A 55,264-nucleotide genomic window follows, 5' to 3' on the forward strand; every position below is an offset into this window, starting at 1 on the left:
CGGGAAACGAGACTCGAACTCGCGACCTCAACCTTGGCAAGGTTGCGCTCTACCAACTGAGCTATTCCCGCAGATTCCGTTCGACCTGCGTCGAAGGAGCGCTATTGTGTCCAAATTCCTTCACGCCGTCAACAGTATTCACGCACCGCGATCCGGGCCTTGCGCGGTGGGGTAACCTGCCCCGCCCGGACGCATTGGCCCATGTTTCTGCACGGCAAATCCCTGCTGATCTCCCTGCTGCTGCACCTGCTGGTGGCCGCGCTCTACTCGACGCTGATGCCACTGGGCATGAACTGGTATCGCGACCATGCCGGATTCAGCTCGCACGGCAACATCGGCCTGGGCCTGGCGCAGTACTACGCGTTCGTGCTGTTCCTCGGCGCACAGCCGTTGATCGGCGTACTGCGGCCGTTGGCAGCGAAATTGTTTGTGCTGGCCATCCCGCTCGCATTCGCGGCCTGGACGCTGATGCACAACAACCCGCTGCGCATGTTGTACTTCATCGTAGGTCCTGTCGCGTTTGCACTGGCCGCGATCGCCGCAAGCGAGCGCTTTGCCGCTCGCGCCACGGCCTGCAGCACGCGCAAGGAGCTCACGCATGACTGATCGCAACACCCGCTTTTACTGGCTTAGCGTGGCGACGATCTGGGCGCTGTTGATGGCTGCCCTGATCCACGCCGGCACCCGGCCCGACTACTGGATGCAGCGCGCACTGGAACCTGGCGCCACCTTGCCCTACCCGATCGGCACGGTGGCCACCTTTGCGTTCATCGGAACCGTGGAAATTGCCGTCATCGCACTGATCGCGCAGCCACGATGGAAACGCTCCTGGCTGCGCCTGCTGATCTCCTTCGCGCTTCTGCTGGCCTGGTCCGTGCCGTTCGGGATGGGCGCGATGCATCAGGGCCCGGTCTACGGCACCCACCTGCTGTGGTTGCTGCTGGCGGACCTTACCCTGTTGCTGGTGCTGCTTGCGGTATCGGCAGTCACTGTCTGGCAGGCGGTTCGCAACCGCGCGAAGGCCTGAACGAAAAACGCCCCCTTCCGGGAGCGTTTTTCTGCAATCTGGAGCGGGAAACGAGACTCGAACTCGCGACCTCAACCTTGGCAAGGTTGCGCTCTACCAACTGAGCTATTCCCGCAGATTCCGTTCGACCTGCGTCGAAGGAGCGCTATTGTGTCGATATTGCTGCACGGCGTCAACTGGATTTTTTCGGGGCGTCTGCACTGCGTCGTTCAGCTTGGCGGTCAGGCCCGCACCCCGCGCCGGTGGAAGTAGACCTGCTCGGCCACGCGCCGCGTCGCGGCGGTACGCAGCAGCGCGTTGAGCGGCCAGTCCAGCTGCAGATGGTCCATTGCCCAGCGCAGCAGGCGTTTGCGGCGGAAAGTTGGCGCCACCCGCCGCGCCACCTGCTCGGCGGCAGGGCCCTGGCCACGCAGGTGCAGGCCGATGGCATCGCCGACCGCCCAGCCATGCCGCCACGACGAGTGGATGCCGCCGGCCGACAGCGGCGAGACGATGCCGGCCGCATCCCCCGTCAGGATCAGGCGGTGGCCGGTGATCGGTCCATCCGGAAGGCCGCAGGGCACCAGCCCTGCGCGGGTGGATGACGCCTGCAAGGACGGTGGGATGCCGACGATGTCGCGCACATGTTCGATGAAGCCATCGATATCCGGCACCCGCGCCTGCGTCGGATCATGGCGCAGGGCGAGACCGACCTGCACGCCCGTAGGATTCTGCGCGACCCAGCCGATATAGCCCGGTGCGTAACGCTTGCTGACGAAGCAGTGCAGCGCATCGCCCTGCGGCAACTGCAGGCCATCGAACTCGCGCTCGACGCCGTAGAGGTTATCGCGCACCTGGCCCAGGCCGGTTCGCCGGGCGACACGTGATCGCGCCCCATCGGCACCGACCAGATAAGCGCAGCGCCCTGCGCCCTCCACCTGCCAGCCATCGCCAGCGGCCTCAGCATTACTGAAGGACTGCTGCAGGCGCAGATCAACGCCGCCGGCACGCAGTTCGTCGGCCAGCCAGCGCATCAGGTTCGGGGTGTCGGTGGTGAGGAAGTAATACCCGGGCGCGGCCAGCTGCACGCTGCGCAGATTCGGCGCGTACAGCCGCACGCGGGCGACACGCTGCAGCAGATGCTCGGGCATGCGCCCCAGCCAGGTCTGCTCCATCGCTTCCTTCACCACGATGCCGGTGGTGTGCAGGCGCTCGCCCGGATCTGCCTTGCGCTCGAGCACGCAGACGCGCAAGCCATATTGCGCGGAGGCCAATGCGCAGGCTGCACCGGCGAAGCTTGCGCCGACGATGACCAGATCGTGGTCGTAGGCAGAGGATATGCGGGACATCGCGGCATCACCGGTTGTAACGGTGTTGCAGCGTCGCCGGTGCGCGTGGCGGGGCGATGGGGTGGCGGTGAAGCGGGGATGAAGCGTCGCTTCGCACAACGAAAAACGCTCCCTTGCGGGAGCGCTTTTCTTGAACCTGGAGCGGGAAACGAGACTCGAACTCGCGACCTCAACCTTGGCAAGGTTGCGCTCTACCAACTGAGCTATTCCCGCTTGGGAGGCGAAATTCTACCTGTTCTGGGAATGGCGTCAAGCGGTTTTTTCAGGGGGATTTCGCGGTGCCTCGGCATGGCGTATCCACGCATGGCGTGGAACTACTGCCGCGCGATGTGTCGGTAGATCCACCAGTAGATGCACGCCATGCGTGGATGCGGGCATCCCGATCCGGTAGATCCACGCCATGCGTGGATGGCTTCAACCGAGGGGTCAGAGCCCTTTCCTGCGGAAAGGGATCCGACCCCGGGGCTCAGTTGCCCAGCTTCTTCTGCCGCGAACGCTCGCGCGCGGCGCGCTCGTCTTCGCGCAGGCTCGGCCAGGCGGCATGCAGGTATTGCAGGCCCGACCACAGGGTCAGCACGGCGGCAATGGCCAGGGTCCAGTCGCCGATATGGAACACCGGCGGGCCCATCCAGATGTCATTGACCGGCACGTTCGGTGCCACCGAATACAGCAGGCACAGCAACGCGACCATCTGCGCGGTGGTCTTGACCTTGCCGATCATGGCCACGCGCACCTTGGCGCGCTGGCCCAGCTCGGCCATCCACTCGCGCAGCGCCGACACCGCGATTTCGCGGCCGACGATCACCGCCGCCCAGAACGCCATCCACGGCGTCGGGTGGCCCTGCACAATGAGGAACAGCGCCACCGCCACCATCAGTTTGTCCGCCACCGGATCGAGGAAGGCGCCGAACGCCGATTCCAGCCTGTACCGACGTGCGATCCAGCCATCGAGCCAGTCGGTGATCGCGGCCAGGCCGAAGATCGCTGCGGACGCGAAATTGGTCCAGGTGTAGGGCAGGTAGAACACCAGCACCAGCACCGGGATCATCACGATCCGCAACAACGTCAGCCAGGTGGGCAGGGTCAACTTCATGCGGCTTGCTTCTCTCTCTACTCGGCCGGGTCAGGCGTGGCCAACCCATGCAGGTTAGCGTAGATGCGTGCAGCGAGGGCGTCATTGATACCCTCGACCTTGGCGATTTCGGCTTCACCGGCGGCTTTCAGGCCGACCAGGCCACCGAAATGCTTGAGCAGGCTGGCGCGCCGGCGCGGGCCGATACCGGGGATATCTTCCAGCTTGCTGGTCATCCGGGCCTTCTGGCGGCGGCCCCGATGTCCGGTGATGGCGAAGCGGTGCGCTTCGTCGCGCACCTGCTGGATGAACTGCAGCGCAGGATTGGCTGCACCCGGGCGCAGCTCGCGGCCATCCGGCATCACCAGCGCTTCGTGGCCGGCGCGGCGCTCCACACCCTTGGCCACGCCTACCAGCAGCACGCCTTCCACGCCCAGGTCGGCCAGGGCAGCCTGTGCCTGGGCGAGCTGGCCGGCGCCACCATCGATCAGCAGCACGTCGGGCAGCACGCCCTGCTCTTCCACGGCGCGGCGGAAGCGGCGGTCGATGGCCTGGTGCATGGCCGCGTAATCATCGCCGGGCTCGATGCCGCTGATGTTGTAGCGGCGGTACTGCGCGCGCACCGGGCCGGCGGCATCGAATACCACGCACGAGGCCACGGTGGCTTCGCCCATGGTGTGGCTGATGTCGAAGCATTCCACCCGCTTGACCGGTTCGGCCAGGCCCAGCATTTCGCGCAGGGCTTCGCTGCGCGCGTGCTGCGCATTGCGGCTGTTGAGTTCGGTGGCCAGGGTCAACTGGGCGTTGCGGCTGGCCAGCTCCAGGTAGCCGGCGCGCTCGCCACGCACGTTCCACTTCAGCTGCACCTTGCGCTCGGCCGAGGCGGAGAGCGCGGCCACCAGCAGGTCGGCGTCGGGAATCTGCCGGTCCAGCAGGATCTCGCGCGGCGGCTCGAACTCGATGTAGTACTGCGACACGAACGCGGCCAGCACTTCTTCCGGGCTGTCCTCACCATTGGTGCGCGGGAAGAACGGGCGGGTGCCGAGGTTGCGTCCATCGCGGAAGGCCAGCAGCAGCACGCAGGCCTGCGTGCCGTGCATGGCCACGGCCAGCACGTCGAGGTCGGCGGCGCGGCCATCCACATACTGGCGGGTCTGCATGCTGCGCAGCGAAGCGATGAGATCGCGCAGGCGGGCGGCCTTCTCGAACTCCAGCGCCTCGCTGGCGCCCTGCATCTGCTCGCCCAGCTCACGGGTCAGCTCATCGCTCTTGCCTTCCAGGAACAGCGTGGCGCGACGCACCGATTCGGCATACTCCGGCGCCGGCACCAGGTCCACGCAGGGCGCACTGCAACGGCCGATCTGATACTGCAGGCATGGCCGCGAACGGTTGCGGAACACGCTGTCCTCGCAGCTGCGCAGCTTGAACAGCTTGTGCATCAGGTTCAGCGTTTCGCGTACCGCAGTCACGCCCGGGTACGGCCCGAAGTAGCGCCCGGGAATGGCGCGCGGGCCGCGGTGCAGGGCGATGCGCGGCCAGTCCTCGCGGGTCAGCAGCACATGCGGGTAGGTCTTGTCGTCGCGCAGGGACACGTTGTAGCGCGGCGACAGGGATTTGATCAGCTGGTTTTCCAGCAGCAAAGCTTCGCCTTCCGAGCGCGTGACCGTCACGTCCATGCGCGCGATCTGCGAGAGCATCGACATGATGCGCGCGTTCTTCGGGCTGCCGTTGAAGTAGCTGCCGACGCGGTTGCGCAGCGCGCGCGCCTTGCCCACGTACAGCAGCGTGTCGTCGGCCGCGTACATGCGGTAGACGCCGGGTGCGGTACTCAACTGGGCCGCGAAGGCCTTGCCGTCGAAGGCCGGGGAGGTGACGTCGGTCATTCGCTGATCGGCACTTCGCTGAGCACGCCGCTGTCGGGGTCGAAACGCAGCACCGCGTGCGCGTCCGTCTCGGCGATCCAGACCGCACCGGCACCCACCGCCAGGCCGGCCGGGCCATGCAGGCGGCGCGGCAGCGGCTGGGTAACCAGATCGCCGCCGCCCAGTCGCAGCGTGCGCAGGCGGCCGTTGCCGGTGTCGGCGATCCACAGCACGGGTGCGTCCGGGCTCAATGCGATGGCCTGCGGATACTGCAGGCTGGCCTGCCCGCGCGGGCCATCGTCGGCGCCGAAGCGCCAGGCGCCCTGCCCGACCAGGGTCTGCACGAGGTCACCACGCAGCTGGACCGCACGGATCGACGAGCCCAGCGCATCGGCCACGTACAGCACCTGCTGCACCACCGCCAGGCCGGTGGGCTGGGCGAAGGCGGCCATGTGGCCACTGCCGTCGCGCTCGTCGATGGCACCGCTGCCTGCGCGCCATTGCAGGCTGCGCAGGCCGAGGTGGAAGCTCCACAGGCGGTTGTCGCCGGCCATGGCGATATGCAGCTGGTTATCGGCGATCGCCAGGCCGACCGGATTGTCCAGTGCCACCTGCCGCGCCTGCGCCACCGGCCCTTCGACCGGCGTGCCGGGGCGGCCGTTGCCGCACAGCGTGTCGACCTGTCCGGTCGACAGGTTGATGCGGCGCACCGCGTGGTTGCCGGTATCGGCCACGTACAGCGACTCGCGCTCGAGCACCAGCCCCTGCGGGCGATGGAACGCCGCTTCGGCCAGGTTGCCATCCATGAAATCAGCAGTACCCAGCCCGAACTGGCGCAGCACGCGCCCGCCGTGGCTGCACTCGAGAATACGATGGCGACCGCTGTCGGCGATGTACAGGCGATCCCGGTTGACCGCCAGGCCGGCCGGGAAACGCAGCGGATGCGGCAGTTCGGGATGCAGCTCGCTGCCCCCGCGCGACGGCGCCGGCGGCGCACCTTCGCAGAGATCGTTCAAGGCGCGTTCCAGCTCACCGGGTGCGCCCAGGCCCACCAGGCGCTGCTGTTCGCGCCCGTGCGCGTCGAGCAGGATGACGGTCGGCCAGGCCGTGACACCGAAGCGGCGCCAGCCATCCCAGTCGGCATCGAGCAGCGCCGGCATCGACAGCCCCTGCCTGCGCAGCAGCTTCAGCGCAGCGCCTGCGTCGCGTTCGAAATCAAAGCGCGGCACGTGCAGCACCAACGGCTGCAGGCGACCCGGGTTGCGTGACAGCCATTGGCCGAACTCGGCCAGCCGCTGCATGCTCCAGGCCGATGCGGCATTGACGAACAGCAGCGCGACCGGCCGGCCACGCAGCTCGGTCAGGGTGCAGGGGGCGGCATTGAGCCAGGTGGCAAACTCGGGCAGGTCCTGGACGGGCTGTGCGTTCATGGCCTGATTATGCCGGACTCGGCGTCATGCAACAGTCGTGCCACGGTCCGTTGCGCGGCCTGGTCCACCATCGCCCAGACCTGTTCGAAATGATCCTGGCCGCCGGTATAGGGGTCGGGGATGGCCCGCTCGCCCCGCCCGCCCGACCACGGCAGGTACAGCGACAGGCGTTCGCGCTGGGCGGCCGTGGCCAGCCGTGCGGCGTCGCGCAGGTTGGCCTCGTCGGCGCAGAGGATCCAGTCGAAGCGTTCGAAATCCCCCGCCCGCAGTTGGCGCGCACGCAGGCCACCGATATCCACGCCGTGGCGGTCGGCACAGGCAATGGCGCGGCGGTCAGGTGCTTCGCCCACGTGCCAGTCGCCGGTGCCGGCCGAGTCGACCTGCACCCGGTCGGCCAGCGGCGAGGCCTGCAGTCGGGCACGCAGGGCGCCCTCTGCCATCGGCGAGCGGCAGATGTTGCCCAGGCAGACGACCAGCAGGTTCATCGCGCGACCATGGACTGCAGCAGGGCTTCGGCGCGGGCCAGGTCTTCGGGCGTATCGATGCCCGGCGGGAAGGCTTCGGGCGAGATCGCCACGCTGATCGGGAAACCGGCTTCCAGCACGCGCAGCTGTTCCAGCGCCTCGACCTGCTCCAGCTGGCCCGGCGGCATCGCCGCGATCTGCTGCAGGAAGCCGGCGCGATAGCCGTAGATGCCGATATGGCGCAGCCAGCGATGACCTTCCGGCAAGACTTCGCGGCTGCGCGCGAAGCCGTCGCGGTGCCAGGCGATCGGCGCGCGGCTGAAATACATCGCCTCGTTGCGCACGTTGCGCACCAGCTTGACCACGTTCGGGTCGAACAGGGTCTCGGCATCCTCGACGGGGGTGGCCAGGGTCGACATAGGCGCCTCGCCCTCGACCAGCGCCTGTGCCACGGCACGGATGCCGGCCGCCGGGGCAAACGGTTCATCGCCCTGCAGGTTGACCACCACGGTTTCGTCGGACCAGCCGGCGATGCGCGCGCATTCGGCCAGGCGGTCGGTGCCGGAGGCGTGGCTGACCGCAGTCATGGCCACCTTCACTTCGGCCAGGCCATCCAGGGCATCGGCAATGCGGGTGTCATCGGTAGCCACCCAGACCTCACGGGCGCCGGCCAGCAGCGCGCGGCGTGCCACGTGCAGCACCAGTGGCTCACCGCCCAGCGGGCGGAGCGGTTTGCCCGGCAGCCGCGAGGCGGCGTAACGGGCTGGAATGGCGACAACGAATTCAGTCATGCAAGCGGCACTCGGCAGGCGCGATACAACGGGAATGCGGCCGGCGGCGGGCGATTGCAAGCGCCGCGCGGCCGCTCAGTTCGGGCGCAGCTTGTCCAGGCGGTCGGTCAGCGCCACCCAGAAGGCGGCCGGCAGTTCGGCGCGCAGCGGCACCGCGTAATGCCAGTCGTTGCCGAAGGCGCGGCACTTCACCGCGTCCTTCTCGGTCATCAGCACCGGCAGCTGGCTGCCGAAGGACAGGTCCTGCGGCTGGTAGACCTGGTGGTCGGCGAAGGCATGCGGCACCACGCCGATGCCGCGCGCACGCAGCATGTCGAAGAAGCGCTGCGGGTTGGCGATGCCGGCCACGGCATGCACGCGCTGGCCCGAGAAATGGGCCAACGGGCGCGGACGCCCACCCGGCAAGGGCTGCGCGCTTTCGATGTGCAGCGCCATCGGCCACTGGCCGAAACCGCAGGCCTGGGCGGCGGTGACCTCATCGGCCTGGCCGAGATTGACCACGCGGAAATCACATTCGTCGGCACGGCTGACCGGCTCGCGCAACGGCCCTGCGGGAATCATCCGGCCGTTGCCGTAGCGGCGCTGCGCGTCGATGACCTCGATCTCGATGTCGCGCTGCAGCCGGTAATGCTGCAGGCCGTCATCGCAGACGATGACATCGCAGCCGGCCGCGATCAGGGCCTTGCCGGCCGCCACGCGGTCGCTGTCCACGCGCACCGGCACGCCGGTCTTCCACGCGATCAGCACCGGTTCGTCACCGCCCAGCGCGGTGGACGTATCCGCTTCGACCCAGCGCGCCTTGTCCGCTTCTTCGCGACCATAACCGCGGCTGGCCACGCCCGGCTTCCAGCCGGCCGCGCGCAGGCGCTCGACCAGGGCGATGGTCAGCGGCGTCTTGCCGGTGCCACCGGCGGTGATGTTGCCGACCACGATGACTGGCACCGACAGCGCATGCCGCTTGAACCAGCCCTTGCGGTACAGCCGCCGGCGCAGCGCGGCCACGCCGGCATAGACCGGCGCCAGCAGCCGCATCGGCAATGGAACCGGGCTGCCATCGTACCAGTACGGCGGGGTCTGGGTACCCTTGCCTGCCATCAGTCCTGCCTTTCGCGGAACTGCATGCTGTGCAGGTGCTGGTACAGGCCACCCATTTCCAGCAGCTCCTTGTGGGTGCCACGCTCGACGATGCGGCCATGGTCCATCACCAGCACCTGGTCGGCGTGCTCGATGGTGGACAGGCGGTGCGCGATCACCAGGGTGGTGCGTTCGGGCATCAGGCGCTGCAGTGCGTCCTGCACCAGGCGTTCGGATTCGTTGTCCAGCGCGGCAGTGGCTTCGTCCAGGATCAGGATCGGCGCGTCGCGCAGGATCGCGCGGGCGATCGCCAGACGCTGGCGCTGGCCACCGGACAGCAGCGCGCCGTTCTCGCCCACCGGGGTCTGCAGCTGCTGCGGCATGCGCGCGATGAACTCCCAGGCGTTGGCCGCTTCGGCCGCGGCACGGATCTGTTCATCGGTCGCGTCCATGCCATAGGCGATGTTGGCGGCGATGGTGTCGTCGAATAGCATGACCTTCTGCCCGACGATGGCCACCTGGCGGCGCAGGTCGGCCAGCGGATAGTCATCCAGGGCCACGCCATCGAGGGTGATGAGGCCACCGTTGGGCTCGTAGAAGCGCGGCACCAGGCGGATCAGGCTGGTCTTGCCGCTGCCGGAACGACCGACGATGGCGGTGACCGTACCGGGCCGGGCGACGAAGCTGATGTCGTCCAGGGCGATGCCGCTGTCGGCGCGGTAGCGCAGCATGACGTGCTCGAAGGCCAGTTCGCCGCGGGCGCGCTGCAGCGGCGTGCGGCCTGCGTCGCGCTCGACCGGCATGTCGATGATGCCGAACAGCCGCTCGGCGGCGGCCACGCCGCGCGAGATCGAGGTCTGCACGCTGGTCAGGCGGCGCAGCGAGGGAATGATGGCCATCATCGAGGTCATCAGGCCCATGAACTGGCCGGCGTTGAGTTTGCCGGCCAGCGCTTCGCGGGTGGACACCCAGACGATGACCGCTAGCGCCAGCGCGGCCAGGAACTGGACCACGCTCGACGCTGCAGCGCGGGTCACTTCGACCTTCATGTTCAGCGCCAGCATGCGGTTGGCCAGGCGCGAATAGCGGCTGATCTCGTGCTGCTGGGTGCCGTGCACCTTCACTTCCTGCTGCGCGGCCAGCGACTGCTCGGCGGTCTGCGCCATGGTCCCCATGCCGTCCTGGATGCCGCGGCTGATGCGCCGGTAGCGCTTGCCCACGTAGGAGACGATGGCACCGATCAGCGGCACCACCAGCAGCATGGCCAGGGTCACCTTGACGCTCATCTGCAGCATCACCACCAGCATGGCGATGATGGTCAGGGTGTCGGCCACCACGGTCTTCAGCGCGTCGGCGCTGGCCTGGGTGACCTGCTCGGTGTCGAAGTTCAGGCGACTGACCATCACCGGCGTCGCTTCGGTATCGAAGTGCGAGGACGGCAGGTGCAGGTACTTTTCCAGGATCTGCTCACGCAGGTCGCGGACCACGCTGCGGCCGGTCTTGGCCAGCGTGTAGTCGCTGACCCAGGTGGCCAGGCTGCGCATCAGGAACAGGCCGAGGATGGTCAGCGGCAGGATCACCGCCATGCGCGGCTCGGGGTTGACGAAGCCGCGGTTGACCAGCGGTTCCATCAGCTTGGTGAAGTGGTAGCCGGCCAGGGCCTCGACCACCATCGCGATGACGGCGGCCACCATGAACACCCAGTAGGCCCGGGTATAGCCGAGCAGGCGTTTGTAGATCGGCCACACCGGCGCGTGATTGGAACTCATGGACGCACCTCTGGCGCTGTTGCGATTGCGATACGGCGGAAGCCGAGCTGGCCCAGCGCATCCTGCGCGGTGACCACGGCCTGGTAGGGAGTGCGCGCGTCGGCGCGCAGCAGCACGGTCTGCTCGCGGTCGGTACCGGCCACCGCAGCAATGATCTGCTTGACCGACTCGACGTCGGTGCGCAGCACTTCCTGGTCGTTGACGAAGTAGCGGCCGTCGGCGTTGATCAGCACGCTGAGCGAACGCGGCGGCTCATTGGTCTGCTGGTCGCTGGCGGTCGGCAGCTGCACCTGCAGCGTCGAGCGCGCATCGAACGTGGTGGTGACCACGAAGAAGATGATCAGGACCAGGATGACGTCGATCAGCGGAACCAGATCGATATGCGGTTCATCCTGGGATCGGTCGTTGCCGATGCGCATCGATCAGGCCTTGGCCGTGGCAGGTGCGGCGGCACGCGGCGTCGGTGCGCCGTTCATTACCCCCGGGCGGCCGTCCAGCGTGTCCAGCAGGGCGCTGGCTTCCTGTTCCATCTCCACCACATAGCCGTGGATGCGGCCCTTGAAGAAGCGATGGAACATCAGCGCCGGGATGGCCACGATCATGCCGGTGGCGGTGCACACCAGCGCCTTGCCGATGCCGCCGGCCAGCTGGTTCACATCACCGACGCCGTGGTCGAGGATGCCCAGGAACATCTGGATCATGCCGATGACCGTGCCGAGCAGGCCCAGCAGCGGGCCGGCCGAGGCGATGGTGCCCAGCGCGTTGAGGAAACGCTCCATGCGGTGGACCAGGTGGCGGCCGGTGTCCTCGATGCGCTCGCGGATCTGGTCGCGCGGGCGGTTGCGGGCTTCCAGCGCCGCGGCCAGCAGCGCGCCCAGCGGCGAGTTCGCCCGCAGGGTCTGCAGGTGGGCCGGGTCGAGCTTGCCGCGGGCAGCCCAGTTGCGCACTTCCTGGCCGAGGCCAGGCGGCAGCACCTCATTGCGCCGCAGGGACCAGAAACGCTCCAGGACGATCGCCAAAGCCAGTACGCCCAACAGCAGCAGCGGCACCATCGGCCAGCCACCGGCCTTGACCAGTTCCCACACGTTTCAACCCTCCGGCCCAACGGCCGCTTGTTTGATCGGCGATAGGATAGCAGCCGACCGTGCCCGCCCAGCGGCATCCCACCACCGGGCCGCGTGGACACGCTGTTCACGCACCTGCAGCCCTTGTGCACCAAGCCATACGCGGATCGCGCCGGCGTCGGCCGTGGCCAGCACCTCGGCACCCACGGCCCGCCAGCGCAGGACTACGTCACGTTTCGGGTGGCCGAAGCGGTTCTGGTGGCCGGCCGAGACCAGCGCCAGCCGGGGCGACACGGCCGCCACCCAGGCCGCCGTCGAGCTGCCGCCACTGCCATGGTGTGGCACCAGCACCACGTCGGCGCGCATGGCCGCCGCCTGCGCCTGCAGCAGCTGCTGTTCGGCCCGGGCGCCGATGTCGCCGGGCAGCAGCACGACCCCGTGGGCACCGGCCACCCGCAGCACGCAGCTGGCCTCGTTGTCACGTTCGCTGCCATCGGCCGGCGGATGCAGCACCTGGAAATCCACCCCGTCCCACTGCCAGCGCAGGCCCTTCACGCAGGGCTGCGCGCCCTCGACCTGGCTGCCCGGCGGTGCCAGCACCTGCAGCCCTGGAAGTGCCCGGCGCAGGGCCGGCAGAGCGCCCGCATGGTCGAGATGGTCGTGGCTGAGCAGCAGCTGCGCTGGCGGTGCCTGCCCCAGCGCGCGCACAGCCGGCAGCAGCACCCGCTCGCGGCCCTCCCCGGCCGGCGGGCCGGCGTCGTACCAGAGCGCATGCGTGGCGGTGCGCAGCAGCACCGCCGCGCCCTGCCCCACATCGTGCACCAGCACTTCCAGCTCGCCGTGGCGTGGCCCCGGTGCGGCGGGCCACAGTAGCGGCAGGCACAGCAGCGCGCCCGCCAGGCCGCCGCCTGCCCCTCGCGGCAGCAGCCACCAGAACACCCCGGCAAGGGCCGCCGGGAGCGCCCATTCCGGCGCCTGCGGCAGCCACCACATCGCCTGCGGGTGCTGCGCCAGGGGCTGCAGCAGCCCCCAGCTGAGATCGAACACCCACGCCGCCGCGCGCCACGGCCACATCCCCGCCCCATCGTGCAGCGCCTGCAGGCCGGTACCGAGCAGGGCCAGCGGCACCACCAGCAGGCTCCACCACGGAATGACCGGCAGGTTGATCACCGGCCCCAGCCACGACGTGCCGCCGAACAGCACCACCGCCAGCGGCAGCAGTGCCACGCTGGCCACGGCCTGCCCGGCCAGCGCCGCGCGCAGCATGCCGCCGACGCCGGACGGCGGCCGCTGCGGCAGGCACCACAGCAGCCACAGCACGCCACCGAAACTGAGCCAGAAGCCTGCCGACAGCACTGACAGCGGAGCCGGCAGCAGCATCAGCGCGGCCGCCAGGGACAACGCCGGCGCCGTGCCCAGTGGCCGCCGGCTGGCCCGCGCCAGTGCCACCGCGGCGATCATCAGCGCGGTGCGCACGGTGGGCAGTTCGCTGCCCGCCAGCAGCGTGTAGAACGCGGCCGCCAACGCCGCGGCGCAGGCGGCGGCCTGCGGGCGCGGCCAGGCGCGTGCCAATGCCGGCCACAGCCCCCACAGGCCCGTGCACAGCAGCGCCGCAAAGCCGGCCACCAGACCGACGTGGAAGCCGGAAATGGCGATCAGGTGGGTCAGGCCCAGCGCGCGCAGCTGCTCCCAGTCGGCATCGGTCAGGCCGCGGGTATCGCCCACCGCCAGGGCCTGGACGAATCGAGCGGAGGGCCTGCCGACCTGCGCCGCGATGGCGGTACTGCAACGCTCGCGCCAGGCGGCCAGGCCATGGGCGACGCGCAGCTGTCGTGCGCCTCCGGGATCGCGCACGCTGGCACTACCAGCCAGGCCATGCAGCAGCGCATGGCGTTCCGCATCAAAGCCCCCCGGATTGATCCGTGAGCGCGGCGGCCGCACGCGCAGCGTCAGCTCCCAATGGGCACCGGCGTGCAGCGTGTCGCGCAGGGCATCGGGAACCGTGGAACGACGCGGCGCATGCCAGCTGACCTGCAGGCGCCGCCCCTGCAGCGCCGGCCATCCTTCGGCCTCGGCCACGTCGAACAGGAAACGGCTGTGGTCATCGCGTCGCACCGGCAGGTCGGCGATGCGCCCGCGTACCCGCACATCCTGCGCCGTCGCCGCCGCCGGCACCTGCTGCTGCAGGGCCATGTGCCCGTGGCAGCCGGCCCAGGCCAGGCCGAACACGGCGGCGGCCGCCGCACGTCCGCGCCACCGCCACGCCCAACCCGGCAGGGCCAGCAGCGCCAGGCCGACACACAGCCAACGCGGCGGCAATGCCGGCAGCAGCACGCACGCCAGCGCCCCCAGCACCAGGCCGGCGGCACAGGCAGGGCCCAGCAGGGGAGCAACCACGGCAACGGTGCGCATGGGCGCAGCGTCGCCGTGCGGCGGCAGGGCTGCCTATCAGGCAAACCCGCGCGCTGCTGTGGGCAGGTTCAGCGGCGCAGGGTGGCGCGCTGGAAGTTGACCCGGAAGCTGGCGCCACCACCGACCGCTTCGGCCACGCTGACCGTGCCACCGTGGTGCTGCACGATCTCCTTGACCAGATGCAGCCCCAGTCCGCTGCCACTACCGGCGGCACGCAGGCGATGGAAGGGTTCGAAGATCGCTTCGCGGTCACCCACCGGCACGCCCGCGCCCTGGTCGCTGATCTCCAGCAGCCCCTGCGCATCCAGGCGCACGCAGATGGTGCCGCGGCCGCCACCGTGGACGATGGCGTTGTGCACCAGGTTGGCCATCACCCGGCCCAGCGCCAGACCATCACCCTGGATCCAGACCGCTGCTTCCGGCGCATCCACTTCGAAGCCATACCCTGCGCCGACCACCAGCGGTGCCAGCTCGGCCGCCGATTCACGAACCACGTGGGCCAGATCGACCCGCTGCAGCGTGCTGACGTTGCGGTCCAGCCGCTGCAGGTCGAGCAGGTGCTCGGCCACATTGCCCAGCCGCGCCACGTCGGTCAGCAGCTGCGACTTCAGTTCACCCTGCGGAAGCTGCGACAGCCGTGCCTGCACAACCGCGATCGGCACGCGCAGTTCGTGCGCGGCATCGGCCAGGAACTTGTCGCGCGCGGCGTAGCCCTGCTGCACCTTGTCGATGGCATCGTTGAAGGCACTCACCAGGGGCGCGACCTCGGTGGAAACCAGCTGTTCGTCCAGGCGCGCACCGGGCTGGCCGATGTCCAGCTCCTTGGCCTGCTGCGCCAGCCGGCGCACCCCTCGCATCGCACGATGGATGACGGTGGGCATCACCAGCAGAGTGACCACGATCAGTGGCAGGAAGAACCAGAAACCGATCAGCCGCAGCACCATCAGCGCGCCATCGAGCAGCCCGCCCTTCGGCGCGCCACCGGCCATCACGGTGATGCGACGTCCATCCTCGATGCGCACCATCACCCGCGCCACGTCCAGGTAGGGCGGCACCAGCGATCCGACTTCGGTGGCCCCCAATGCCGGCAGCCGCGCCAGCAGCGGTGCGTGCAGCGCGGGCACCTTGCCGCGCTCCAGCCAGATGCCGCGGTCATCGACGGCGACGAACCACAGGTTGCCACCGGCGCGCGCGTTCAACGCCTGCCAGCGCGGCTCGTCCAGCACCAGGTGCGCGCCCTGGCTGTGCACGGCCTTGGCGACGTCCTCGGCGGTGAACATGTCCATGCCCCAGGATTCCTTGTCACCCCAGGTCAGGATCAGCGCCACCACCGCGAACAGCACGGTGAACGCCTGTGCCAGGAACAGGCGCCAGGCCAGGCCGAGGGTGATCGAACGGATCTGCCTGGCCATCTCAGCCCTCCGCCAACAGATAGCCGACGCCGCGGATGACGTGGATCTCCACGCCCGCGCCCGCCTGCTGCAGCGCCTTGCGCAGCTTGGAGATATGCGCATCCAGTGCGTTGGACTGGATCTCATCGTCAAAACCGTACACCGCCGCCTCCAATGCGCTGCGGGTGACCGTGCGCCCCTGGCGCATCGCCAGCGCCTGCAGCACCAGTACCTGGCGCCGCGGCAGGGTCAGCAGCTGGCCATCTACCTGCGCCTGCAGCGATTCGAAATCAAACTCGAAATTGCCCAGCCGCAGGCTCGGCGTGACCATCGCCGACGGCCGCCGAGAGACCGCGCGGATGCGCGCCATCAGTTCTTCGATCGCCACGGGCTTGACCAGGTAGTCGTCGGCGCCGACATCGAGCCCCTCCACCTTGTCCGACAACGTGCCCTTGGCGGTCAGCATGATCACCGCGATATTCGGCCGCAGCGCACGCGCGGTGGCAACGAAACCGGCGCCATCTCCATCGGGCAGCTGGCGATCGAGCAGCAGCAGCTGGTGCACGGGTTCGCGCAGGGCCAGCGCCGCCTCGGCCAGGCTGCCGACCACGTCGGCGACCACGCCCTGGCGTTCGAGGCCCGACTGCAGGGCCCGTGAGAGATCGGGATCGTCTTCCACCAGGAGGATGCGCATCGTGGGCTCGGCTACCGGGAACGCTGCCGATGATAGTGCCTGCCGTGCACCAATGAGGCCTTTGCGCGGACATTGCCGTGGCGCAATGTTCCGATAATGTTGCACGGTCAGGATGCAACGCGGTTCCCTGCGAAGTTCCCCTCGATGCTCCCTTTGCCCCCTGCCCTGCTGCGCCCCCTGCTGTGCACCGTCGTTCTCTCCACGCCGCTGCTGGCGAGCGCCCAGGAACAGGCACTGGGCGCGCAGGCCGGCATCACCTTCGGCGCGACCACCGGTGCGTACGCGCACTACGATGACAAGCCGCTGGTGGTGCCTGCGCTTGCATGGCAGGGCAAGCGCTTCCATGCCAGCCCCGGCTCGCTGGGCATGTACCTGTACAAGGAACAGGGCCTGCGCGTTTCCGCGGTGGTCACGCCGTACACGCTGCGCTTCAAGACCGATGACGTGAACGATGCGCAGCTGCGCCGCTTGCACAGCCGGCAGATGTCGGCCATGGCCGGCGTCAGCGCCGAGTACAGCGCCGACTGGGGTGCCCTGTCGGCCAGCGTCAAGCGCGAGGTCAGCGGCCACGGTGGCGGCCTCGAATCCAGCCTGTATTACAGCTGTCCCATCCAGGCCGGGCGCTTCACCTGGGTGCCGCGCGTGGGCGTGGTGCACAGCAGTGCACGCCTGCTCGACTACTACTACGGCATCAGCGACGAGGAAGCCCTGCGCTCCGGCCTGGCCGCCTATTCGCCGGGCAGCGCTACTTCGCCGGGTCTGCAGATCGCAGTCACCACTCCGCTGGGCACGAAGTGGCGCGCCACCGGCGTGGTCGCCAGCCAGTGGTTCGGTGATGCGGTGAAAGACAGCCCGATGGCCCGCCGCGGCGCGCAGAACTCCGCCTTCATTTCCCTGCTGCGCGCGTTCTGATCGCGCGCCGTGCAACGGACAAGGACACCCCCATGGCCTCCGTCTCCCTCCCCACCGATGCGCAGGCCATCCTGCGCGCGCCCGACCTGGACAGTGCCGAGCAGGCCTACCTCGGCCTGATGCCGGACCAGGCCCACATCGACGCGCTGGTGCGCCGCGCACTGGGCCTTTCGCGTGTTGCCGATGCGGCCCGCGGCTATGCCCTGTCGATGACCCTGGTCGGCCTGCGGCTGCAGGAACTGGAGATGGACGAGCCCTGCGCCACGGCGCACCGCCAGTCGACGCTGCGCAACCTCCGCCAGGTCTACGCCGCGGCCTGAGCGGCGCTGCCGGCGCGCGGATCAGCCCGCCAGCGCACGGATTCATCCCCGCAGCGAGCCCTTGGCACGCACATTTCCCCGCTTCGTCGCATGCCGGTATCGATCCGCCAGCGCCGGTGACACGCTGGACTCCCTTCTCCGGAGCACCGCGCCATGCCGATGCTTGCCCTGCTGCTGTTGCACGCGGTCCTGTCCAGCGTCGGCAGCGGCGGCCCGGCTGCGGGCCAGGCGCTCCCTGCGGGGCTGACCCCGGCCAGCCCCGACGATCTCTGCCTGCAGGTGCGCCTGCGCCAGGACAGCATGCTGCGCTGGGAGCGCGGCGCAGGCGGGAAGACGCATGCCCTGGGTGTGGTGCACCAGGTCGAGGGCCACTGGCAGCTGCGTCACCGCTTCAACATCGGCGCATCGGACGCGCACTGATCGCCAGCCGCGATTCATCCTCGCCAGCACGCCCGGTGACAGCATGATGCCCTCTCGAAAGGAAGCGCCATGAAGACCCGGATCGTTGCCCATGTATTGTTGTTGCCTGCCGTCGCGCTGCTTGCCGCCTGCTGCCCGTTCGGCAGCGAGATCCGCACCCGCCCGGTCTACGCAAACCCGCAGCTGACGCCTGCCGCATCGCGCTCGCTGATCGCTGACTGTGATCGCCAGGGCGCGCAGCTGCGCCGCCAGCTGGAGGCGGCGCATGTGGAAAACGCCAGGCAGGAATGCGCGCTGCCGCAGCCATTCGCGGACTATCGCTTCGTCAATGCCATGGGCGAGGCCGTTTCGCCAGAGCGCGCCATCGAGGCACGCGCCGACCACGCACAGCGCGTCTGCACTGCGGCGCAGGGCAAGGACAGCGCGCTGGCCGCGCTGTGCCCGGACTGCCGCAGCAAAGCCGAGGAGCGCGTGCAGCAGTGCCGCACGGACAAGGGCCTGGTGCGCAGCGAGCGACCGGTGCGGATGTGCAGCATGATGCAGTTCTGAGGGCCGGAAGCCAGGCAACAAAAAAGCCGACCCGTCGGGCCGGCTTTTTCTTTACCACCGCTGCACCGGCAATGCCGGGAGCCAGGTGGTGGGCGGTACAGGGTTCGAACCTGTGACCCCTACCATGTCAAGGTAGTGCTCTACCGCTGAGCTAACCGCCCATCTTGTTCGTGCCGCCCGAAGGCAGGCCTTGCTACGTAAAAACCCGGCGCCAGGGCCGGGCTTTTCAAGTCACGACAGCCCCTCTGAAAGGAACTTCGTGGTGGGCGGTACAGGGTTCGAACCTGTGACCCCTACCATGTCAAGGTAGTGCTCTACCGCTGAGCTAACCGCCCGTTTTGCTTCTGCATCTCCGCGATTGCGTCGGTGCAGGCCGCGTATATTACGGATGCCGACAGGTAAGCGCAACACTTTTGTGAAGATTGCCGCGCTACCGTGTTCAGCCGACGCTGGCCTCCTTCAGCTGCCGGATCTGGTCGCGCACGCGGGCGGCATCTTCGAACTCCAGATCCTTGGCATGCTGGTACATCTGCTGCTCCAGCGCCTTGAGCCGGGTGGCCAGCTGGGCCGGCGACATCGACCGGTAATCGGCCGCATCCTCGGCCACCGCCCTGCCCTTGCCTTTGCCCTTGCGGGACTCCTTCTCGGCAGCATCGGAGCGCGCGCCTTCCAGCACATCCACGATCGGCCGGGCCACCGAACGCGGCACGATACCGTGCTCCGCGTTGTACTCGACCTGCTTGGCGCGGCGGCGGTCGGTCTCGTCGATCGCCGCCTGCATCGACCGGGTGATCTTGTCCGCATACAGGATGGCCTTGCCACGCACGTTGCGGGCGGCGCGGCCGATGGTCTGGATCAGCGAACCGGTCGAACGCAGGAAACCTTCCTTGTCCGCATCCAGGATCGCCACCAGCGAGACCTCCGGCATGTCCAGGCCTTCGCGCAGCAGGTTGATGCCCACCAGTACGTCGAACTTGCCCAGGCGCAGGTCGCGGATGATCTCCACGCGCTCCACCGTGTCCACGTCCGAGTGCAGGTAGCGCACGCGGATGCCATGTTCGGTCAGGTACTCGGTGAGGTTCTCGGCCATGCGCTTGGTCAGCGTGGTGACCAGCACGCGGTCACCCGCCTTGATGCGCTCGTTGGCTTCGCTCATCAGGTCGTCAACCTGGGTGCCGACCGGGCGGATCTCCACCACCGGATCGATCAGGCCGGTCGGGCGCACCACCAGCTCGGTGATGTCATCACCGGTCTCGCGGTACTCATACGGGCCCGGCGTTGCGGACACGTAGATCGCACGCGGGCAGCGCGCCTCCCATTCCTCGAAACGCAGCGGACGGTTGTCCAGCGCCGATGGCAGGCGGAAGCCGAACTCGACCAGGGTTTCCTTGCGCGAACGGTCGCCCTTGAACATCGCGCCGATCTGCGGAATGGTCACGTGCGATTCGTCGATGACCAGCAGCGCGTCCGGCGGCAGGTAGTCGAACAGGGTCGGTGGCGGCTCGCCGGCATTCTTGCCGGTCAGGTGCCGCGAGTAGTTCTCGATGCCGTTGCAGAAACCAACCTCGGCCATCATCTCGATGTCGAACTGGGTGCGCTGGGCCAGGCGCTGCGCCTCGACCAGCTTGTTCTCCGCGTACAGCTGCTCCAGGCGCTCCTTCAGCTCCACCTTGATGGTCTCCACGGCGGCCAGCACGCGTTCGCGCGTAGTCGCGTAGTGGGTCTTCGGGTAGACGGTGAAGCGCTGCATGTTGCGGATCGTCTCGCCGGTGAGCGGATCGAACAGGGTGATCTTCTCGACCTCGCCATCGAACAGTTCGATGCGCAGGGCCTCGCTGTCCGATTCGGCCGGGAACACGTCGATCACTTCGCCACGCACGCGGAACGTACCGCGCTGCAGCTCGTACTCGTTGCGCGTGTACTGCAGCTGGGTCAGGTGGTTGATCAGGTCGCGCTGCTCGATGCGCTCGCCCTTGGACAGGATCAGGCGAAGCGACAGATAGTCTTCCGGCGCGCCGAGGCCGTAGATGGCCGACACGGTGGCCACCACGATCGCGTCCGGGCGCGACAGCAGCGTCTTGGTCGCCGCCAGGCGCATCTGCTCGATGTGCTCGTTGATCGAACTGTCCTTCTCGATGAAGGTGTCCGACGAAGGCACGTAGGCTTCGGGCTGGTAGTAATCGTAGTAGCTGACGAAGTACTCGACCGCGTTGTGCGGGAAGAAAGCCTTGAATTCACCATACAGCTGCGCGGCCAGCGTCTTGTTCGGCGCCATGATCAGCGTCGGCTTCTGCACGTTCTGGATGACGTTGGCGATGGTGTAGGTCTTGCCAGAACCGGTCACGCCCAGCAGCGTCTGCTTGGCGACGCCCGCTTCGAAATTGTCAGTCAGCTTCGCGATCGCGTTGGGCTGGTCGCCCGCCGGTGAATACGGCGAGACGAGTTGAAAACTGTCGCTCATGGTATTGCCAGGTCCCGGGAATGATGATTATAGCGGCCGGTCTGGTGACGGCCGGCTGAGGAAAGCACCGGTCGTCAGGGGAGTGTCTGCCTGATGGTGCCGTACTTCGCCAGGGTCCACCGTTGGAGCCCCGGCCCGAGGAATCTCCGCATGGCCCGTCCGGCTCCACGCAATGCAGGCCTGAGCCTGCCTGAATGCCTCGCAGCGCTGAGCGTTCTGGCCGTAGTGGCCGCGCTCTGCTTTCCCGCCCTCGGCTCGCTGTTGTACAGCCTGCGGGCTGACGCGCTTCGCATGACGCTGCACACAAGTCTCAACCGGGCCCGCTACGAGGCCATCACACGTAGAGAACTCATTGGGGTCTGTGCAAGCGCGGATGGGCTGCAGTGCAGCCCAGACTGGGGCGAGGGCTGGATCATGTACCGCAGTGGCATCCACCGCCGTCCACCGGCCTCAGCTGCAGATGTCCTGGCACACCACCAGGAGCGCAGCGGGCTTCAGCTAAGCGCGCATGGCACCGAAGGTCGGCCGCAACTGTTTTTCCAGGCAGATGGCCGCAGCCCCGGAGCCAATGCAACCCTGCGCATCTGCCACGACGGCCGGCAACTAGGCCAGGTGGTGATCAACAACGGTGGACGCACCCGAAGCACGAGAATCGTGACGCCCACGCCGTGCTGAGTGCTGCATCGCCGCCGTGATGGCAGGCCGTTGCAAAAAACAAAAGCCGCGAATTCTCGCGGCTTCTGCAGGATATGGCGCCCGAAGTTGGACTCGAACCAACGACCCCCTGATTAACAGTCAAGTGCTCTAACCGGCTGAGCTATTCGGGCGGGGAGGCGCATTCTAGACGCTGCATCAGCGAGATGCAACACCCGCACATCCAGCGCCTGCCAGCGCCCCCGGCGGCTACCAGCAACCTGGCACGGTCGCCTCCGCTGGTGTTTTCACACCCGCCTGGTTGATGCTCAGGGTTCCGCACTTGTCCCTGTTCTGACCTGTTGCCGTCGAGGGCGTCGCTGTCACTGTGAATGTCGACTGCGTACCGCTGAAGCTGATCGTGTAGTGGCTGCTGCCACCATCACGTGGCGAACGAGTAAACGGCAACGTGAAACCCGAGTAGGTGTTGTTGACTGTGTGGAAGCGTTCAGCCAGCTGAGTGACTTCCGCGATATCCGCCTTGGCCTGCCCGCGCCTGGATTTTCGGACCTGCTCGTTGTAACTCGGGTAGGCAATGGCGGCGAGGATGGCCACAACTGCCACGACGATCATCAGCTCGATCAGGGTGAACCCGCGCTCGGTGTGTGGTCGACGATCGAGGAAACAGGGGCGTGAATGCATTGAATGCTCCAGAGTCATTGCAGCTGCCGCCAGGACTGGCGGCCGCACGGATAAGGGACGTACAGGGGATCTGCGCCTGACGCGCTCACGGTCATCCAGCACGCCCGATCCTGCGGACCGCTGCCGCTGCTGAGACGCGGAATGACCGCCACCGCCACATCCTTGACCGGCGATGTGCCACCCGTATTGAGGGGCAATGCAGCAGTGCCAGTGCCGACCTGGTCACCAGATGGGGAAACCTTGCGTGCCTGGTCAAGCGCCGGGGCACCCGAGCTGGCCGACAGCCCGAAGAGCCAGTTCGAACCCTCGGTCGAGCACCCGGCCTGCGACTGGTTGGGCACGTAGGTCGGCATGAACACGACACCCGAAACCACTGTAGGATTTCCCACAAAACGTTCGGCCGTCGGCAGGGTAACGGTCCAACCGGACGTTGCTCCCGTCGCAGTGCCAGGACTCAGACCGCGCACGCCATTGTTTGTCGTCACGGTGTAAGGCAGCAGATTGGCCGCGGTGAGCGTCGTAACCGGCTGACCCACACTGAGGTCATTGACTCCATACAAGCTCTGTACCGCCGTGTCGCGCTCATCGCCATTGAACGAGAAACTTCCCGTGCCAAACAGCAGCATGACGCCGTCACCCTGGCCCGCCACCGCGGTCATGCCGCCGATAATTGGCTGACGGTAGGTCAACGTCGTCCCGCTGCTGCTCTCAGTACTTGTGCGCGTGGTGAAGACCGGGCGGGTCACCGTGGCTGCTGTCGACTCAAGATCGAACTTCCAGATGGCACCACGCTGGTCGGCGGCATATACAGTGTCCGCCATGCCGTCGCGACCCCGAAGACGGGACGTGGTGCCGCCGCTGGTCGTTGGAGCGAACCGGTCCACGACCACGATGTTGCCAAGACCATTCGTGCCGGACGGCGCACCCGCGCCCTCCGCAGCCTCGATCATACGCACTGCACCGGAATTCATGTCGACCACGTACAGCACCGCCTTGCCGCTCGCGCTGTTGTAGCCATTGCCGAAAATCGCCTTCCATTCCGTACCACCCGAGGCCGTTCGGGTGGGAACGATCACCGGCTTGCTCAGCACGAAACCAATATTGGCTCGCACGGTCGCATCCAGCGACGGGTTGAGATCATTGATTTCCCACAGGCGGTTTGCGGTATTGAATGATTGCGGGTTGCTGACATTCAGAGCGAACACCGAGCGACCACCCGCACCGGCGGCGCCTACCAGGCCGGTCCCCCAGGTGGAGCCGAACTGCACGTCCGCCACCGTCACCTGCCCGTCGACATAGTACCGGTGCTGGAACTTCTGGTCCCCCTGCTGTGCGGCCACGTAGGGGAACAACAGATTGCCCATGTGCCCCACCGCCGTTGCCGGGATGTAGGCGAACACTTCGTTGCCGCCGGTCGAGTTGGCGACACCGGCCGCGTTGATCCCGCCATCGATGGCATGCAACATGCCGTCGTTTGCACCTACGTACACCATGTGGCGCCGGTTCTGCCTCTTGTTCTCGAGAAAAGCCGCATAGCTGGTGGCCAGCGTCCCACCCAGAGCGCGGTAGCCATAGTCATCCAAAGGCGAACTGACCACCGGGCTGGAGTTGACGATGTCACCGAGCAGTGTCGTACGGGTGCGATAGACGCCATTGCTGAAACGAACTTCGCGCGAGGTTTCACCGCGCAGGTAGGCGACAGCGCTGGCCAGGTCCCCCCCCATATCGGTGATTTCCTTCGGCGAGCAGAATGACATGCCCGCATTGGCAAGCGTCTTGGTGCACAGGTCGGCCAGGCTGAAGTTGGCCGTGCTGAACGCCAACGCCGCATTGCCCTTTCCGGCGACGATATTGCGTGTGCCAGGCGACTGCGTGGCGATACGTGCCGACGCTTCCCAGGCGGCGGTGTACTCGGCAACACGCGTCGTGGCATTGACGCTGACGGTTGACCCGGACAGGCGGCTGAACCAATCGGTGCTCTCGTTGGCCACTTCATAGGTGGGCGTCACCGCCAGCGAGCCGGTACCAATGCGTGCACCCGTCATGGCGATGCTTCCGGACGGAGACGCGCCTGCGTTCACCGACGAAAGAATGCGGCGCATGGCTGCCGTGATTTCAGCAGGCGTGCGCGCATTGATGTACTCACCACGCGTATTTACGCTGGCGTGCCAGATGTCGTCGACCGTGGTGCGGTTGTCATTCTGCGCCGACGGCCAGTTGCCGTAGATCGAAGCGTCGGTGTAGGGGTCCTGGTTCAGATCAGGGTTGTACAGCACGCCACGCGACCCGAGTGTCACGCCATAGAAGTTGATGTGCAGATCGGGGTTGCAGTCCAGCCGGGGACCGGGGCTGGCCGAACATGCGCTCGGGATCGGCACCTGACCGGCCGCCAAGTCAGAACGTAGCGGCGTGTTGTAGTAGCTGGCCGCGATATCGGCCATCGTGCCAGCATTGCCGTCACTGAAGGGAGCGCCCATTCCCCCGTCATTGTTGGTCGAAGACGGCGTGCCGCCGTTACTGAATCCATCGGTAAACAGCATGATGGCATTCTTCTGGCAGGACAGCTTTACCGGTGCGTTGGCATCAGTGCGTTTGAACTGGAGACCCGCTGCGTTCACCGCTTGGCGGTTGGGAGTACCACCACTTGCGGTGAGCGAAATCATGTTGTCATACAGCAGCTGCTTGTCCGTCGCGGTGCCCATGTTGTACATGGTCAGGCGTTTGCCTGCCGATGTAGAACTGTCGAAGGACCCGTGCTGGTTGATGCGGAAGTAGCCAACGTTCATGTTCTCGACCTGCGCCATTGAAAGCGTCATGCCGGCAATCATCGAACGGTTGCGGTTGCCGTAATAGGCAAACCAGTTGGCGAAATTGCGAAGAGCCTCGGAATCACCGGACGGAATCGTGTACTTCCACATCGCGCAGTTGGTGCCACACGCGTTGTCCACCTTGACCCGACTGCTGCCTGCGTATGCATTGGTCGCGCCGTCCAGCTGGGGATACGCATCGTTGTTGCTGGTGTAAGGCAGGAAGAATGTGGCTGGCCAGTAGCGCATGTACACATTGGCCGCACCCTGGTCCCAGGTGTAATCGCTCTGGAACTCGTAGGTGATGTTGCCGTATATGAAGCGCTGGCCTGCCGGAATCACCATGCCGTTCTGCATCCGGAAGGTGTCGGTGGTGCTCAGGTAGTTGCTGGCCAGGTTGACCGTTGTACCCGGACTGCGCGGATCGATCGGCGTGTTGCTTGTACTTACGTCACCGTAGCTCGCCTTGTTGCGGTTGACCCATGGCGCGTAACGGACGCTGGGATCGAAGTAGGCTGGGTTGTAGCGGGACGAGCGCGCAAAGCCAAGCGTATCAATCGGCGGGATGCCATACCAGTTGGTACCGGCGCGCGTACCGGGCAGCACGTACTGGTAATCGCAGTTTCCGGAGGTGTACAGGTTTCCGCTCGCGTCAAAGAAGCTGCGACGGGTGGTGTTCCAGCAGCCTTCACCGTCGGCGCCGGGGAACTGCGTCTGGAATGTCATCGAACCGGAGTCATCCACCGCCATGATGAACGACGGCGTGACCGGGACCTGGATGTTCAGCGGCGCCTGCGCCAGCACACCCTGCCCCTGCGCGGCGAACAGCGAATAGATCAGCGCGCCAGTGCCCAGCGCAACGGCAACGCCGCTGCCAGCAATGATCTTGGTCTTTCGGCTTGCCATGGCAGCCATCCTCAGAGCTTGAATACAGTGTCGATGGCAACGGCCGACGTGCCGGTATCGGTACTACTGCCGGCGTCGGATGCATAGGCCGAAATCTGGTAGATCGGGGTGGCCACATCGGTCGGCCGACCCATATCAAGCGAGGCTTCGCCTTGAATACAGCTTTCAATCTGCCGCACCTTCACCTCCTGGCCATCGCCAATGCGCCGTGCTGCAGCCCACACCGACGGATCGAAGCCGTCGTCGCAGGTGCGTTCGATGGAAGCGGAGGTCAGCGTACCGGTCGCACCGGCCGTATCGTCACGGTTGGCGAGCGCCTCGATCTGTGATTCCGTGGTGCGGACCGCCTGTTCGCTACGCTGGAAGGCGACATTCACCGCGCGGTAGTTGGACGCCATCTTTTCCTGCATGTTCGCTACCTGCATCCCCGCGATACCGAGTAGCGAGAGCAGGATGAGCATGATCAGCGCGACATAGAGGACGGCTCCGCGCTGCGATCGCGGGGCACCCATCGAAACAGGAGGTCGGCGTCTCATGACTTAGTTCCCGAAGAGTCGATTGCGTAGAGCCACCGACATTTCGTAGGTGGCGCGATAGCGGTTATCCGGCGTGGAAGCATTGGTGAAACTGACCCCCAGCACACCTGGTACCGCGGTAGTCTCCGTCGGCTGTGCCGAGGCGGCAGGCTGCGGACTGCGCGCCAGCAGGCCCACCTGGACCATCCCGACGCGGCGCCAGGCGCCCACCGCAGCCGACGTGGTGGCGGTACTGACAAGACTGGCCGGCTGCTGCCCGGTTATCCTGCCTGCCGGCGGTTGCAACAGCCCGATGGTGGCGTTCTGGTCCAGGCCATACAGGAACTGCAGGCTCTCGATGCCCTCCACCAGTTCTTCACCGGAGCCGAAAGCCCCGGAGGCGCCCGCTCGGGCGCGGAACAGCGAAGGCTGGGACGGCGTCGCGCCGTTGTTGGCTACGTAGTACACCATCGCTTCGGCACGATAGACCATGGTCACCGCATTGTTGGCAGCGTAGCGGGACAGATTGGTGTTCGTAGCAGTGATGGTGCTGCCTGACAGTGTGCCCGCAAAGATATCCACCCCGCTGCAGTCACCGACCGCGAACAGCGAAGGAGAACCAGTCAGACCGGCTGTCAGACGGGCCGCAGCGGTCGTGCTGATGGTGAGGGTGGAGTCGGTACCGGGGGTAATGGTGAGCACCGGCGCACCTTCCGGGGCCAGGTAACGCAGCACCAGCACGTCACTGCCGCCACGCGGCGCAGGGGAAAGGTTGGCGATGCTCGACGGAGGCGTTGTCAGGCCCGCCCAATTGGCCCCGAGCGCCAGTGAGCCCCCTGGCGCGGTACCCGGCGCGTCATAGCCTTGGATGGGAATGTTGAAATCCACAGCAGACCCGGATCCGGGCGTGACACCAGCCAGGTTGATCCGGATCGCGTCGTTGGAGCGGACGATATGCGCCTGATCGTTCACGCAGCCCATGTGCCCAGCCATGCGGATATCGCGTTCGAGGAAGTCCACCGCGAATCGCGCATTTTCCTGTGTCCGGGCTACGCCCTCGGATAACCGCGAGGCCGAGCGCGAGGCCAGGAATATCTGCACCACAGCCAGCATGAGGATCAGACCGATGACCATGGCGATCATCAGTTCCACCAGTGACAGACCGCGCATGGCGCGCAGCGGGGAATGAAAACCGGGGCGGGGAGTCATAGACGGGTGACCAGCGTGAAGGTGGTGGTGGTATCCGGAGCGGTCTTGTCCCAGCGCTGGTCTCCCCAAGCGATGCCTACCGTTACCACGCCGTTGTTGATGTTCACGTTTGCCGCAGCCTTGTCACCCAGTGTCTTGACGACCTGACACCGCCAACGGGCGATGTTCTGTGCTTGAGTGACAGAGGTGCCGGTTGGCCAGGCACAGGGGCCATCGGATGCGGCTACGCTTCCGGCGGCGAAAGAGGCGGTCGCATAGGCGCCGCCATTGAGGGTATCGCTGCGCTGGACCCGCATCAGATCGATCAGGTCGTAGGCAAGGTTGGTCGCCTGGGTGCGGTAGTTCGCGCTCTGCACGAAGCGGACATTCATCGTCTGCAGCAAGGCGAAGCCCAGCAGGCCAAAGCCGAGGATAAGCAGAGCGATCAGCACTTCCAGCAGGCTGAAGCCCCGCTGGCGGCGGGGACGCACACCATATGCGCGACGCATCATGAGCAGGTGTCCTGTAGCACCCGGACCTGTCCGGAGAGATTGACCGTCAGGGTCCGGCGTGGCTCCCCCGGCTTGCAGGCGCTGGGCGTGATGATGATGGACTGGTTGGCGGTGGCGCGACTGCGACCGCGGCTGTCGAAGATGAAGCCGCTGCTGGCGGAAGCCGCACTGGTCACGGTCAAGGCCGGCCGGATCTGCACAAAGCGCAGCACCGTGTCTCCGCCTCCGAAAGTGCCGTCGCCATCGAGGTCGCCGTAAGCCATCAGCCCGTCCCCCCAGGAACCGTCGCAGGCCGAGCCAGAGGTACTCGCACACACCCCAGCACCGCGATTGTTGCGCAGCCCTTCACTTCGGGCCAACGCAAACAGGCCCAGTACCTCGTTGTTCGCACTGGCAACCTGATTGTTACGCATGACGCCACGGAAACTCGGAAAAGCGATGGCCACGAGCACGGCCAGCACGGCAATCGTGATCATCAACTCGACCAGCGTGAAGCCCTTGGACCGGCGCAGTGACATGGAACGCTCCCCAGCGTGTTGGTGGCCACGATGGCGCACCCGGGTGCCGCCGGCAAGCGGCGGCAGGATGAACGGTCAGAACGGGGCGACGGGCGTCAAAGCGTTGACACGCCCTGCCCTTCCGGCAGCTGCCGGAAGGGGTCGGAGCCCCTTCGGGGATCCGACCCCGGGCAGCCGGTCAGGCCAGCACCTGGTAGCAGGGCTGGTACTCACCGGAGATCTTCATCCGGCGCTGCTCGACGAAGGCACGCAGCAGCGCGTCCAGGGCCTGCATCATGTCGGCGTCGCCATGGATCTGGAACGGCCCGAACTCCTCGATGCGGCGCATGCCGTCTTCCTTCACGTTGCCGGCCACGATGCCGGAGAACGCCCGACGCAGGTCGGCCGCCAGCGCGTGCGGGGCGCGGCCGTGGTGCAGGTCCAGCGCGGCCATCGCCTCGTGGGTCGGCACGAACGGCTGCTGGTACTCCCACGGGATCTCGATGGACCAGTTGAAGAAGAACGAATCCTTCTGCGCCAGGCGGTGCTCGCGCACCTGCTTGATGCCGCTGGCCATCTTGCGGGCCACCGCCACCGGGTCACCGATGATGATCTCGTAGCGCTCGGCCGCGGCATCGCCCAGGGTCAGGCGGATGAACCGGTCGATCTGCTCGAAGTACGGCGCGGCCACGGTCGGGCCGGTCAGGATCAGCGGGAACGGCAGGTCCTTGTTCTCCTCGCGCAGCAGGATGCCGAGCAGGTACAGGATCTCTTCGGCCGTGCCGACGCCGCCGGCGAACACGATGATGCCGTGGCCGATGCGGACGAAGGCCTCAAGGCGCTTCTCGATGTCCGGCATGATGACCAGGTGGTTGACGATCGGGTTCGGCGACTCGGCGGCAATGATGCCCGGCTCGGTCAGGCCGATGTAGCGGGTGACCGTCTTGCGCTGCTTGGCATGGGCGATCGTAGCGCCCTTCATAGGGCCCTTCATCGCGCCCGGGCCGCAGCCGGTGCAGATGTCCAGGCCGCGCAGGCCCAGCTCGTAACCGACCTGCTTGGTGTACAGGTACTCGTCGCGGCCGATCGAGTGGCCGCCCCAGCAGACCACCAGGTTCGGGTCGCCCGGGTTGAGGATGCGCGCGTTGCGCAGCAGGCCGAACACCGCGTTGGTGATGCCTTCCGAGGATTCCAGCTCGGCCGCGTAGGCCGGGCCCATCTCGATGGCCATGTAGGCCAGGTCGCGGACCACCGCGAACAACAGCTCGGCCACGCCGCGGATGATCTCGCCGTCGACGAAGGCCATCGCCGGGGCGTTGACCAGGTCGATGCGCACGCCGCGATCCTGCTGCGCCACCTGGATGTCGAAATCGGGGTAGAGATCACGCGCCGCGCGCGGATCGTCCGAGGCACTGCCACTGGTCAGCACCGCCAGCGCGCAGCGGCGCAGCAGCTCGTGCATGCCGCCACCGGAGGCATCGCGCAGGCGCGCGACCTCGGCCCGCGAGAGCACATCCAGCCCACCGCGCGGGTAGATCCGCGCATCCTGCACCGGCAGCGCGCGGGCTGCCTTTTCGTTCGTCGTCATATCCAACTTTTCGCTTCCTTCAAGGTTTCCGACTGTACTGCCGCCCCCTTAAAAAGCAAAACGGCCGGGAAACCCGACCGTTGGATAGGTGCTGCCCGCGTTCGCCATTCCGGGACCGCCAGGCGGCGCAGTGCGCCGTGCACGAGAGCGGATGCTACGCCCCCGCCCGCACGCCCGCAAGGACTTTCGCCTGAACGGAAAACGGCCGGGTTTCCCCGGCCGTTTCCGTGTGCAGCAACTACGTCAGTTCATCAGAACTGGTAGCGGAAGCCCAGCTGGACCGACCACTGCGAAACACCGACGTCGAAGCCGTCCGCGTCGTTGTTGGCCACCGCCGGCTCGTCCGCGCCGCGGAAGTTGTACACGTACTTGCCGTCCTTGATGCCCTGCAGGCTGGCGACGCGGGCATCAGCAAAGAAGCCGTAGTCGTAGATGTTGCCCCACTTCTTGTTCAGCATGTTGCCGACGTTCTGGATGTCGAGCCAGATTTCCGACTTGTGGCCCTTCATGAAGCCCGGCAGCTGCTGGCTGACGCGGATATCGAAGGTGTTGATCCAGCCGGTGCGGAAGCCGTTGGCCGGAGCATAGCTGCCTGCGTACTTCGCCAGCTGCGGGTTGTTGGCCAGCCATTCGTAGAACGACTTCTCCATGGCCGCATCCGGAGTGAAGGTGCTGCCCGACAGGGTGCCGAACAGCACCTCACCCGGGTTCGGGACGTAGAACAGATCGTTTGCGGAACGGCTGTCGCCGTTGGCGTCGTTCACGTAGACGTAGCTGTACGGACGACCACTGCGACCTTCGTACACCAGGCCCACCTTGGTTTCGTAGTCGCCGAAGAACTTGTGCTTCCAGTTCAGCGAGCCCGACAGGCGGTCGCGGATCTGGTAGCGCGAGGTGTTCTCGGTTTCGCTGTTGGCGTTGAAGGCGTACTGGTAGCCCCAGCCCGAGCTGGCGGTGGAGCTGGTCAGCGAACCGACTTCGGTCGCGTCGGTGTAGGTGTAGCCCAGGTTCCAGGACCAGTCACTGGCTTCCGACCACGGCTTGCTCAGCGACACAGTGAACTGCGAGGTGCGGCCCTTGTCGGTGTTGGCGATTTCGTACACGGAATCGTAAGCACCGTTGCGCCCGAAGCGCGCATCGTTGTTTGTCCAGGCGTTGTTGTTGCGCGACACGGCGTAGTACAGCTCACGGCCGTCCGGACCCAGCTGCTGCACCGGACCCAGGTTAAGGTTCCTGTAGTACAGCGCGTCCTTGACCTTGGTGACCAGCAGTTCAGCCGAGGCCACGATGCCATTCCACGGCAGCTCGTGGTCGAAGGCCAGGTTGGCCTTGTAGACCGACGGCATGTTGAAGTCGCTGCCGACGAAGTTGACGTTCTGGCGGTTCGAACCCGGGGTGGTCGGGACCGGCTGGCTGTCTTTGTTCGGGCTGAACGGCAGCGCCGGGTTGTAGGCGTTGTTGGTATAGACCGAATTGTTGAAGCCGGTCGCCGAGTAGCTGTTGCTCAGCCACACCTGCGGGGCATCCCCCTGGAACAGGCCCACGCCACCGCGCAGCTGGGTCGGGCGCTCGCTGTCGAAGGTGTAGTTGAAGCCGAAGCGCGGCTGCACCAGGAACTTGTTGCTCAGGACCTTGCTGTTGTCATTGCCGAAGAAGGCCGACGCCGCAGCGTTGTAGGCCGGGGCCGGGCTGGTGTCGGCACGGTCCGCACGCACACCCATGGTCAGGGTCAGGTTGCTGTTGACATACCAGGTGTCCTGCACGAACAGGGCCAGGTTGCTGTACTTGTAGTCAGCCGGAATCGAACCCGGGGTCCGTTCCGGATTGTAGTTGTAGGTGCTCCAGATACCGTTGGCGAAGTTGTCCAGGCCAAAGAAGGTATAAGCACCCCAGGAGCTGGCGCCGAAGTAGTTGTAGATGTCGTTGGTGTCGTACGACGCGCCAAACTTGACGTCGTGGTCACCCAGGGTCAGGGTGCCGGCGGCGTAATAGTTCCACGCCTTGGTCTGCAGGATGTTGTTCTGCGAGTTGACTTCGGTACCGAGGTACAGCGAGTCACCGGTCGGCGCAGCCTGGGTACCCTGGAAGTAGATGCGGATGCTCGGCGCGTCGGTGGACACATTGCGGATCGCCGAGTACTCGCGGTACGAAGCCTTCAACTCGGTCGAGAAGTTGTCGGTCCAGTCGCTGAACAGCTGCGCGACGTAGCTCTCGTTGGTCTTGTCGTGCTGGTACCAGTACGAGCTCAGCGAGGCCGAGCTGGTGGTCATGCCGTTGATGCGCAGCTTGCTCTGGTCGATCTTGCTGTAACGGAAGTTGGCGCGGTGGTTGTCGCTGATGTTCCAGTCGAGCTTCAGCGCGTACTCTTCCATCTCGGTGTCGCCATTGCTTTCCAGGCCACCGGCGTTGATCCCGTAGCCCTGGGCGATCTGCTGCGCGCGGGTCACGTCGGCCAGGGTGAACTGCGGGTTGGCCTTGCCCAGCGCGGTGCCGCTCAGGTCAGCACCCGGAGCGGCCTGCTCGAACTTCTCGTAGTTGGCGAAGAAGAACAGCTTGTCCTTGATCAGCGGACCACCCAGGGTCATGCCGTAGGTCTTTTCCTTGGTGAAGCCCTTGAACGGCTGGCCTTCCGGGTTGTCACCGAACCAGTCGCCGTCACGGTAGGTGCCGTAGACCGAACCGTGGAATTCGTTGGTACCGGACTTGGTCACCGCGTTGACGGTGGCGCCGGCGGCGGCAGCGATGCTGACGTCGTAGTTGGACAGGTTGATGTCCAGCGCTTCGATGGCTTCCATCGCGACCGGCTGGCGGCGGGTCGGCATGTTGTTGCCTTCCAGGCCGAAGGTGTCGCTGGCCGAGACGCCGTCGATGTTGATCGAGTTGAAGCGCGGGTTCTGGCCACCGGCCGAGATCGAGCCCGAGGCGCGGTCGATGAAGGTCACGCGCGGATCAAGGCGCATCAGATCCTGGATGTTGCCGCCGATGGACGGCGCAACTTCGATCTGCTGCTGGCTGAGGTTGGTGCCCGAGCCCATCTTGGTGGCGCTGAACACTTCCGAGCCACCGCCGACGGCGGTGACCTGCACGGTGTCCAGGTTGGTGGCAGCAGCCAGGTCACCGGCCAGGGTGGCGTTGATGGTGCCGGTCTGGTTCACGCCCAGGTAGACGCCATCTTCGGTCTTGGTGCCTTCGCCGGGCTTGGTGATGGTGATCGAGTACGGACCACCCACGCGCAGGCCGCGGGCGTTGTAGCGACCGGCCGCATCGGTGGTGGCACGCGAAACCGTGCCCGACTCGGTGTGGGTGATGGTGACTTCAGCGCCGGCGACGGGCTGGCCCGCGCGGGAGATCACCTGGCCGCCGACACCGGCAGAGGTGCTCTGGGCGAAGGCGGGGGCGGCGGCAAGTGCAGCCACGAGACCAAGGGTAAGCTTGGACATCCGGAGTGGGTGGGTCATTTTTCGGTAGCCTCGATGCGAGTTGGCGATGGCGGAAAAAAAGCGCATCCAGCCAGCCTTGCGGGCGGCTGACTGGACATTTATCTGGGGTTCCCTACCGTGAACGGCAGCTGCCGCAACGGTTAACACTAGATTAACACGCTACGCCTGCAATGTGACGGTTGTGCGACAAACGGCACGGGATCGCAACCCGATCGTGACGGAACCTTCATTCCGTCTTATCGCTCAGTTAACTGGCGACAGCAGTATGACTGGCGTCAAGTACCTGCCCGCGCCACGGGGAACCGGCTGCCGAAAGCAGCACAACGGCCGCAGCGGCGGCCTTTTCCGGGCTCTTGGCGGCCGGGTCCTGGTCAACTGAATAGGCGCGGGCCCGCAGTGCGGTGCGCAGTGGCCCCGGATACAGGCCGCTGACCCGGACCGTGGTACGGCCCAATTCATCGTGCAGGCTGGTGATCAGCCCGCGCAGCCCGTGCTGGGCCACGCCATAGCCGCCCCAGTAGGCCTGCCCCACCCTTTCAGGGGCATCAACAGCGAACACCATCGATGCATCGTCGCGCTGCTTCAGCAGCGGCAGGCAGGCCTGGGCCAGCCAGGCCGGGGCGGTCAGGGTGACGTGCACGGCGCGGGCGAAACTGGCCGGGTCGGCCAACTCGAAAGGGGTCAGGCCGGGAAAATGCGCGGCGCAGACCAGCAGGCCGTCCAGCCGCCCCAGCTCACGTTGCAGGGCCTGGGCCAGCTCGGCATAGTCGTCGGGGCCGGCACCTTCCAGATCCAGCGGATACAGCAGGGGCTCCGGGCCCACGGCCTGCACCTGGGCGTAGACACGGTCCAGCCGCCGCGGCTTGCGGCCCATCAGCACCACGGTGGCCCCGGCTTCGGCGGCCGCGATGGCCGCGGCACCGCCCAGCCCACCACCGGCACCGGCGATCAGGACCACGCGATCCTGCAGGGGACGGCCATCGAGCGCCGCACCGGTCGCCGACATCGATGGCCAGGCACTCATCCCTGGGAGGCCTCTTCGACGATGCGCTTGAGCTCGCCGGCTTCGAACAGCTCCATGACGATGTCGCAGCCGCCGATCAACTCCCCGTTGATGAACAGTTGCGGGAACGTCGGCAGGTTGGAGAAGCGCGGCAGGTTGGCGCGGATCTCCGGTTCCTCCAGCACGTTGACCGTGCGCAGGGCGACGGCACCGGCGGCCATCAACGCCTGCACGGCCCGGCTGGAAAAGCCGCACATCGGGTATTGCGGGGTGCCCTTCATGAACAGCACGAGCGGGTAACGATCCACCTCGGCCTGGATTTGCTGCATTACCGCCACACCTCACTCCTTGCTTCGCCGGACAAACCGACCGCAGTGGTCGGCTAGACTGCCCACGGTAGCCGCCATTGTAATCCGATGGAACCGGCTGCCGCCGTCCCCTTGCCACGAACCTGTCCATGCCCGTCGAATTGCCTGCCCTGCCCTACCTTTCCGGCTCCCTGCAGCCGCACCTGTCCGCGCAGAGCGTGGAACTGCACCACGGCCGCCATCATCGCGCCTACGTGGATGCGGTCAATGCCGCCATCGTCGGTACCGAATGGGAAGAAGCGCCGCTGGAGGAGATCGTCCGCCAGGCCCAGGGCACGCTGTTCGATGCCGCAGCCCAGGCCTGGAACCACGGTTTCTACTGGCAGTGCCTGCGCCCGCGGGGCGGCGGCGAGCCGCAGGGCCGGCTGGGTGAGCTCATCAAGCGCCAGTTCGGCGATGGGCAGCGCCTGCGCGAGGAATTCAACCGCGCCGCGCTGGGGCTGTTCGGCTCGGGCTGGGTCTGGCTGGTGCAGCACCCCGGTGGCCAGCTCGGCATCCAGGCGACCCGCAACGCGGGCACGCCGCTGACCGGCGAGAGCACCCCGCTGCTGTGCTGCGATGTGTGGGAACACGCGTATTACACCGACTACCAGAATGAGCGTGCGCGCTATCTGGAAGGATTCTGGCAGCTGGTCAACTGGGAATTCGCCGAGAGCCAGCTGCGCTGAGGCGCCTGCCGGCATCGCGATCCGCCGGGCATGGCCCGGCGCTACCGGGGTTGCGATCCGCCGGGCACGGCCCGGCGCTGCCGGCATCGCGATCCGCCGGGCATGGCCCGGCGCTACCGGGGTTGCGTGCCGCTGGGCACGGCCCGGCCCTACCGGCATCGCGATCCGCCGGGCATGGCCCGGTGCTACTGGGGTTGCGTGCCGCCGGGCATGGCCCGGCGGCACGTTAACGGCGCAGCGCGTGCACCACAGGCGCCACCTGGTCCTGGCGGTCCAGCTCCAGGCCGACCTGCAGCAGTGCATCGGCCAGCGCATCGGCATCATCATCACGCAGCGTGGCATGGCCGACCTTGCGGCCGTCGCGCGGCTGCTTGCCGTAGTCATGCCAATGGCCACTGGCCTGGCCCAGTATCGGCGCCGGATCGGGCATCGCGCCCAGCCAGTTCAGCATGCAGGCATGGCCCAGCATGCGGGTGCTGCCCAGCGGCAGGCCCAGCACGGCGCGCAGGTGGTTCTCGAACTGCGAGGTCTCGCTGCCTTCGATGGTCCAGTGGCCGGAGTTGTGCACGCGCGGTGCCATCTCGTTGGCCAGCAGCTCGCCATCGCGGCAGAACAGCTCCAGCGCGAATACGCCCACGTAGCCCAGATGCTCGGCCACGCGGCGCGCGTAACCAATCGCCGCCTCATGCTCGGCATCGGACAGCACGGCCGGGGCCACGCTGGCCGACAGCACGCCATCGACATGCCAGTTGCCGGTGACCGGCCAGGCCTGGAAGCTGCCGTCGCGGCCGCGCACGGCGACCACGCTCACTTCGCGCTGGAAGGCGACGAAACCCTCGAGGATCAGGCCGGTGCGCTCGACCTGGGCGCCGAGGGCGTCCCATGCGGCGTCGATATCGGCCTCGCTGCGCAGGCGGAACTGACCCTTGCCGTCATAGCCGAGGCGACGGGTCTTGAGGATGCACGGCAGGCCGAATTCGGCAGCCTTCGCGGCCAGTTCGTCGCGGCTGCGGATATCGGCGAAGGCCGGCAGCGGAATGCCCAGCTGCTGGAACAGGGTCTTTTCGCTCAGCCGGTCCTGTGCGACAGCCAGCGCCGACGGCGGCGGGTAGACCGGCACCTGGTCGGCCAGCCACTGCGCGCTGTCGGCTGGCACGTTCTCGAAATCGAAGGTGACCACGTCGACCTTGGCGGCAAACTCGATCAACGCCTTGCGATCATCGAACGCCGCCACGGTGAGCGGCGCCAGCGGGCGGCTGCAGGCGTCGGCCGCCGGGTCGTACAGCTCGAAGCGCAGCCCCAGCGGCGCACCGGCCAGGACCATCATGCGGGCGAGCTGTCCGCCGCCCAGGATGCCGACGGTCAGGCTCATCGGCGCGGATCGTCGTGGGCCATGACATCTTCGGTCTGGCGGGTGCGGAAGGCTTCCAGCGCCTGACCGATGGACGGCTGGTCGCTGGCCAGCATCGCCGCGGCAAACAGCGCCGCGTTGGATGCACCCGCATTGCCGATGGCGAAGGTGGCGACCGGAATGCCGGCCGGCATCTGCACGATCGAAAGCAGCGAATCCATGCCGTTGAGGGCCTTGGACTGCACCGGCACGCCCAGCACCGGCACGGCGGTCTTGGCGGCGATCATGCCAGGCAGGTGCGCAGCCCCGCCGGCACCGGCGATGATCGCGCGCAGGCCGCGCGGGCCCGCCTCTTCTGCATAGCTGAACAATACGTCTGGGGTGCGGTGGGCGGAGACCACCTTCACTTCGAACGGAACACCCAGGGCTTCAAGCTTCTGGGCGGCGTGCTGCATGGTTTCCCAGTCGGAGCGGGAACCCATGACGATGCCGACAAGCGGCGCGATCGGGTTGGGGGTCATTGGCCGTCACCTGCCTTAAAGACGTATTCTAGCCGTCTTCCACGCAAGACGAAGAACCATGGATCGCAAGCTGCTTGACCTGCTGGTGTCGCCGGACACCCGCCAGCCCCTGTCCCTGCTGGATGGCAAGGGCCTGGAAGCCCTCAACAAGGCCATTTCCGCCGGTTCGGTCAACAAGGCCGACGGCAACCCGCTGGCCCAGCCGCTGCGCGAAGCGCTGGTCACCCGCGACCGCAAGCAGGTATTCCGGGTCGACGACGGCATTCCGGTGCTGCTGGCCGAAGAGGCCATCCCGACCGCGCAGATCGCCGACTTCCCCGCCGCATGACCGCCCTGCCGACGCCGGATGCGGCCCTCGTCGCGGCCGATGTCGCCCGCGCGTTGGCCGAGGACCTGGGCAGCGGTGACGTCACCGCCGCCCTGCTGCCCGACCAGGCCGACAGCGCCTACCTGCTGTGCAAGCAGGATGATGCCGTGATTGCCGGCCGGCCCTGGTTCGACGCCACCCATCGCGCACTCGACCCGGACGTGCGCATCGAATGGCGCGTGGCCGAGGGCGACCGCGTCGCCGCCGGCACCGTGCTGGCCCTGCTGCACGGGCGCAGCCGCAGCCTGGTCAGCGCCGAGCGCACCTCGCTGAATTTCCTGCAGACCCTCTCCGGCACCGCCACCACCACCGCCCGCTACGTGGCTGCCGTGGCCGGCACCGGCACGCGCATCCTCGATACCCGCAAGACCCTGCCCGGCCTGCGCATGGCGCAGAAGTACGCGGTGCGCTGCGGCGGCGGTGACAACCACCGCTTCGGCCTGTACGACACGGTGATGCTGAAGGAAAACCACATCCGCGCCGCCGGCTCGCTGCCTGCTGCCGTGGCTGCCGCGCGCCGGCAGTGGCCGTCGTTGCCGCTGGTGGTGGAGGTGGAGGACCTGGACCAGCTGCAGCAGGCACTGGATGCCGGCTGCGAGCGCATCCTGCTGGACGATTTCGATGCCGCGCTGCGCCGCGAGGCCGTGCGCATCACCGCCGGCCGCATTCCGCTGGAAGTCTCCGGCAGTGTCGGCCTGGACGGATTGCGCGCGATTGCCGGGGACGGCGTGGACTGCATTTCCATCGGCGGCCTGACCAAGCACGTGCAGGCCATCGACCTGTCGCTGAAGCTGGGGCCGCCGCCGGGCTGAGGCCTGCAGGACCTGCACGCGCTTCGCGCGATGAGCCGAGCATAGGCTCGGCTCTCCGCCACGCGCGGAGGCCTTCACGATTCGGCTACGCCTGCCTCTGCGACGCTGCGGCCATCCCCCACAGGAGCCGCGCATGCGCTGGATGCTGTTGACTGCCTGCCTGCTGCTGGCCGCCGCGCCGCTGTCAGCCGCCGCCGCCGAAGCCTGCGACGTGCCACCCCGCTTCGGCCTCAGTCCGCTGGCGATCTCCATCCGCAATGCCGCCTGCAACGAACACCGGCTCTGGTACCGCCCCTTCATCGACCGCGAAGGGCGCGCAGCCAGCCTCAGCGTCACCGAAGCGGAGAACGAGAACCTGGCTGACAACGGCCTGATCGCCTGGCAGCGCGTGGCCAGCTACTGGCGCGACAGCGGCACGCTCAATGCGATGGGCAGCATTCCCGGTGCCAGCAGCTGCCTGGCGCCGCTGGGCACGCGCTACACCGACAGCGACTGCCGCGCCTTCCTGGTCGACAACCCGTGGTCGGCCGCGTTCATTTCCTGGGTGATGACCCGCGCCGGCGTGCCGGGCTTCACTACTTCGCCGCGACATATCGACTACATCCGCGCCGCCCACCAGGCGGGGCCGTCCGGCGTGCCGTACCGGCTGGTGGATCCGGCCACGGCCAAGCCTGCACCGGGCGACCTGCTGTGCTTCCTGCGCGACCGCAGCAGCACGCTGAGCTACAGCGGGCTGCTGAAGGCGCTGGGCAACGGCTCGGTCGGCAACTGGAAATCGCATTGCGAAGTCGTGGTGGCGGCCAACCTCGGCGGCGACCAGACCCTGTACCTGGTGGGCGGCAACGTGATGAACACCGTGGCCATGCGCCTGCTGCAGCTGGACCGCACGGGCCTCATCCAGCTGCCGCCAGCGCGCGATCGCAGCAGCAGCGGCATCGACCCCAGCTGCACGCCCGGCCGCGAGGACGAATGCAGCTTCAACCGCCAGGACTGGGCGGCACTGCTGCAGCTGACGGCTCCGGCATCGCGGGTAGCCAAGAACGGACAATGAGCAAGGTGGCTTGATCCGCTGCGCGTTCGCCGCCATCTTTGCGGGATCGACCCTGCACGCGTGACGCCATGCCTACCCTGTTGTTGCTGCTGATTGCCGGCGGCATCGTCTATTTCTTCTGGAACGCCGCGCGTTCGGCCGCCGAACGTGCCATCGAACTCGGCCGCAATGCGTGCCGCGCCGCCGACGTGCAGTGGCTGGACCAGGCGGTGCACGCCACCGGCATGCGCCTGTCGCGTGGCGAGGATGGGCGGCTCGGCTTCGAGCGCACCTTCAAGTTCGAGTATTCCTATGACGGCATCGATCGCCACCTCGGCCGCATGGTGCTGCGCGGCGACCAGCTGGTGTCGTTCACCGGCCCGGGTGCGGCGCGGATCAGCCAGATCCGCGCGGATGTGGAAGACGCAGAGGACATCTAAGCGATAACGACGTGCCGACCAACGGTCGGCACCTATCCCTTATTTGACAACGCGCAGCGTCGGGCGGCCCTTCGGTGGCGGCGTGGTCGGCGGCCGGTCGTCCGGCGGCGTGTCATCCGACGGGGTCTCGCCTTCGTGCAGCAGCTCGTCGCTGGTCGGTGCCGGTTCGGTGCCCGGGATATCGTCCGGCAGCGCCATGCCCTGCCCGGTCTCGCGTGCGTACACGGCCAGCACCGCACTGATCGGCACCTGCACCGGATAGCTGGTACCGGAGAAGCGGGCCGAGAAGCTCACCATCTCGTTGTTGATCATCAGCTGCACCACCGCGCGCTCGGCGATGTTGAGCACCACTCGGCCATCCTTCACCGCCGAAGGCGGCACCTGGACGCCGGGAACGCCGGCATCGACCAGGATGTGCGGGGTCAGCTGGTTGTCGTTGATCCATTCCACCAGCGCCCGCAGCAGGTACGGGCGGTGGCTGGTCATGTGGAAGAAGTCGTCGGTCATGCGTGAAGTGTACGCGCCCGACGCCCCTGCCGGGGCGGATCGCCTGCACGCTGGTGGGCATGCAGACGGAATGCGCCCGCCGGACTCAGCCCGGCAGGTCGCGCAGCTTCTTTTCCTGGTCGGTCAGGCTGCGGACGAAACCGGGGTGGCGGAAGATGCGGTTGCCGTAATCCTCGATGGCCTTGCCATCCTTGGGCAGCGGCACGTCCAGCGACTGCAGCCGCCAGATGATCGGCGCCATCGCGCAGTCAGCCAGGCTCATTTCCGGGTTGAGGAAGAACTTGCTGGCCTTGAACAGCGGCAGCGAGGCGGTCAGCAGTTCCTTCAGCCTTTTGCGGCCAGCTTCGGCCTGGGTCTTGTTGCCCAGCTGGATGGCCTGCACCTGCGGCACCCAGTCGTGCTCGATGCGCAGCATGGCCAGGCGGATGCGCGCACGCGAGAGCGGATCGACCGGCATCAGCGGCGGATGCGGGTAGCGCTCGTCGAGGTACTCGCTGACCACCGAGGCGGCGTACAGGACCAGCTCGCGCTCGACCAGGGTCGGCACCGAGTGGTAGGGATTGAGGTCGATCAGATCTTCAGGCGGGTTCTGCGGGTCGACAGGAACAGAGTCATAGCTGACCCCTTTGGCCGCCAGGACCAGGCGGACCCGGTGGCACAGGACATCATCGTTCGAGGAAAACAGCGTCAGTGTATTGCGCATGCGTACGCTCGCCGCCATCAAAGGCTCTCCCACGACAGGAGACCGCCTGCCGCATCGGCGCCACCAGCACCGTGCTGGCGGTCGACTCCTCCCCGAGTGTGCAACCCGGCATCGCAAAAGCCAATAGGCTTTGCGTCGTGCCGGCAGCAGAATCAGTGCACGTCCTTCCAGTATTCCTTTTTCAGCAGGTACAGCAGGAAGGTCAGCAGGGCCAGGAACAGGATCACCCACACGCCCAGCTGCTGGCGCTTCAATGCGGCTGGTTCACCGGCGTACTCAAGGAAGTTGGTGATGTCCCTCACGGCCTGGTCGTACTGCCCGGCATCGACATTGCCCGGCGTTTCCAGGCGCAGCCCGGTGACCGGCGGATCCATGCCCGGCGCCTCGGCCTTGCCATGCACCGCGTGCTGCAGGCCCTGCATCTCCCACAGCGGGTTGGGCATGGATGCGTTTGCGAACAGGGCGTTGTTCCAGCCCAGCGGCCGGCTGCTGTCCAGGTAGAACGACTTGAGGTAGGTGTAGACCCAGTCGCTGCCGCGTACCCGCGAGATCAGGCTGAGGTCCGGCGGCATCTTGCCGAACCACTTTTCCGCCTGTTCCTTGGGCATTGCCACCGGGATCGGGTCACCGATCGCCGAGCCGGTGAAGTTGAGGTTGGCCATCACCTCTTCCTCGCTCAGGCCAAGGTCCTGCGCCATGCGCGAATAGCGCAGGTACTTCAGCGCGTGGCAGCCGGAACAGTAGTTCATGTACAGCTGCGCGCCGCGCTGCAGCGATGCGCGGTCACCGAGGTCGTTGCCGGCCTGCAGCAGCTTGGTGCCACCTTCGGCGGCGGAGGCCAGGAAACTGCCCAGCATCAGGGTGGCCGTCAGGGCCAGCCGGACCATCCAGCGATCAGTCATGGGTGGTCACCCTCTCCGGTACCGGTTTGGTCCTGTCCAACCTTGTCCATACCGGCATGGTGATGAAGAACGCGAAGTACAGGAAGGTCAGCACCCGCCCGACGTAGGTTTCATGCGCGTCGGTACCGGGGCCGGAACCGATCACGCCCAGCCAGACGAAGCACACGGCGAACACGCCCAGCAGCACCTTTGAGAGCACGCCGCGGTAGCGGTAGGACTTGACCTTCGCACGGTCCAGCCACGGCACCAGGAACAGGATGGCGATGGCCGAGAACATCACCAGCACGCCGCCCAGCTTGTTGGGCACCACGCGCAACATCGCGTAGTACGGCGTGTAGTACCAGACCGGCTTGATGTGCTCGGGCGTCACCAGGCGGTTGGCCTCGGTGAAGTTGTCGTGCTCCAGGAACAGGCCACCGAAGGCCGGCGCAAAGAAGATGATGAAGGCGGCGATGATCAGCAGGAAGCCGGCGCCGACGCCATCCTTGAGCGTGTAGTACGGATGGAAGGGAATGCCATCGGCCGGGGCGTTCGGCGACCAGCGGTTGCCCTTGGGCCCCTTCTTGATCTCCACGCCGTCGGGGTTGTTGGACCCCACTTCGTGCAGCGCGCCCAGATGCAGCACCACCAGCAGCAGCAGCACCAGCGGCAGGGCGATGACGTGCAGGGCGAAGAAGCGGTTGAGCGTGGCGTCACTGGGCAGGTAGTCGCCCATGATCCATTCGGTCAGGCCGTTGCCGATGACCGGTATCGCGCCGAACAGCGAGATGATGACCTTCGCGCCCCAGAACGACATCTGGCCCCACGGCAGCACGTAGCCCATGAAGGCTTCGGCCATCAGCACCAGGTAGATGAGCATGCCGAGGATCCACACCAGCTCGCGCGGCTTCTGGTAACTGCCGTACATCAGGCCGCGGAACATGTGCAGGTAGACCACGATGAAGAACAGCGAGGCCCCGGTGGAGTGCATGTAGCGGATCAGCCAGCCCCACTCCACATCCCGCATGATGTATTCGATGGAGCCGAACGCCTCGGCGGCGTTGGTCTTGTAGTGCATCGTCAGGAAGATGCCGGTGACGATCTGGTTGACCAGCACCAGCAGCGCCAGCGAGCCGAAGTAGTACCAGAGGTTGAAGTTCTTCGGCGCGTAGTACTCGCTGACGTGCTTGCGGTAGACCGGCATCAGGCCGGGCGCGCGCGCGTTGACCCAGTCGGCGACGCCGCTGGCGGTACGGGCGAGGATGTTGGCCATCAGGCTGCCCCCTGCGGATCGACACCGATGATGATGGTGTTGTCGTCCTGGTAATGGTGCGCGGGCACCTTCAGGTTGATCGGCGCCGGCACGTCCTTGAAGACGCGGCCGGACATGTCGAAGCGCGACTTGTGGCAGGGGCAGAAGTAGCCGCCCTTCCACTGCGGGTCATACGGCTCGGGGCGGATCTCCGCCACCATTTCAGGCGAACAGCCCAGGTGCGTGCACAGCCCGACCAGCACGGAGACATCCGGCTTGATCGAACGCAGCTCGGGGTTCTGCTTGAGCACGTAGTCCGGCTGCTGGTCCTTCTCGCCGGACTCGGGGTCCTTGAGACGGCCATCCAGCCCATGCAGCGCATCGAGGATCGCCTTGGACCGTTTGACGATCCAGATCGGCTGGCCACGCCATTCCACGATCAGGCGTTGGCCTTCCTGCAGGGCGCTGATGTCGGCCACCACCGGTGCGCCGGCAAGCTTGGCGCGGGCACTGGGGTTCCAGGATTTGATGAAAGGAACTGCGGTGAATCCGACGCCGACGGCGCCCACCACGGCTGTGGTGGCAGAAAGAAAACGCCGACGTCCGGTGTTGACTGGATCGTGTACCCCATCGTTGGCCATCCGGCACTCCGATATTGATTAGGTAGCTTTAAGGCTGCCAGCGGATCCGGTGGGGGCCAGAGCCGCATTGAATCATGGGCGAGTGTAGCGGAACCGTCGCGCGCCACACAACGCATTGCAACAATCTTTGAAAAGCGTGCCGACTGACAGTCGGCACCTACCAACAGTCGGCACCTACCAACAGCCGGCACCTGCCGACGGTCGGCACCTACTGCTTGGTCAATGCGGTGCGATAGCGGTCGGCCAGCTGGCCGACGCGGCGCACGTAGTACTGGGTTTCACTATACGGCGGGACGCCACCATGGCGGTCGACCGCGCCTTCGCCGGCGTTGTAGCCCGCGGCGGCCAGGGTCAAGTCGCCATTGAAGCGCTTCAGCAACCACGCAAGATACTGCACGCCGCCACGGATGTTCTGGCTGGCGTCGTAGGAATCGCTGACCCCGAAGCGTGCGGCGGTCGGTGGCATCAGCTGCATCAGGCCCTGCGCGCCGGCGCGGCTGAGCGCGGTCGGGTTGTAGGCCGACTCGGCATGGATGATCGCGCGCACGATCGCTTCTTCCACGCCGAACTCACGCGCGGCCGAGGCGATCTCGGTCTGGAACGAGGTGGTGTTGAGGCGCACGCTGCCGAAGTCGACGCGCGGGTTGACCCCGCAGGCATAGCAGCGCTCCATGAAGCTGTAGCGGATGGTGCGTACCGGGCCGAGGTTGGCGACCTGGGTCGGGCGCGCACTGGTGTAGTGGCGCACGCCGTCCTGCATGTACGAATAGACCTGGCCACTGACCATGCGGCCGCCGCGCGGGGGCGGCGCCGGCTTGGCTGCAGGGGTGGCGGCGACGGCCGGGCTGGCGGCATTTGCGGCCACGGCCACCGGGTTGCGCTCGGCGCTGGCCACCTGGGTGGCGGCCGGAGTGGTGCTGGCGGTCTGCACCGGCGCAGCGGCCGGTACGGCGCGCGGGGTCGCGGGACGGCGGGTATCGCGGCTGTAGCTGATGCTGCTGCAGCGCGCGCCGGGCACGCGCTTGCTGACATAGCTGGTGACGCCGTCGGCACCCTGGCACTTGAACAGGGTGCCGGCGCCGGCCGGCGCAGCGGTCAGCGCAGCGATGATGATCGCCGTTGTCCCCAGTATCCCCTTCATGGCGGCGAGTGTCCCAGCTTCGCCGGGGCTTGCCAAGCCGCCCCGCTCAGTCCGTGACCGCCGGCACAGCCAGCAGCTGGCCCAGCCCGGCCAGGCGCTGGGCCAGTTCGTCGCGCAGTTCCAGCGGTGAGGTCCACAGGGCCAGAGGCAGCCGGTCCAGGCTGAGGATCTGGGCCAGCATCATGCCGCGGCTCTCCGCGCCCATGCGCAGCAGGCAGTGTCCGGGGCCCTCGCGCTCCAGCACCCCGCACCAGGGCGGAATGCGACCCTCCAGCTCGGCCAGGCTGCCGGCCAGGCGCAGGGTGGCCTGCAGGGTGAAAGGCGCCTGGCTTACGGCCTGGCGCACCATCACGTCGGGCGGCGCCGGGGTGCGCCGGTGCAGGCCGGGCCCGGGCTGCAGCTGCACCGCGCCCATCCGGTCCACGCGCAGGGTGCGCCAGTCCTCGCGGACCAGATCCCAGGCCAGCAGGTACCAGCGACGGCCGTAGTTGACCAGGTGCTGGGCCTCGACCTGGCGCTGGGTCAGCACGTCCTGCGCGCTGCGGTAGTCAAAGGACAGCCGTGCGGCCTGTCGGCAGTGCTGGGCCAGGCGGCCGAGCAGGCGCGCATCGGTGGCTGGCAGGTCGGACAGGGTGGCGGTGGCCGCATGAACCTCGCCGGCCTGCTGCCGACGCCGGGTCGGCACCAGCGGGTCGAGCTTCGACAGCAGGCCGCGGGCGGTCTCGTCGATGCCGGACAGGGTGGCCGAGGCGGCCCGCAGGGCAATGGCCAGGGTGGTCGCCTCCTCCTCGTCCAGCAGCATCGGCAGGACCGGGGCGCCGGTGCCGAGCCGGTAGCCACCACCGACCCCGGCCGAGGCCTGCACCGGGTAGCCGAGCTCGCGCAGGCGCTCGATGTCGCGGCGGATGCTGCGCCGGTCCACGCCCATGCGCTCGGCCAGCTCGGCGCCGGACCAGTGGCGGCGGGCCTGCAGGAGCGAGATCAGGCGCAGCAGTCGATGAGCGGTATGGCGCATGAGGAATCGAGGACAGAATTCGTCCGCGATTGTGCCCCAGCATGGCCTCCCGCTTCACCACTCACCGCAAGGAGCCCTGCCATGTCTGCACGCCAGATCACCCTCTACCACGCCGCCCGCTCCCGCTCGAGCGGCGCCGTCGCCCTCCTCGAGGCACTCGGCGCCGACTACCGGCTGCAGGTGCTGGACCTGAAGGCCGGCGCCAACCTGGCCCCGGCCTACCTGGCCATCAACCCGATGGGCAAGGTGCCGGCGATCATCCACAACGGTGCGCTGGTGACCGAACAGGTGGCCATCTACCTGTACCTGGCCGACCTGTACCCGGAAGCCGGGCTGGCGCCGCCGATCGGCGATGCGCAGCGCGGTCCCTACCTGCGCTGGATGGCCTTTTATGGCGCCTGCTTCGAGCCGGCGATGACCGACAGGGCCCTGCACCGCGAGCCGCCGCCGCGGATGATGTCGCCCTACAACGATGCCGAGACCGTGCTGCAGGTGATCGAGGCGCAGCTGGCGCAGGGCCCGTACCTGCTGGGCGAGGCACTGAGCGCGGCGGACATCCTGTGGGGCAATGCGCTGGGCTGGATGCGTGAATTCGGGATGGTGCAGCCGGCCCCGGCCACCGCGGCCTATATCGACCGGATGGGCACGCTGGCCGCCTTCGACCGCTCGCGGCAGATCGACGCGGAGCTGGTGGCGGCATAAGGGCAGCCGAGCGTGGGCTCGGCTCTACAGGAGCGCGATGGGGGGCATGGGATGCGGGTAGCGCGGGCCATGCCCCGCGAGCGCGCAGCGCGGCGGGCGGCGTGGGATGCGGGTAGAATTGCCCGCTTTCCCGCCACCCGAATGGATTAAGCGCCATGACCGGGACGCCAGACGTCTTTCCGCCCGCCTCGGGCGGTACCCCGCTCGTTGCCCTGCCCACTGGTCCGCGCAAGCCCGACCAGGTCAAAGGCAAGCTCTACATCAAGACCCACGGTTGCCAGATGAACGAGTACGACTCGGCCAAGATGGCCGACGTGCTTGCCGCCAGCGATGGCCTGGAACTGACCGATACCCCGGACGACGCCGACGTCATCCTGGTCAATACCTGCTCCATCCGCGAAAAGGCGCAGGAAAAGGTGTTCAGCCAGCTGGGCGTGTGGAAGGGCCTGAAGAACAAAGGCCGCGAAGTCATCATCGGCGTGGGCGGCTGCGTGGCCTCGCAGGAAGGTGAAGCGATCATCAAGCGCGCGCCGTTCGTGGACCTGGTGTTCGGCCCGCAGACCCTGCACCGGCTGCCGGAACTGATCCGCGCCCGTCGCGAACAGAAGCGCCCGCAGGTGGACATCAGCTTCCCGGAGATCGAGAAGTTCGATCGCCTGCCGGAACCGCGCGCCGATGGCGCCTCGGCGTTCGTCTCGATCATGGAAGGCTGCTCCAAGTACTGCTCGTTCTGCGTGGTGCCCTACACCCGCGGCACCGAAGTCAGCCGCCCGTTCGAGGACGTGGTGGTGGAAGTGGCGCAGCTGGCCGCACAGGGCGTGCGCGAGATCAACCTGCTCGGACAGAACGTCAACGCCTACCGCGGTCCCTACGGCGACGGTGAATTCGCCGACCTGGGCCTGTTGATCCGCACCATCGCCGAGATCGACGGCGTCGGCCGCATCCGCTTCACCACTTCGCATCCGCTGGAATTCAGCGACTCGCTGATCGACGCGTTCCGCGACGTACCGCAGCTGGCCAACTTCCTGCACCTGCCGGTCCAGGCCGGCAGCGACCGCGTGCTGTCGGCGATGAAGCGCGGCTACACGGCGCTGGAATTCAAGTCGAAGATCCGCAAGCTGCGCGCGGTGCGCCCGGACATCTCGATCAGCTCGGATTTCATCGTCGGCTTCCCCGGCGAGACCGATGCTGATTTCGAGAAGACCATGAAGCTGATCGAGGACATCGGCTTCGACCACAGTTTCTCCTTCATCTATTCGCGTCGCCCGGGCACCCCGGCGGCCGATCTGGAGGACACGATCAGCGATGCGGAAAAGCACGCGCGCCTGTCGCGCCTGCAGGAACGCATCAATGCACACGCCGCCGGCATTTCCGAAAGGATGGTCGGCACCGTGCAGACCGTGCTGGTGGAAGGCCCCTCGCGCAAGAACCCGAACGAACTGACCGGCAAGACCGAGAACATGCGTTCGGTGAACTTCCCGGCGCCGGCGCGCCTGATCGGCCAGTTCGTCGACGTGATGATCACCGAGGCGCTGACCAATTCGCTGCGTGCGCGGGTGGTGGCGGAGTAAGGAAGGTGTGCCGACCAACGGTCGGCACCTACCGGGGGGCAGCCGCCATGGCACATTTTTCACCAGCGCTTCACCTCCCTTGCCGCGCAGGCTCCGCAATGACTTGTCCACAGCTTTCTCCGGCGCCGATCCACACCCGGTGTGGAGAACTGTCGTCCCGCCCGTCCGCGCGCTAATCTTGTCTTCCCTGGGTCCATCGCGGTGGACGGCGAACCCGCCCCACCCCACGCTATGAAAAGCATCGAGCATCGAGATTTCACCCTGTCGCCGGAAGACAACGAGCGGCTGGCCAACCTGTGCGGCCCCTTCGACGGGCACCTGCGCCAGATCGAGCTGAAGCTCGGCGTGGAGATCGCCAACCGTGGCTTCGTGTTCCGCATCACCGGTCCGGACGAGGCCATCGTCGAGGCGCAGAAGCTGATCGAGGCGCTGTACGTCGAAGCGGCCGAGACCACCTTCGACAGCCACGCCATCCACCTGCGCCTGGCGCAGGCCAATGTCGAGCAGATCGCCGAGCGTTCCTACGAAGCGCAGGACGTGGCGATCAAGGTCAAGCGCGGCACGGTGCGCGGCCGCGGCGCCAACCAGGGCCGCTACCTGCACCAGATCGCCACGCATGACATCAACTTCGGCATCGGCCCTGCCGGTACCGGCAAGACCTTCCTGGCCGTGGCCAGCGCGGTGGAAGCACTGAACGAATCGCGCGTGCAGCGGCTGATCCTGGTGCGTCCGGCGGTGGAGGCCGGCGAGAAGCTGGGCTTCCTGCCCGGCGACCTGAGCCAGAAGGTCGACCCCTACCTGCGCCCGCTGTACGACGCCCTGTACGAAATGATGGGCGTGGAGAAAGTGGTCAAGCTGCTGGAAAAGAACGTCATCGAGATCGCGCCGCTGGCGTACATGCGCGGGCGCACGCTCAACGATGCGTTCGTGATCCTGGACGAGGCGCAGAACACCACCATCGAGCAGATGAAGATGTTCCTGACCCGCCTGGGCTACGGCTCCACCGCGGTGGTCACCGGCGACCTGACCCAGACCGACCTGCCCAAGCACGTGAAGTCGGGCCTGCGCGACGCCATCGACGTGCTGCGCGATGTGGAGGGCGTGACGTTCACGTTCTTCGAAGCGCGCGACGTGGTCCGCCACCCGCTGGTGGCACGCATCGTCAATGCCTACGACCGCCGCGACCTGCATCAGATTCAACCTGGAGCCACCCCATGACCAAAGGCCCCGTGCGACTTGATGTCGCCATCAGCTACGCCTTGCCCCGCACCGGCCTGCCGGCGGCGGTGAGCTTCCGCAAATGGGTAGCGGCGGCCCTGAAGGGACGCATCCGCGAGGCCGACCTGGCCATCCGCGTGGTCGATGCCAAGGAAGGGCAGTCGCTGAACCGGCATTACCGTGGCAAGGATTACGCAACCAACGTGCTCAGCTTCCCCGCCGACGTGCCCGAAGGCCTGCCCAAGGGCGTGAAGTTCCCGCTGCTGGGTGACCTGGTGATCTGCGCGCCGGTTGTGGCCCGCGAGGCCGACGAGCAGGGCAAGGCGTTGAACGCCCACTACGCGCACCTGACCGTGCATGGCGTGCTGCACCTGCTGGGCTGGGACCACGAGGACGACAAGGAAGCCGAGGCGATGGAGCAGCTTGAGCGCGAGATCCTGGCCGAGCTGGGCATCGACGATCCTTACGCCGGCGAGCGCTGAGGGCAGGACCGCGGTACTCTGGGTCCGCTGCTTCCCGAGGACACATGGATGATGTCGGGCTATCTCGCACTCACACTGGTCATGACGGCCTGCCTTCTGATGACGGTGGTGGGACTGGATGTGTTGCACTGCATCGGTGCCCGCCACCCCGATGGCCGGCACTGGCTGCTGTGTACGCTGGCGCTGGCGTCGCCCATCAGTCTGCTGGCAGGGATGGGCATCAGCATGGCTGCGCCGCATCTGCCCTACGACCTCCTTCCGGCGCAGGCCCGCAACGCTCTGACGCTGTCCGCACTGCCGCTGGTACTGATCGGCGCGTTCGCCGCGCCAATCAGCTGGCGAGTGCTCGTGCTGTGCCGCCTGCGGCGTGAAAGCGAGAGCCTGCCGTTTTTCAGGGCGACCCGGGCACAGCTGCTCGCACTGTTCGCACTTGCCGTCATTTACATGTGGGTCCGCGGCCGTCACGGCGGGGGTCCATGGTTGACGACGCTGGAGCTGACCTATGTGCAGCTCGTGGCCGGGCTCATGGCTGGGCTGATCCACCTGTTCCTGGCTTTGGTGGTCATCACCCTGCCGCTGATGGCGCTGCGGGCGCTGGTCAGGGGTGCAGTGCAGGCGGCATGGGCGCGGGTGCGGCTGGCAGCGCGGGGTTGATGCCACTGCGGCCTCTCTGGTCCGTGGGCCGATGAATTCCCTCACCGCGCTACTTCTGGCGCCCCTGCTGGCCGTGCTGTCCGCGGCAGGCAGGCTGATGCCCGACACCGACCGACCCTCACCCGTGCCTGCCAGCGACGCCCCGGCAGACATCGCGGCCAAGGTAGCCGAACTGCAGGCCTTCTTCGGCGGCGACGACGCCCCTCTTCGGGAAGTCGTCGCGACCGCCCAGCAGGGCGATCTGATCGAACGCCTGCAGGCGCGCCACGCCGCGCGCTTGCCCGGTGTCTGGGTCGACAACAACGTGGGCTGGCACATCTTCGTGCGCCTGACCGGCACCGCGCCCCAGGCCGACGAGCAGTACGCGGGGCCGCTGGGCCTACAGCACGTGCACTACCGCACTGGCGCGGCACTGACCGAGGCAGAAATGCAGCACCGGCTGGCAGAGCAACGCAGCTGGATGAGCCAGCTGTTCCCAGACCTGTTCGGCTCAAGCCCGGATGTCCGTACCGGGCAGCTGGAACTGATGCTGCGGGATACCCCTGCCCAGCGCGCAACCGCGGCCGCCGCCATCGGCCAGCTGCAGCTGAAGCTGGGCTTCCCGGTCAGGATTGCATGGTTGCCACCGGGCACAACGGTGGTCCCGCCCTGAGCCGGCTTGCCCGGTCGCAGTCGCCGTCCGCCGCCGCTACCATGTCCGGGCATCCTTCATCGCGGATCTCCTGCCTGTGCTGCTGCGTACTGCCCTGCCCCTGCTGTTCGCCTCCCTCGCCGCCCCCGCTTCGGCCGCCCCGCTGGACCTGCCGGCGCTGATCGAATGCCGCCAGGGCGTGGCCGAGCATGCCGCGCTGGCACCGCTGCTGGCCGACCCGCTGAAGGCCGTGGGCCAGGGCCTGCAGCCGCTGCCGCAGGGCAACCAGTTCATGACCGAGTTCCGCCTGGCCAATCCGATCACCGTGTTCGGCCAACAGACCGAACGGATAGCCCTGGCCGGTGCCAGCGTCATGGCCGTGCTGGACCAGGCCGACCCGCACCCGCTGGCCAAGCGCCTGGCACTGGAGACCGGCTACGACCAGGACGGCAAGTTCATGGCCGGCCGCGAGGTGGTCAGCCGCGACGTGACCGACCCCAGGACCGGCGAGGCCCAGATCGAGTCGATCATCCTCAGCGTGTCCACGGTCGCCAGCCACCCCGGCAAGACCCTGGCCGGCTGCACCTACAGCCTGGATCTGCCGGCCGAGGACGAGGTTCCGGAAGCCGCCGACGGCGGTCACTGAAAGGCACCCACATCCTGCTAGACTGGGGACAACGCCCGGCTTGCCGGGTGCCCTTTTTCCAGAGATGTCTGAAGACGACAGTAGTAGCTCCTCCCAGGAGCCCCATGAAAAGAAGCGCGGCTGGCTTGAACGCCTGACCTCCGCCTTCTCCGGCGAACCCCATACCCGCGACGAGCTGGTCGCTGTCCTGCACACCGCGCAGGAAGAGGGTCTGATCGCCGCCGATACCCTGAAGATGATGGAAGGCGCCATTTCGGTGGCCGAGCTGACCGTGGGCGACGTGATGATCTCGCGCTCGCAGATGGTCTCTCTGCCGGTCGAAGCGCCGTTCCTGGACCTGATGAAACAGGTCGTCGAATCGGGCCACTCACGCTTCCCGGTGCACGGCGAGAACAAGGACGACATCCTTGGCATCCTGCTGGCCAAGGACCTGCTGCGCGGCGTGGTCGCCGACAACGGCCCGGCCAACGTGCGCGAGCTGCTGCGCCCGGCGGTGCTGATCCCCGAGGCAAAGAAGCTCAACGTGCTGCTGAAGGAGTTCCGCCTGTCGCGCAACCACATGGCCATGGTGGTGGACGAGTACGGCGGTGTCGCCGGCCTGGTCACCATCGAGGACGTGCTGGAACAGATCGTCGGCGAGATCGACGACGAGCATGACGAGGCCGAGGACCAGTCGGCGCAGATCGCCATCCAGGCCGACGGCCGCTATGTGGTCGATGCGCTGACCGCGATCGGCGATTTCAACGAGCGTTTCGGTGCCACGTTCTCCGACGAGGACTACGACACCATCGGCGGCCTGGTGACCGAAGCGATCGGCCACCTGCCCGAAGTGGGCGACGAGCTGGCGCTGGACCGCTTCATGTTCCGCGTGGCACGCGCCGATGCGCGCCGGGTGCAGGCCTTCCATGTGACGGTGCTGCCGCCGGACGAGCAGGACGACGCTTGAAGCGCCGGGGCCTGATCCTGAGTGTGTGGCTGGCACTGTGCGTGCTGGCCATGGCCCTGCCACAGGCGGCCTTCGCGCAGGCCATGGCTGCCACGCCGGCCGCCGATGCCGCCGCCCCGCAGGAGGCACCGGCGCCGCGTATTGGCGTGGTGACCATGCAGCCGGGCACGGTTTTCTTCGAGCGTTTTGGCCACGATGCCATCGTAGTGCTCGACCCGGTCAGCGGCGAGGCGATCTCGTACAACTTCGGCTATTTCGATCCGTCCGAGGATGATTTCATCAGCCGCTTCGCACGCGGCGACATGATGTATTACCTGGTGGCACTGCCGCTGCAGCAGGACCTGTCGTACTACGACGAGACCGGCCGTGGTGCCAGCGTGCAGTGGCTGGACCTGCGCCCGGACCAGGCGCGTGCCCTGGCCGCCGGCCTGGCCGAACGGGCCAAGCCGGAAAACGCGCGCTACCACTACGACTACTACACCGCCAACTGCGCCACGATGGTGCGCGACACCCTCGACAAGGCACTGGATGGCGGCCTGCATGCGCAACTGTCCGGGCGTTCGCGCGGCAACACCTACCGCAGCGAATCGGTGCGCCTGGCATCGCCGGCGCCGTGGATGTGGCTGGGCTTCGACGTCGGCCTCGGTCCGTTCGCCGACCAGCCGCTGTCGCGCTGGCAGGAAGCCTTCGTGCCGATGCGCCTGGCCGATGCATTGCGCCAGGTGCGCAACAGCGATGGCCGGCCGCTGGTGCAGAGCGAGCAGGAACTGCTGCCGCACCGCATCGATCCCGAGCCGAAGGAATTCGCGCGGCGCTGGTGGCCGTGGCTGCTGTGCGGCCTGGTGATCGCCGCCGGCGTGCTGGCCCTGCGCAGCCGCCCGCGCCTGCTGGCCGGCATCGCCCTGCCGTTCTGGCTGCTGTGCGCCCTGTTCGGTGGCGTGCTGGTGTTCCTGTGGGGCTTCAGCATCCACTACGCCGCGTGGGCCAACCGCAACCTGCTGCTGCTCTCGCCGCTGGCGGTGCTGCTGCTGCCGGGCGCCATCGCCCTGCTGCGCCGGCGCGTGCCGGGACGCATGTTCAGCATCGTGCTGTGGCTGCTGGCCGCACAGTCCATGGCGGCGCTGGTGCTGCACTGGCTGAGCCTGCAGGCGCAGTACAACGTGCAGTGGATCGTACTGCTGCTGCCGATACACGTCGCGTTGGCCTGGGTGCTGGCGCGTCGTCCTCACTTGTCGGAAACACCCCGCTGACGCAGGATGGCGGGCATGTCATTGCCCGCCTCCGCTTCCGCACCCGCATCGGACAACCCCGCCTGCGTCATCAACTGCGTCCACTACGATGACCAGGGCAAGCGCCACGACATCAGCCTGGATGCCATCAGCGATGTGATCGCCAGCGGCAACGGCTTCGTCTGGGTAGGCCTGTTCGATCCCAACGACGACGTGCTGCTGAAACTGCAGGAAGAGTTCTGCCTGCACGACCTGGCCATCGAGGATGCGCGCAACGCGCACCAGCGCCCCAAGGCCGAGGCCTACGGCAACTCGCTGTTCGTGGTGATGACCACCGCGCAGATGGTCGACGAGCGCATCCAGTACGGTGAAACCCACGCCTTCCTCGGCCCGCGCTTCCTGGTGACCGTGCGCCATGGCGCATCGCTGTCCTACGCGCCGGTGCGCGCGCGGGTGGAACGCGAGCCGCAGCTGCTGAAGATGGGGGCGTCGTACTGCCTGTACGCGGTGGCCGATTTCGTGGTGGACAACTACCTGCCGATCACCACCCGCTTCCGCGACACGCTGGACCTGCTGGAGAAGGACATCTTCGCCGAGACCTACAAGCGCAGCACGGTGACGCGCCTGTACGAGCTCAAGCGCGAACTGAACAAGATG

54 protein-coding genes, 5 tRNA genes and 1 pseudogene (1 of these 60 cut by a window edge) are annotated in these 55,264 nt (G+C 67.0%); 22 read left to right on the top strand and 38 right to left on the bottom strand.

Going from position 1 to position 55,264, the window contains the following annotated elements:
• Positions 1–201: 201 nt before the first annotated feature.
• Entirely contained in the window at positions 202–606 is a 405-nt protein-coding gene (locus AC1VXD_RS00855; RefSeq protein WP_482990421.1) for a hypothetical protein, read from the top strand.
• A complete protein-coding gene (locus tag AC1VXD_RS00860) occupies positions 599–1,027 on the top strand; it encodes a hypothetical protein (protein WP_482990422.1) in 429 nt (142 codons plus the stop codon). The genes AC1VXD_RS00855 and AC1VXD_RS00860 overlap by 8 nt, the downstream gene beginning before the upstream one ends.
• A 39-nt stretch (positions 1,028–1,066) precedes the next feature.
• Here the strand turns inward: AC1VXD_RS00860 and AC1VXD_RS00865 are convergent.
• The 15 genes from AC1VXD_RS00865 to AC1VXD_RS00935 all read right to left on the bottom strand — a co-directional run bounded on the left by AC1VXD_RS00865 (position 1,067) and on the right by AC1VXD_RS00935 (position 16,378).
• A tRNA-Gly gene (locus AC1VXD_RS00865) sits at positions 1,067–1,142 on the bottom strand.
• 106 nt (positions 1,143–1,248) lie between these two features.
• A complete protein-coding gene (locus AC1VXD_RS00870) occupies positions 1,249–2,355 on the bottom strand; it encodes an NAD(P)/FAD-dependent oxidoreductase (RefSeq protein WP_482990423.1) in 1,107 nt (368 codons plus the stop codon).
• A 137-nt stretch (positions 2,356–2,492) separates the two neighbouring features.
• Positions 2,493–2,568: transfer RNA gene (locus tag AC1VXD_RS00875), tRNA-Gly, on the bottom strand.
• Between the two features lie 253 nt (positions 2,569–2,821).
• On the bottom strand, positions 2,822–3,448 hold the full coding sequence (gene pgsA / locus AC1VXD_RS00880; RefSeq protein WP_150453623.1) for a CDP-diacylglycerol--glycerol-3-phosphate 3-phosphatidyltransferase: 627 nt from the start codon (positions 3,446–3,448) through the stop codon (positions 2,822–2,824).
• A gap of 17 nt (positions 3,449–3,465) precedes the next feature.
• Positions 3,466–5,310, bottom strand: coding sequence for an excinuclease ABC subunit UvrC (gene uvrC / locus AC1VXD_RS00885; RefSeq protein ID WP_482990424.1), 1,845 nt, complete (start codon positions 5,308–5,310; stop codon positions 3,466–3,468).
• Positions 5,307–6,719, bottom strand: a complete 1,413-nt coding sequence (locus tag AC1VXD_RS00890) for a hypothetical protein (RefSeq protein WP_482990425.1) — start codon at positions 6,717–6,719, stop codon at positions 5,307–5,309. The genes uvrC and AC1VXD_RS00890 overlap by 4 nt, the downstream gene beginning before the upstream one ends.
• Positions 6,716–7,204 carry a low molecular weight protein-tyrosine-phosphatase gene (locus AC1VXD_RS00895; RefSeq protein ID WP_482990426.1) on the bottom strand — a complete coding sequence of 163 codons (489 nt, stop codon included), beginning with the start codon at positions 7,202–7,204 and terminating at the stop codon, positions 6,716–6,718. Before AC1VXD_RS00895 ends, AC1VXD_RS00890 begins: the two co-directional genes overlap by 4 nt.
• On the bottom strand, positions 7,201–7,974 hold the full coding sequence (gene kdsB / locus AC1VXD_RS00900; protein WP_482990427.1) for a 3-deoxy-manno-octulosonate cytidylyltransferase: 774 nt from the start codon (positions 7,972–7,974) through the stop codon (positions 7,201–7,203). The genes AC1VXD_RS00895 and kdsB overlap by 4 nt, the downstream gene beginning before the upstream one ends.
• A gap of 75 nt (positions 7,975–8,049) precedes the next feature.
• Entirely contained in the window at positions 8,050–9,069 is a 1,020-nt protein-coding gene (gene lpxK / locus AC1VXD_RS00905) for a tetraacyldisaccharide 4'-kinase (protein ID WP_482990428.1), read from the bottom strand.
• On the bottom strand, positions 9,069–10,817 hold the full coding sequence (msbA, locus tag AC1VXD_RS00910; RefSeq protein ID WP_482990429.1) for a lipid A export permease/ATP-binding protein MsbA: 1,749 nt from the start codon (positions 10,815–10,817) through the stop codon (positions 9,069–9,071). The genes lpxK and msbA overlap by 1 nt, the downstream gene beginning before the upstream one ends.
• Positions 10,814–11,236: an ExbD/TolR family protein gene (locus AC1VXD_RS00915; protein WP_108768413.1), complete on the bottom strand. Its 423-nt coding sequence runs from the start codon at positions 11,234–11,236 to the stop codon at positions 10,814–10,816. The genes msbA and AC1VXD_RS00915 overlap by 4 nt, the downstream gene beginning before the upstream one ends.
• Positions 11,237–11,239: 3 nt before the next feature.
• Positions 11,240–11,902 carry a MotA/TolQ/ExbB proton channel family protein gene (locus AC1VXD_RS00920; protein WP_482990430.1) on the bottom strand — a complete coding sequence of 221 codons (663 nt, stop codon included), beginning with the start codon at positions 11,900–11,902 and terminating at the stop codon, positions 11,240–11,242.
• A gap of 3 nt (positions 11,903–11,905) precedes the next feature.
• On the bottom strand, positions 11,906–14,293 hold the full coding sequence (locus AC1VXD_RS00925; protein WP_482990431.1) for a DNA internalization-related competence protein ComEC/Rec2: 2,388 nt from the start codon (positions 14,291–14,293) through the stop codon (positions 11,906–11,908).
• Positions 14,294–14,361: 68 nt separating this feature from the next.
• Complete coding sequence (locus tag AC1VXD_RS00930; protein ID WP_482990432.1) at positions 14,362–15,705, bottom strand: sensor histidine kinase; 1,344 nt, start codon at positions 15,703–15,705, stop codon at positions 14,362–14,364.
• Between the two features lies 1 nt (position 15,706).
• Positions 15,707–16,378 (bottom strand): response regulator transcription factor, encoded by a 672-nt coding sequence (locus tag AC1VXD_RS00935; protein ID WP_482990433.1) that lies wholly within the window; start codon positions 16,376–16,378, stop codon positions 15,707–15,709.
• 144 nt (positions 16,379–16,522) lie between these two features.
• On the opposite strand from AC1VXD_RS00935, the gene AC1VXD_RS00940 reads away from it, so the two are divergent.
• The 4 genes from AC1VXD_RS00940 (at position 16,523) to AC1VXD_RS00955 (ending at position 18,579) form a co-directional block, all read left to right on the top strand.
• Positions 16,523–17,290, top strand: a complete 768-nt coding sequence (locus tag AC1VXD_RS00940; protein WP_482990434.1) for a MipA/OmpV family protein — start codon at positions 16,523–16,525, stop codon at positions 17,288–17,290.
• Between the two features lie 32 nt (positions 17,291–17,322).
• Positions 17,323–17,610, top strand: a complete 288-nt coding sequence (locus AC1VXD_RS00945) for a hypothetical protein (protein ID WP_482990435.1) — start codon at positions 17,323–17,325, stop codon at positions 17,608–17,610.
• Positions 17,611–17,763: 153 nt separating this feature from the next.
• The gene (locus AC1VXD_RS00950) at positions 17,764–18,030 is read left to right on the top strand and encodes a hypothetical protein (RefSeq protein ID WP_482990436.1); all 267 of its coding nucleotides are present in this window, start codon (positions 17,764–17,766) and stop codon (positions 18,028–18,030) included.
• A gap of 69 nt (positions 18,031–18,099) precedes the next feature.
• On the top strand, positions 18,100–18,579 hold the full coding sequence (locus tag AC1VXD_RS00955; RefSeq protein WP_482990437.1) for a hypothetical protein: 480 nt from the start codon (positions 18,100–18,102) through the stop codon (positions 18,577–18,579).
• Between the two features lie 86 nt (positions 18,580–18,665).
• On the opposite strand, the gene AC1VXD_RS00960 is transcribed toward AC1VXD_RS00955, so the two are convergent.
• From AC1VXD_RS00960 to uvrB, 3 genes are all read right to left on the bottom strand, one after another.
• Positions 18,666–18,740: transfer RNA gene (locus AC1VXD_RS00960), tRNA-Val, on the bottom strand.
• Between the two features lie 99 nt (positions 18,741–18,839).
• Positions 18,840–18,914, bottom strand: a tRNA-Val gene (locus tag AC1VXD_RS00965).
• Between the two features lie 104 nt (positions 18,915–19,018).
• Complete coding sequence (gene uvrB / locus AC1VXD_RS00970; RefSeq protein WP_482990438.1) at positions 19,019–21,040, bottom strand: excinuclease ABC subunit UvrB; 2,022 nt, start codon at positions 21,038–21,040, stop codon at positions 19,019–19,021.
• A 150-nt stretch (positions 21,041–21,190) separates the two neighbouring features.
• Between uvrB and AC1VXD_RS00975 the strand changes: the two genes are divergently transcribed.
• Positions 21,191–21,715 carry a GspH/FimT family pseudopilin gene (locus tag AC1VXD_RS00975; RefSeq protein ID WP_482990439.1) on the top strand — a complete coding sequence of 175 codons (525 nt, stop codon included), beginning with the start codon at positions 21,191–21,193 and terminating at the stop codon, positions 21,713–21,715.
• 75 nt (positions 21,716–21,790) lie between these two features.
• Here the strand turns inward: AC1VXD_RS00975 and AC1VXD_RS00980 are convergent.
• The 11 genes from AC1VXD_RS00980 to grxD form a co-directional block, all read right to left on the bottom strand.
• A tRNA-Asn gene (locus AC1VXD_RS00980) sits at positions 21,791–21,867 on the bottom strand.
• A 76-nt stretch (positions 21,868–21,943) separates the two neighbouring features.
• Positions 21,944–22,375 (bottom strand): type IV pilin protein, encoded by a 432-nt coding sequence (locus AC1VXD_RS00985; protein ID WP_482990440.1) that lies wholly within the window; start codon positions 22,373–22,375, stop codon positions 21,944–21,946.
• Between the two features lie 14 nt (positions 22,376–22,389).
• The gene (locus AC1VXD_RS00990; RefSeq protein ID WP_482990441.1) at positions 22,390–26,088 is read right to left on the bottom strand and encodes a pilus assembly protein; all 3,699 of its coding nucleotides are present in this window, start codon (positions 26,086–26,088) and stop codon (positions 22,390–22,392) included.
• An 11-nt stretch (positions 26,089–26,099) separates the two neighbouring features.
• Positions 26,100–26,624 (bottom strand): pilus assembly PilX family protein, encoded by a 525-nt coding sequence (locus tag AC1VXD_RS00995; RefSeq protein WP_367381904.1) that lies wholly within the window; start codon positions 26,622–26,624, stop codon positions 26,100–26,102.
• 3 nt (positions 26,625–26,627) lie between these two features.
• A complete protein-coding gene (locus AC1VXD_RS01000; protein ID WP_482990442.1) occupies positions 26,628–27,812 on the bottom strand; it encodes a PilW family protein in 1,185 nt (394 codons plus the stop codon).
• Positions 27,809–28,303 (bottom strand): type IV pilus modification protein PilV, encoded by a 495-nt coding sequence (gene pilV, locus AC1VXD_RS01005; protein ID WP_482990443.1) that lies wholly within the window; start codon positions 28,301–28,303, stop codon positions 27,809–27,811. The genes AC1VXD_RS01000 and pilV overlap by 4 nt, the downstream gene beginning before the upstream one ends.
• On the bottom strand, positions 28,300–28,821 hold the full coding sequence (locus tag AC1VXD_RS01010) for a GspH/FimT family pseudopilin (protein ID WP_482990444.1): 522 nt from the start codon (positions 28,819–28,821) through the stop codon (positions 28,300–28,302). The genes pilV and AC1VXD_RS01010 overlap by 4 nt, the downstream gene beginning before the upstream one ends.
• 178 nt (positions 28,822–28,999) lie before the next feature.
• On the bottom strand, positions 29,000–30,388 hold the full coding sequence (gene ppnN, locus AC1VXD_RS01015; protein ID WP_079221363.1) for a nucleotide 5'-monophosphate nucleosidase PpnN: 1,389 nt from the start codon (positions 30,386–30,388) through the stop codon (positions 29,000–29,002).
• Positions 30,389–30,639: 251 nt separating this feature from the next.
• Positions 30,640–33,828: a TonB-dependent receptor gene (locus tag AC1VXD_RS01020; protein WP_482990445.1), complete on the bottom strand. Its 3,189-nt coding sequence runs from the start codon at positions 33,826–33,828 to the stop codon at positions 30,640–30,642.
• 247 nt (positions 33,829–34,075) lie between these two features.
• Positions 34,076–34,852, bottom strand: a complete 777-nt coding sequence (locus AC1VXD_RS01025) for an SDR family NAD(P)-dependent oxidoreductase (RefSeq protein ID WP_482990446.1) — start codon at positions 34,850–34,852, stop codon at positions 34,076–34,078.
• Positions 34,849–35,169: a Grx4 family monothiol glutaredoxin gene (grxD, locus tag AC1VXD_RS01030; RefSeq protein ID WP_150453646.1), complete on the bottom strand. Its 321-nt coding sequence runs from the start codon at positions 35,167–35,169 to the stop codon at positions 34,849–34,851. Before grxD ends, AC1VXD_RS01025 begins: the two co-directional genes overlap by 4 nt.
• 119 nt (positions 35,170–35,288) lie before the next feature.
• Here grxD and AC1VXD_RS01035 point away from each other — a divergent pair, with 119 nt between their 5' ends.
• Positions 35,289–35,867 carry a superoxide dismutase gene (locus AC1VXD_RS01035; RefSeq protein WP_200752266.1) on the top strand — a complete coding sequence of 193 codons (579 nt, stop codon included), beginning with the start codon at positions 35,289–35,291 and terminating at the stop codon, positions 35,865–35,867.
• 226 nt (positions 35,868–36,093) lie between these two features.
• Here the strand turns inward: AC1VXD_RS01035 and AC1VXD_RS01040 are convergent, their stop codons facing one another.
• Together AC1VXD_RS01040 and purE are read right to left on the bottom strand one after the other, a co-directional pair.
• Positions 36,094–37,239, bottom strand: a complete 1,146-nt coding sequence (locus AC1VXD_RS01040) for a 5-(carboxyamino)imidazole ribonucleotide synthase (RefSeq protein WP_482990447.1) — start codon at positions 37,237–37,239, stop codon at positions 36,094–36,096.
• Positions 37,236–37,739, bottom strand: coding sequence for a 5-(carboxyamino)imidazole ribonucleotide mutase (gene purE, locus AC1VXD_RS01045; protein WP_482990448.1), 504 nt, complete (start codon positions 37,737–37,739; stop codon positions 37,236–37,238). Before purE ends, AC1VXD_RS01040 begins: the two co-directional genes overlap by 4 nt.
• Before the next feature lie 58 nt (positions 37,740–37,797).
• Here purE and AC1VXD_RS01050 point away from each other — a divergent pair, with 58 nt between their 5' ends.
• The 4 genes and pseudogenes from AC1VXD_RS01050 (at position 37,798) to AC1VXD_RS01065 (ending at position 40,388) form a co-directional block, all read left to right on the top strand.
• Positions 37,798–38,067 carry a Trm112 family protein gene (locus AC1VXD_RS01050; RefSeq protein WP_108746345.1) on the top strand — a complete coding sequence of 90 codons (270 nt, stop codon included), beginning with the start codon at positions 37,798–37,800 and terminating at the stop codon, positions 38,065–38,067.
• Positions 38,064–38,918: a carboxylating nicotinate-nucleotide diphosphorylase gene (nadC, locus tag AC1VXD_RS01055; protein ID WP_482990449.1), complete on the top strand. Its 855-nt coding sequence runs from the start codon at positions 38,064–38,066 to the stop codon at positions 38,916–38,918. The genes AC1VXD_RS01050 and nadC overlap by 4 nt, the downstream gene beginning before the upstream one ends.
• A gap of 133 nt (positions 38,919–39,051) precedes the next feature.
• Positions 39,052–39,954: pseudogene (locus AC1VXD_RS01060) on the top strand (DUF2272 domain-containing protein); the annotation flags it as partial.
• Between the two features lie 83 nt (positions 39,955–40,037).
• Positions 40,038–40,388: a DUF3301 domain-containing protein gene (locus AC1VXD_RS01065; protein WP_482990450.1), complete on the top strand. Its 351-nt coding sequence runs from the start codon at positions 40,038–40,040 to the stop codon at positions 40,386–40,388.
• A 39-nt stretch (positions 40,389–40,427) separates the two neighbouring features.
• Here the strand turns inward: AC1VXD_RS01065 and AC1VXD_RS01070 are convergent, their stop codons facing one another.
• The 7 genes from AC1VXD_RS01070 to AC1VXD_RS01100 form a co-directional block, all read right to left on the bottom strand.
• A complete protein-coding gene (locus AC1VXD_RS01070) occupies positions 40,428–40,895 on the bottom strand; it encodes a ClpXP protease specificity-enhancing factor (protein WP_108768388.1) in 468 nt (155 codons plus the stop codon).
• Positions 40,896–40,980: 85 nt separating this feature from the next.
• Positions 40,981–41,616 carry a glutathione S-transferase N-terminal domain-containing protein gene (locus AC1VXD_RS01075; RefSeq protein WP_312737215.1) on the bottom strand — a complete coding sequence of 212 codons (636 nt, stop codon included), beginning with the start codon at positions 41,614–41,616 and terminating at the stop codon, positions 40,981–40,983.
• 134 nt (positions 41,617–41,750) lie between these two features.
• The gene (locus AC1VXD_RS01080; protein WP_164074002.1) at positions 41,751–42,500 is read right to left on the bottom strand and encodes a cytochrome c1; all 750 of its coding nucleotides are present in this window, start codon (positions 42,498–42,500) and stop codon (positions 41,751–41,753) included.
• Entirely contained in the window at positions 42,493–43,752 is a 1,260-nt protein-coding gene (locus AC1VXD_RS01085) for a cytochrome b (RefSeq protein WP_108768385.1), read from the bottom strand. The genes AC1VXD_RS01080 and AC1VXD_RS01085 overlap by 8 nt, the downstream gene beginning before the upstream one ends.
• A complete protein-coding gene (petA, locus tag AC1VXD_RS01090; protein WP_108764653.1) occupies positions 43,752–44,372 on the bottom strand; it encodes a ubiquinol-cytochrome c reductase iron-sulfur subunit in 621 nt (206 codons plus the stop codon). The genes AC1VXD_RS01085 and petA overlap by 1 nt, the downstream gene beginning before the upstream one ends.
• Positions 44,373–44,580: 208 nt before the next feature.
• Complete coding sequence (locus AC1VXD_RS01095) at positions 44,581–45,513, bottom strand: lytic transglycosylase domain-containing protein (RefSeq protein ID WP_482990451.1); 933 nt, start codon at positions 45,511–45,513, stop codon at positions 44,581–44,583.
• A gap of 46 nt (positions 45,514–45,559) precedes the next feature.
• On the bottom strand, positions 45,560–46,528 hold the full coding sequence (locus AC1VXD_RS01100) for a helix-turn-helix transcriptional regulator (protein ID WP_482990452.1): 969 nt from the start codon (positions 46,526–46,528) through the stop codon (positions 45,560–45,562).
• An 81-nt stretch (positions 46,529–46,609) separates the two neighbouring features.
• Between AC1VXD_RS01100 and AC1VXD_RS01105 the strand changes: the two genes are divergently transcribed.
• From AC1VXD_RS01105 to AC1VXD_RS01150, 10 genes are all read left to right on the top strand, one after another.
• On the top strand, positions 46,610–47,230 hold the full coding sequence (locus tag AC1VXD_RS01105) for a glutathione S-transferase family protein (protein ID WP_482990453.1): 621 nt from the start codon (positions 46,610–46,612) through the stop codon (positions 47,228–47,230).
• Between the two features lie 155 nt (positions 47,231–47,385).
• Complete coding sequence (gene miaB, locus AC1VXD_RS01110; protein ID WP_482990454.1) at positions 47,386–48,801, top strand: tRNA (N6-isopentenyl adenosine(37)-C2)-methylthiotransferase MiaB; 1,416 nt, start codon at positions 47,386–47,388, stop codon at positions 48,799–48,801.
• A 231-nt stretch (positions 48,802–49,032) separates the two neighbouring features.
• Positions 49,033–50,019, top strand: coding sequence for a PhoH family protein (locus tag AC1VXD_RS01115; RefSeq protein ID WP_482990455.1), 987 nt, complete (start codon positions 49,033–49,035; stop codon positions 50,017–50,019).
• On the top strand, positions 50,016–50,501 hold the full coding sequence (gene ybeY / locus AC1VXD_RS01120; RefSeq protein WP_482990456.1) for an rRNA maturation RNase YbeY: 486 nt from the start codon (positions 50,016–50,018) through the stop codon (positions 50,499–50,501). Before AC1VXD_RS01115 ends, ybeY begins: the two co-directional genes overlap by 4 nt.
• Positions 50,502–50,549: 48 nt before the next feature.
• Positions 50,550–51,155: a hypothetical protein gene (locus tag AC1VXD_RS01125; protein ID WP_482990457.1), complete on the top strand. Its 606-nt coding sequence runs from the start codon at positions 50,550–50,552 to the stop codon at positions 51,153–51,155.
• A 31-nt stretch (positions 51,156–51,186) separates the two neighbouring features.
• The gene (locus AC1VXD_RS01130; protein ID WP_482990458.1) at positions 51,187–51,807 is read left to right on the top strand and encodes a hypothetical protein; all 621 of its coding nucleotides are present in this window, start codon (positions 51,187–51,189) and stop codon (positions 51,805–51,807) included.
• 76 nt (positions 51,808–51,883) lie between these two features.
• On the top strand, positions 51,884–52,432 hold the full coding sequence (locus tag AC1VXD_RS01135) for a hypothetical protein (RefSeq protein WP_482990459.1): 549 nt from the start codon (positions 51,884–51,886) through the stop codon (positions 52,430–52,432).
• Between the two features lie 64 nt (positions 52,433–52,496).
• On the top strand, positions 52,497–53,378 hold the full coding sequence (locus AC1VXD_RS01140; RefSeq protein WP_482990460.1) for an HlyC/CorC family transporter: 882 nt from the start codon (positions 52,497–52,499) through the stop codon (positions 53,376–53,378).
• Positions 53,375–54,628: a lipoprotein N-acyltransferase Lnb domain-containing protein gene (locus AC1VXD_RS01145; protein WP_482990461.1), complete on the top strand. Its 1,254-nt coding sequence runs from the start codon at positions 53,375–53,377 to the stop codon at positions 54,626–54,628. Before AC1VXD_RS01140 ends, AC1VXD_RS01145 begins: the two co-directional genes overlap by 4 nt.
• A 6-nt stretch (positions 54,629–54,634) precedes the next feature.
• Positions 54,635–55,264, top strand: partial view of a magnesium and cobalt transport protein CorA gene (locus tag AC1VXD_RS01150; RefSeq protein ID WP_482990462.1) — the 5' portion only. 393 nt of this gene lie beyond the right edge of the window; 630 of the gene's 1,023 nt are visible here — the first part of the coding sequence; the start codon lies at positions 54,635–54,637; the stop codon falls past the right edge of the window.

Source organism: Stenotrophomonas sp. STEN054 (genome assembly GCF_056854535.1).

Bases quoted from the DNA above. Each gene is read 5' to 3' on its own strand.
- AC1VXD_RS01035 (WP_200752266.1), top strand. From the start codon at position 35,289: ATGCCCGTCGAATTGCCTGCCCTGCCCTACCTTTCCGGCTCCCTGCAG.
- petA (WP_108764653.1), bottom strand. From the start codon at position 44,372: ATGGCCAACGATGGGGTACACGATCCAGTCAACACCGGACGTCGGCGT.
- AC1VXD_RS01065 (WP_482990450.1), top strand. From the start codon at position 40,038: ATGCCTACCCTGTTGTTGCTGCTGATTGCCGGCGGCATCGTCTATTTC.
- AC1VXD_RS00895 (WP_482990426.1), bottom strand. From the start codon at position 7,204: ATGAACCTGCTGGTCGTCTGCCTGGGCAACATCTGCCGCTCGCCGATG.
- AC1VXD_RS01085 (WP_108768385.1), bottom strand. From the start codon at position 43,752: ATGGCCAACATCCTCGCCCGTACCGCCAGCGGCGTCGCCGACTGGGTC.
- AC1VXD_RS00955 (WP_482990437.1), top strand. From the start codon at position 18,100: ATGAAGACCCGGATCGTTGCCCATGTATTGTTGTTGCCTGCCGTCGCG.
- ybeY (WP_482990456.1), top strand. From the start codon at position 50,016: ATGACCAAAGGCCCCGTGCGACTTGATGTCGCCATCAGCTACGCCTTG.
- AC1VXD_RS01020 (WP_482990445.1), bottom strand. From the start codon at position 33,828: ATGTCCAAGCTTACCCTTGGTCTCGTGGCTGCACTTGCCGCCGCCCCC.
- AC1VXD_RS00925 (WP_482990431.1), bottom strand. From the start codon at position 14,293: ATGCGCACCGTTGCCGTGGTTGCTCCCCTGCTGGGCCCTGCCTGTGCC.
- AC1VXD_RS01075 (WP_312737215.1), bottom strand. From the start codon at position 41,616: ATGGCGGCGAGCGTACGCATGCGCAATACACTGACGCTGTTTTCCTCG.
- kdsB (WP_482990427.1), bottom strand. From the start codon at position 7,974: ATGACTGAATTCGTTGTCGCCATTCCAGCCCGTTACGCCGCCTCGCGG.
- purE (WP_482990448.1), bottom strand. From the start codon at position 37,739: ATGACCCCCAACCCGATCGCGCCGCTTGTCGGCATCGTCATGGGTTCC.
- AC1VXD_RS01100 (WP_482990452.1), bottom strand. From the start codon at position 46,528: ATGCGCCATACCGCTCATCGACTGCTGCGCCTGATCTCGCTCCTGCAG.
- AC1VXD_RS01050 (WP_108746345.1), top strand. From the start codon at position 37,798: ATGGATCGCAAGCTGCTTGACCTGCTGGTGTCGCCGGACACCCGCCAG.
- AC1VXD_RS00860 (WP_482990422.1), top strand. From the start codon at position 599: ATGACTGATCGCAACACCCGCTTTTACTGGCTTAGCGTGGCGACGATC.
- AC1VXD_RS00935 (WP_482990433.1), bottom strand. From the start codon at position 16,378: ATGCGCATCCTCCTGGTGGAAGACGATCCCGATCTCTCACGGGCCCTG.
- lpxK (WP_482990428.1), bottom strand. From the start codon at position 9,069: ATGGCAGGCAAGGGTACCCAGACCCCGCCGTACTGGTACGATGGCAGC.
- AC1VXD_RS00870 (WP_482990423.1), bottom strand. From the start codon at position 2,355: ATGTCCCGCATATCCTCTGCCTACGACCACGATCTGGTCATCGTCGGC.
- msbA (WP_482990429.1), bottom strand. From the start codon at position 10,817: ATGAGTTCCAATCACGCGCCGGTGTGGCCGATCTACAAACGCCTGCTC.
- miaB (WP_482990454.1), top strand. From the start codon at position 47,386: ATGACCGGGACGCCAGACGTCTTTCCGCCCGCCTCGGGCGGTACCCCG.
- AC1VXD_RS01130 (WP_482990458.1), top strand. From the start codon at position 51,187: ATGAATTCCCTCACCGCGCTACTTCTGGCGCCCCTGCTGGCCGTGCTG.
- AC1VXD_RS01025 (WP_482990446.1), bottom strand. From the start codon at position 34,852: ATGAGTGCCTGGCCATCGATGTCGGCGACCGGTGCGGCGCTCGATGGC.
- uvrC (WP_482990424.1), bottom strand. From the start codon at position 5,310: ATGACCGACGTCACCTCCCCGGCCTTCGACGGCAAGGCCTTCGCGGCC.
- AC1VXD_RS01105 (WP_482990453.1), top strand. From the start codon at position 46,610: ATGTCTGCACGCCAGATCACCCTCTACCACGCCGCCCGCTCCCGCTCG.
- AC1VXD_RS01115 (WP_482990455.1), top strand. From the start codon at position 49,033: ATGAAAAGCATCGAGCATCGAGATTTCACCCTGTCGCCGGAAGACAAC.
- AC1VXD_RS01010 (WP_482990444.1), bottom strand. From the start codon at position 28,821: ATGTCACTGCGCCGGTCCAAGGGCTTCACGCTGGTCGAGTTGATGATC.
- AC1VXD_RS01125 (WP_482990457.1), top strand. From the start codon at position 50,550: ATGATGTCGGGCTATCTCGCACTCACACTGGTCATGACGGCCTGCCTT.
- AC1VXD_RS00890 (WP_482990425.1), bottom strand. From the start codon at position 6,719: ATGAACGCACAGCCCGTCCAGGACCTGCCCGAGTTTGCCACCTGGCTC.
- AC1VXD_RS00855 (WP_482990421.1), top strand. From the start codon at position 202: ATGTTTCTGCACGGCAAATCCCTGCTGATCTCCCTGCTGCTGCACCTG.
- nadC (WP_482990449.1), top strand. From the start codon at position 38,064: ATGACCGCCCTGCCGACGCCGGATGCGGCCCTCGTCGCGGCCGATGTC.
- pgsA (WP_150453623.1), bottom strand. From the start codon at position 3,448: ATGAAGTTGACCCTGCCCACCTGGCTGACGTTGTTGCGGATCGTGATG.
- AC1VXD_RS00930 (WP_482990432.1), bottom strand. From the start codon at position 15,705: ATGGCCAGGCAGATCCGTTCGATCACCCTCGGCCTGGCCTGGCGCCTG.
- AC1VXD_RS00990 (WP_482990441.1), bottom strand. From the start codon at position 26,088: ATGGCAAGCCGAAAGACCAAGATCATTGCTGGCAGCGGCGTTGCCGTT.
- AC1VXD_RS00940 (WP_482990434.1), top strand. From the start codon at position 16,523: ATGCTCCCTTTGCCCCCTGCCCTGCTGCGCCCCCTGCTGTGCACCGTC.
- uvrB (WP_482990438.1), bottom strand. From the start codon at position 21,040: ATGAGCGACAGTTTTCAACTCGTCTCGCCGTATTCACCGGCGGGCGAC.
- AC1VXD_RS00950 (WP_482990436.1), top strand. From the start codon at position 17,764: ATGCCGATGCTTGCCCTGCTGCTGTTGCACGCGGTCCTGTCCAGCGTC.
- AC1VXD_RS01000 (WP_482990442.1), bottom strand. From the start codon at position 27,812: ATGACTCCCCGCCCCGGTTTTCATTCCCCGCTGCGCGCCATGCGCGGT.
- ppnN (WP_079221363.1), bottom strand. From the start codon at position 30,388: ATGACGACGAACGAAAAGGCAGCCCGCGCGCTGCCGGTGCAGGATGCG.
- AC1VXD_RS00945 (WP_482990435.1), top strand. From the start codon at position 17,323: ATGGCCTCCGTCTCCCTCCCCACCGATGCGCAGGCCATCCTGCGCGCG.
- AC1VXD_RS00975 (WP_482990439.1), top strand. From the start codon at position 21,191: ATGGCCCGTCCGGCTCCACGCAATGCAGGCCTGAGCCTGCCTGAATGC.
- AC1VXD_RS01140 (WP_482990460.1), top strand. From the start codon at position 52,497: ATGTCTGAAGACGACAGTAGTAGCTCCTCCCAGGAGCCCCATGAAAAG.
- AC1VXD_RS01070 (WP_108768388.1), bottom strand. From the start codon at position 40,895: ATGACCGACGACTTCTTCCACATGACCAGCCACCGCCCGTACCTGCTG.
- AC1VXD_RS01095 (WP_482990451.1), bottom strand. From the start codon at position 45,513: ATGAAGGGGATACTGGGGACAACGGCGATCATCATCGCTGCGCTGACC.
- AC1VXD_RS00985 (WP_482990440.1), bottom strand. From the start codon at position 22,375: ATGCATTCACGCCCCTGTTTCCTCGATCGTCGACCACACACCGAGCGC.
- AC1VXD_RS00915 (WP_108768413.1), bottom strand. From the start codon at position 11,236: ATGCGCATCGGCAACGACCGATCCCAGGATGAACCGCATATCGATCTG.
- pilV (WP_482990443.1), bottom strand. From the start codon at position 28,303: ATGATGCGTCGCGCATATGGTGTGCGTCCCCGCCGCCAGCGGGGCTTC.
- AC1VXD_RS01040 (WP_482990447.1), bottom strand. From the start codon at position 37,239: ATGAGCCTGACCGTCGGCATCCTGGGCGGCGGACAGCTCGCCCGCATG.
- AC1VXD_RS00995 (WP_367381904.1), bottom strand. From the start codon at position 26,624: ATGAGACGCCGACCTCCTGTTTCGATGGGTGCCCCGCGATCGCAGCGC.
- AC1VXD_RS01080 (WP_164074002.1), bottom strand. From the start codon at position 42,500: ATGACTGATCGCTGGATGGTCCGGCTGGCCCTGACGGCCACCCTGATG.